A 57671-nucleotide genomic window follows, 5' to 3' on the forward strand; every position below is an offset into this window, starting at 1 on the left:
GGCAGACGTACTCGCGGCGGGACAGGTGGCGGCCCATCCACTCGAAGCGGTCCGCGTGCGTGGAGGGGGTCGAACGCTCCACCGTGGCGGGCAGGTTGAGGATGATCTCGCGGCCCGGACCGGGCAGCCAGACGTCCATGACCGCCTCGCAGACCTCCAGGGCGAAGTCCAGCTCGGTGTCGGTGAAGATCTCGGGGCTGTACTGGTACCCGAACTCGGTCTCGGGGCCCAGCAGTTTCTCCGCGTACTCGACGACCAGACGGGTGCCGTCGACGGCGATCTGCTTGATGTCGTCCTTGGAGCCGCGGAAGACGACCCGGCGGAAGACCGGGGCGGTGGCGTTGTACAGGTGCACGTTGGCGCGCTTGGCGCCCTTCAGCGACTCGACGGTCCGCTCGATCAGGTCCTCGCGGGCCTGGGTCAGTACGGAGATCGTGACGTCGTCCGGGATCGCGGTCTCGTCCTCGATGATCGAGCGGACGAAGTCGAAGTCCGTCTGGCCCGACGCCGGGAAGCCGACCTCGATCTCCTTGTAGCCCAGCTTCACCAGCAGGTCGAACATCTCGCGCTTGCGCGCGGGCGACATGGGGTCGATCAGGGCCTGGTTTCCGTCGCGCAGGTCCGTGGAGAGCCAGCGGGGGGCGACGGTGATCCGGTTGTTCGGCCAGTCGCGGTCGGGGATGTCGACCTGCTCGTACTGCCCGTACTTGCGGACCGGCATCGACGTGGGACGCTGACGGTTCGAGCGCGTGTGCTGGCTGTTCGCCATGATGCGTGGGCTCCTCAGGATGTCCGGAAGGACGGCCGACGGCGCAACGCCAGACTCCGCGGGGAGGGGGTCGGCCTCGACTACAGGCCCTCGCCGCGGCAGCTAAGGAGAAGCAGCCCGAAACGCATGATGCTCCGCAGCCTAGCGGAGCCTCGCTCCGTACGGAGGGCTGTATCAGTATGCGGGATCGCATCCCCCAAAAGGTACAAAAAGTGCGCCATACCACTTCGGGGCGGAATCCCAGGCTCCTTATCTCCGCATTTCACCAATCATGGTTGCACGTAGTGACATACACATCACTCAGTGCAAGGGTGCCGGGCATGACGACCAACGGGGGCTTCGAGCCCGTTCACTGCACCATCGTGCCGCCCCACGTCCTCGACAAGCTCGCCCAGCACGAGGACCCGGCGCTCTCCGGTCCCGCCCGCCAGACGCTGGAGCGCGACGCGTACGAGCGCACCCACCGGCGGCTGACCACCGTCCTCGGCGCACCGGCCGTGCCCGCGCCCGCGGGGGCCGACGAGCGCACACCGCACCGCACGATCTACGACGCCCGCCACCGCCAGGACCTCCCCGGCAGGAAGGTCCGCGGCGAGGGCGACAAGCCGGGCAAGGACGCCACGGTCAACCGCGCCTACGCCGGTCTCGGCGCGACCTTCGACCTCTACCTGAACGCCTACCACCGCACCTCGATCAACGGCGAGGGCCTGCCGCTCGACGCCACCGTGCACTTCGACACGAACTACAACAACGCCTTCTGGAACGGCGAGCAGATGGTGTTCGGGGACGGTGACGGCGAGATCTTCCTCGACTTCACCATCCCGGTCGACGTCATCGGCCACGAGCTGACCCACGGCGTCACCCAGTACACGGCGAACCTCACCTACTTCGGCCAGCCGGGCGCCCTGAACGAGTCCATGTCGGACGTCTTCGGCTCGCTGATCAAGCAGTACACGCTGGGCCAGACCGCCGCCGAGGCCGACTGGCTGATCGGCGCGGGACTGCTCGCGCCGCGGATCACCGGCACCGCCCTGCGCTCCATGAAGGCACCGGGCACCGCGTACGACGACCACGCGCTCGGCAAGGACCCGCAGCCCGGGACGATGGACGGCTACGTCAGCACCGGCCGCGACAACGGTGGCGTCCACATCAACTCCGGCATCCCCAACCACGCCTTCTACCTCGTCGCCACGGCCCTCGGCGGCCACGCGTGGGAGCGGGCCGGACAGATCTGGTACGACGTCCTCACCGGCGGGGAACTGCCCCAGCAGGCCCTCTTCTCGGACTTCGCGCGGCTCACGCTCGCCGCGGCGCGGACCCGGTACAACGACGGGGAGGAACTGCTGGCCGTGACGAAGGCCTGGGAACAGGTCGGAGTCCCGTCCGCGTAGCCCCGCACCAGCGTCCCGGGACCCCTGCGTCCCGGACCCGTAGCCCGAAAGCCTGGCCCCGGGCGCCCGACTCGTACTAGACAGGACCCATGCGTATCGAAGTGCGGCGCACGGGCGGATTCGCGGGTATCGAGCGCAGTGCCGAGGTGGACACCTCGGCACTGCCGGACGCCCCCGAGTGGCAGGCCCTGGCCGAGCGGGCGCTCGCCGCCGGCCAGGACACGCCCCCGGCCGGCGTCCCGGACGGCTTCGGCTACCGGATCACCGTGGACGGGAGGACGGTCTACGCCGCCGACCCCGCCCTGACGGAGGAGCAGCGCGAGCTGATCTCACGGGTGCTGAAGGAGGGCGCCTGAGGGGAACGCCGAAGGGGGGAAGCCCGACGGTCGCCGCAGGGGGCCGCCGGGGACCGCGGGCACCGGACCGTGGGTTCACGCCGAACCGTTGACTTCCGTTACCGCCGGTACGGATGATCGCGCGCATGGCGACGAAACCCCTCCCGCAGTTCCCGTCCGGCTTCCTCTGGGGCGTGTCCACCTCGGCCCACCAGATCGAGGGGGCCGTGGACGAACGCGCCCCCTCGGTGTGGGACGCCTTCAGCGCCGGGCCCGGACACATCAAGGACGGCTCCACGGCGGCGGTGGCCTGCGACCACTTCCACCGCTACCCCGAGGACGTGGCACTCCTCGCCGGCCTCGGCGTGGACGCGTACCGCTTCTCCATCTCCTGGCCCCGGGTGAACTCCCCCGGGGGCCTCGACTTCTACGACCGGCTGGTCGACGCCCTGTGCGCCGCCGGCATACGGCCCGTGCCGACCCTCTTCCACTGGGACCTGCCGGCGGAGCTGGACTGGCTGGACAGGGACACCGCCGAGCGGTTCGCCGAGTACACCTCGGTCGTCGCCGAACGCCTCGGCGACCGCGTCAAGAAGTGGATCACTCTCAACGAGCCCGCCGAGCACACCCTGCTGGGCCACGCGCTCGGCGCGCACGCGCCCGGCAAGCAGCTCCTGTTCGACGCGCTGCCGGTGGCCCACCACCAGCTCCTCGCCCACGGTCTCGCCGTACGGGCCCTGCGCGCGGCCGGCGCCGGCGACATCGGGATCGCCAACTCGCACGGCCCGACCTGGGCGGCCTCGGACCGTACCGAGGACGTGGAGGCTGCCGACTTCTACGACCTGCTGCTCAACCGCCTCTTCGCCGATCCCGTCCTGCTCGGCCGGTACCCCGAAGGCATCGGTGAGTTGATGCCCGGCGACGTCGAGGCGGACCTGAAAATCATCGGCGAGCCGGTCGACTGGTACGGGATCAACTACTACCAGCCGACGAAGGTGGGCGCCCCCGAGGGTGCGGAGATCGAGTTCAGCGGACTCACGCTGCCCGCCGAACTGCCTTTCACCGTCAAGGAACTGGAGGGCTACCCGGTGACCGACTTCGGCTGGCCGGTGGTGCCCGAGGGGCTCACCGAGCTGCTGGTCGGCTTCCGCGAGCGCTACGGCGACCGGCTCCCGCCCGTCGTCATCACCGAGAACGGCTGCAGTTACGAAGGCATCGACGACCAGGAGCGGATCGCCTTCCTGGACGGTCATGTCCGGGCGCTGCACCGGGCGTTGGAGCAGGGTGTCGACGTACGCGGCTATTTCGTCTGGTCGTTGATGGACAACTTCGAGTGGGCGGAGGGGTACGCGCGCCGCTTCGGTCTCGTGCACGTCGACTTCGACACCCTTGAGCGGACCCCGAAGGCCTCATACACCTGGCTGCGGGACGCCCTGCGGGCGCAGAGATGACCGCGGCCGACCACCCGGTCATACCCGTGGCCGCCCTCGCCGAGCCCGTCGAACGGGTCGGCCGGGGCTGGACCTCCGCGCTCTCGCTCGCCAACGGGGCGATCTGGGTGGGCTGGTACGGCCCGCTGCAGATCCTCCTCGCCTCCCAGGCGGAGGACTTCGCGCCCGGCAGCGGCATGTCCAAAGAGGCGATGCTGGCCTGGGTGACGGGTGCGGGGGCGGTCGTCTCGCTGGTCGCCAACCCGCTGTTCGGCGCGCTGTCCGACCGGACGACCGCGCGCCGGGGCCGCCGTACGCCGTGGATCGTGGCCGGAGCGGCCGGCGGGGCGCTGTCCCTGCTGCTCCTCGCGGGCGCGGGCGGCGTGTGGACGATGGCGGCGGGCTGGTGCCTGGTCCAGCTCACCCTGAACGCCGCGTTCGCCGCGGTCACCGCCGCCGTCCCCGACCGGGTGCCGCGGCTCCAGCGCGGCAGCGTGGGCGGCTGGCTGGGCGCGGCCCAGATCCTCGGCGTGGTCGGCGGCACCGGACTCGCGACGGTGGCCGGGGGCACCGGCGGCGGGTACGCGGCGTGCGCGGTGTTCACCCTGGTCGGCGTCCTGCCCTACGTCCTCCGGTACCCGGACCTGCGTCTGCCGGTGGAGGCCCGCCCGCCCTGGTCCGGGCGCACGTTCCTCGCCTCCTTCAGGCTGAGCCCGCGCGAGCACCCCGACCTGGCGTGGGCCTGGCTGACCCGCTTCCTGATCAACCTCAGCAACGCCCTGGTACTGCTCTACCTGCTCTATTACCTGCGGGACCGGCTGCACTACGGCGACCCCGAGCAGGGTGTTCTGGTCCTGACTGCGGTGAACGGCGTCACCCTGCTCGCCACCGTCGTGGTGGGCGGGGTGTGGTCGGACCGGCTCGGACGCCGCAAGCCGTTCGTGATCTGGTCCGGTGTCCTGATGGCGGTGGCCACGGCGGTACTGGCCGGCTGGCAGACCTGGCCCGGGGCGATCGCCGCCGCGGCCGTCCTCGGCATCGGCTTCGGCGTCTTCACCTCCGTCGACTTCGCCCTGATGACCGACGTCCTGCCGAAGGCCCTCGACCGCGGCAAGGACCTCGGCGTCATCAACATCGCCAACGCCCTCCCCCAGGTCGCGGCCCCCGTACTGGCGGCCCCGATCGTGACGTACCTGGGCGGCTACCGGGTCCTCTACCTGGTCGCGGCGGCGATCGGGCTCGCGGGGGCGGTGCTGGTGGGGCGGATCAAGGGGGTGGACTGAGCGGACCCGGGTCCAAGTTCGGCCACTTTCCCCAACCGTTGAAGGAAAGGGGTCGCTTCCCTTGCAATCGTGAGGCACCCGCGCCTCAATGGAACCGCACATTCCGACGGACCGTCAGAAACGCCTCCGCACGGCGTCCCGCACCCCACGCGCGGACGGTCCGCGTACACGTCTCCCCGCACCCTCACCGAGCACAGAGGTGAGAAGCCCGTGTGCCCGGACCAGGGCGGACGGTCCCGTCCCGACCATCCCCACATGGCAATTCCCCCACAAGGGAAGGGATTTCGATGAGAGGCAAGCGACTCGGAACCGTCGCGGCGTTAGCCGCCGGCACCCTCGCCGTGACCGGTCTGGCCTTCGCGCCGACCGCCGCGGCTGTCACTCCCCAGACGGCCACCATCAACGCGACCTGCACCCTCGGTGGCGGCGGTGCGGCCACCCTCACGGCCACACAGGACGGCACGGCCGCGACCATCACCCTCAGCTCCACCACCATCACGTCCCCGCTCCCCCTCGCCGCGAACTCGGTCACCTCCACACTGACCCTGGTGAACGCGAACGGCGGGACCACCGCCTTCAGCGGCAAGAAGAACCCCGCGATCGCCGCGGGCGGCGGAGTCTCGGTGGGCCCCCTCGACGGCACCGTCGCCTCCGGCGACAGCCTGGAGACCTACGGCGGCTCCCTGAAGATGGTCGTGTTCGGCATCACCATCACCTGCACGGCGGACGCGCCGCAGTCCCCGGGCCCGTTCGTCTTCGACTGACCCACCGCGCCATGACGTGACAAGGGCCGGTGCCGCCCGCGCGCAGCGGCACCGGCTCCCCCGCAACCGCCCTGCGGGCGGCTCGGGTTGGCGACGGAGCAGGCAACCGGGCCGTCAAATGGATCGACGACCGGCTCGATGACCATGACAGAAACTGATGGCCCATCAGTCAGTGTGCCGGGACTCCATTGACTTCTCACACGACCGGCACATCAATGGCCCCCTGTCGGCGCAGACGAGCCGCTGCGCCCGCATCCCTCAGGAGGGGGCAACACCATGTCAACCACGGGTCCGACAATCCGAAGACGCCGCCTCGCGGCACTGCTCGGGGCGACCGTACTCGCGCTCACCGCGGGAGGCGCGCTGGCCGCCCCGGCCGGAGCCGCTCCCACGAACGTGGACTTCGCCACGCACTGCATCCCGCCGGCGATCGCGGGCCTCCCGCCGATCGACGGCACCACCACCGCGAAAATCACGGTGGACAACGCGAGTCCGAAGGTCGGCGACACGGTCACCGTGACCTACACGGTGGTCACACCCGCCGCCAGCAACCCCGTCGACATCGCGCTGCCGGCCGACATCATGACCCCCACCGGCAAGGTCGCGCTGGGCGGCGCGCAGACCGGAAACGTCACCGTCGCCGGTCCCAAGAAGAACGACCCGGTGCCCGGCAAAGGCGCCTTCCCGTCGTTCAGCATGACGGGCACGTTCACCGTCACCGCGCCCGGCGCGATCACCCTGTCGCCGAGCGACTACAACATCCACACCAGCTACATCATGGAGCTGGACACCCCGTGCACGGTCATCACCCCGCCCGCCCCGGTGTCGGAGACGGTCACCGCGACCGGTGGCGGACAGACCAACACCCGGGCCATCCAACTCGGTTCGGCCTCCGGGAACCCCGGTGACAGCGTGACCGTCACCGGCAGCGACTTCACCCCGGGCGCCAGCGTCACCCTCGCCGGACGGTCCGGGGCCACCCAGACCGCCGACACGGCGACCGTGACCGCGAACGCCCAGGGCTCCTTCAGCGGCTCGCTCGTCGTCAACGACAAGACGACGACCGGCGTGGTCGCGTACGAGGGGGGAAGCTGGAACGCGGACACCGGAGCGGGTCCCGCCGCGTACGTCGTCAACGACAACACGCCCGTCCCGGACGGCAGTCAGAAACTCACCACCACGGTGAAGGCGGGAACGCTGTCGATGACCCAGGCCGGGGACGCCGTCGCGCTGTCGGCGGTCGACTACGGCAAGGGCGGTGCCTCCACGGGCGCCCTGCGGACGGTGACCGTCAAGGACTTCCGCGGCGGACCCGCGGGCTGGTCCCTGACGGGCAAGGTCACCGACTTCACCGGCCCCGGCGCGAAGATCGACGCCGGTGCCCTGAGCTGGACCCCGGCCTGCGCCACGAAGGCCGGCAGCCCGAGCACCTGCCAGGCCGGTTCGTCCGGCACGGTGGGCACCTCGGGGGCGACCCTGGCGTCCACCCCCAACGGGACGCTCACCGGTGGTGAGTTCACCGTCGACGCCGGACTGTCGCTGAACGTACCGGAGTTCACGCCTCCCGGCTCCTACTCCGGCGTGCTCACGTTGACGCTCAGCTGACCGGTCCGCCACTCGACCGGTCAGTCCGCACCCCGGTGGCCGGGCGCGCACCCGCCCGTCCACCTCGTCCGCCCATGCCGTCCGCGGGGGTCCGCACCCATGCGCAAGCCGTACGCCCTCCTCCTGAGCCTGTTCCCTGCCCTGCTGGCCCTCTCCGCCTTCCTGGCGACCCCCTCGTACGCGGCCGACAACGGGAGCTGGTCGGTCTACCCCGTGTCCTCGCGCATCGCCGCCCGGCCGTACTTCTACCTCTCCGCCGACCCCGGCCAGACCCTCCGGGACAAGGTCACCGTCGCCAACAAGACCGGCGGTCCGCTGACCTTCCGGCTGTACGCGGCCGACGCCTACAACACCGCGCGCGACGGCGGCTTCGCCGTGCGCACGCTGAAGGAGACCCAGCGCGGGGTGGGAGCGTGGGCCCGGCCCGACCGCTCCCGGGTCACCGTCCCCGCGCACGGCGAGGTCACCGTGCCGTTCACGCTCCGCGTCCCGGAGCGGGCCGAACCCGGCGACCATCCGGGCGCGCTGGTGGCGCTCGACGAACGGATCGAGACGGGCACGAACGCGCTCTCCGTGGGGGTGCAACGAGCGGTGGCCGCCCGGGTGTATCTCCGGGTCGGCGGCCCGACGGTCCCCGCCCTCGCCGTGGAGAAGGTCCGACTCGCCCACCACCAGCCGCTGATCCCGGGCACGGGCGCCTCGGGGACCACCGTCTCGTACACCCTCCACAACACGGGCAACGTGACACTGAACCCGAAGGTGCGGCTGAAGGCCGAGGGCCTCTTCGGGCGGACCCTGCTGTCCCGTGATCTCACGGGCATCCCCGCGGAACTGCTTCCGGGCCAGCGGGTCCGGCTCACCGCGCCCTGGCACGGCTCGCCCCAACTCGACTGGTGCGATGTGACGTTGACGGCCAGCTCGCCGGGGACCCGGGAGTCGGCGAGCGTGTCGTTCCTCGCGCTTCCGTGGCTGGTGGCCGTGCTGGTGGGTGCCGCGTCCGCCGCGGCGGTGGTGGTGACGATCAGAGCGCGTCGGGCCCGCGTTCGCCCGTCCGTACCCGTACGACCGTCTCCACGGGTACGGACCACACCTTTCCGTCCCCGATCTTCCCGGTCTGCGCGGCCTTCACCACCGCGTCGATGACCGCGTCGGCCTCCGCGTCCTCGACGACGACCTCGATCCGGACCTTGGGGACCAGGTCGACCCGGTACTCGGCGCCGCGGTACACCTCGGTGTGCCCGCGCTGCCGCCCGTAGCCACTGGCCTCGGTGACGGTCAGCCCGTGCACACCGAGCTCCTGCAGGGCGGTCTTGACCTCGTCGAGGCGGTGCGGCTTGACGACGGCGGTGATGAGCTTCATGCCGGGTGCTTGACCTTCTGCGCGGTGGGAAGGGACGACGACACCGGGGCACCGTGGCCCAGGACCCCGTGATCGTAGGCGCTCTCGGCGTGCACCGTAAGGTCCAGGCCGGTCTGCTCGTGCTCCTCGTCCGCGCGCAGGCCGACGAGCCGGTCGAGGAGCTTGCCGATGCCGTACGTGGCGCCGAACGCGTACGACCCGACGGCCAGCACCCCGACCAGTTGCCGGCCGAGCTGGCCGAGCCCGCCGCCGTACAGCAGCCCCTCGATCCCGCCCGTCATCCCGTGGACCGCGAAGACGCCGATGAGCAGCGTGCCGATGACACCGCCGACCAGGTGGACGCCGACGACGTCCAGCGAGTCGTCGTAGTTCAGCTTGAACTTCCAGCTCACGGCGTACGAGCAGACGACACCGGCGGCGAGCCCGACGGCGAGCGCGCCCAGCAGGGACACCGACCCGCAGGACGGGGTGATGGCCACCAGACCGGCGACCGCGCCCGAGGCGGCACCCAGCGTGGTCGGGTGGCCGTCGCGCCGCTGCTCGACGAGGAGCCAGCCGAGCAGGCCCGTGCAGCCGGCGGTGAGGGTGTTGAGGAAGGCCGCGGCGGCCAGACCGTTGGCGCCGAGGGCGGACCCGGCGTTGAAGCCGAACCAGCCGAACCAGAGGAGACCGGCGCCGAGCATGACCATGGGGAGGTTGTGCGGGCGCATGGCGTCTTTTTTGAAGCCGAGCCGCGGCCCGAGGACCAGGCACAGCGCCAGCCCGGAGGCGCCCGAGGTGATCTCGACCGGCATACCGCCCGCGAAGTCGAGCGCGCCGAGACCGTCGCGGATCCAGCCGCCCGGACCCCACACCCAGTGCGCGACGGGAACGTATACGAGCAGCGCCCAGACGGGTACGAAGACGAGCCAGGCCCCGAATTTCGCCCGGTCGGCGACCGCCCCGCTGATCAGCGCGGCGGTGATGATCGCGAAGGTGAGCTGGAAGGTGGCGAAGAGCAGGGTGGGGACGCTGCCCGTCACGCTGTCCGGCCCGAGCCCGGCCATCCCCGCGTGCCGCAGCCCGCCGATGAGCCCGCCGAACGCGTCCTGCCCGAACACGAGGGAGTATCCGGCCGTCAGCCAGACCACCGTGACCAGGGCGATCGACACGAAGCTCATCATGAGCATGTTGAGCACGCTCTTCGCGCGGACCATGCCGCCGTAGAACAGGGCGAGGCCGGGCGTCATCAGGAGGACGAGCGCGGTGGCGGCGAGCAGCCAGGCTGTGTCGCCGGTGTCGATCCGGGCAGCGGCCAGAGTCACGGTCTCTCCAACGGGGTGGGGGCGTCGTCAGAGCGTCATGGGCGCGCATTTCCGGTTGCGCACACCCGCGTTTCCGCCGTGTTTCATTGCGCCACGATTTCCGAATCCTCACAGATGAGGTGTCCGGCGCCCGGCGCCGGAGCGCCCGGCGGGCGAGTCCCCGACGCCCCGCGCCCGGGCGCCGGAATGCCCGCCTCCGCGCTATCGAACAGCTTGGTACGGCAGGCGCCCGACGATCAGGGAGAATGGGCGCCATGAGCGTTCGCAACCAGTCATCCGAGCCGTCCGAGGCAGTGGGGAACCACCGCGCCGGCTTCGCCTGTTTCGTGGGCCGCCCCAACGCGGGCAAGTCCACCCTCACGAACGCTCTGGTCGGCCAGAAGGTGGCGATCACCGCGAACCAGCCGCAGACCACCCGGCACACCGTGCGGGGCATCGTGCACCGGCCCGACGCGCAGCTGATCCTCGTCGACACCCCTGGCCTGCACAAACCGCGCACGCTGCTGGGCGAGCGGCTCAACGACATCGTCCGCACCACCTGGGCCGAGGTCGACGTGATCGGCTTCTGCCTGCCCGCGAACGAGAAGCTCGGCCCGGGTGACCGTTTCATCGCGAAGGAACTGGCGTCGATCAAGAAGACGCCGAAGATCGCGATCGTCACGAAGACCGACCTCGTCGACAGCAAGACGCTCGCCGAGCAGCTCATCGCGATCGACCAGCTCGGCCGGGAGCTCGGGTTCGAGTGGGCCGAGATCGTCCCCGTGTCGGCGGTGGGCGACTCGCAGGTGGGTCTGCTGGCCGATCTGATCGTCCCGCTGCTGCCCGAGGGGCCCGCTCTCTACCCCGAGGGCGACCTGACGGACGAGCCGGAGCAGGTCATGATCGCGGAGCTGATCCGTGAGGCCGCCCTGGAGGGTGTCCGCGACGAGCTTCCGCACTCCATCGCCGTCGTGGTCGAGGAGATGCTGCCGCGCGAGGACCGCCCCGCCGACAAGCCGCTCCTCGACATCCACGCCTTCGTCTACATCGAGCGCCCCAGCCAGAAGGGCATCATCATCGGCCCCAAGGGCAAGCGCCTGAAGGACGTCGGCATCAAGTCCCGCAAGCAGATCGAGGCGCTGCTCGGCACGCCGGTCTTCCTCGACCTCCATGTGAAGGTCGCCAAGGACTGGCAGCGCGACCCCCGGCAGCTGCGCAAGCTCGGCTTCTGAGACACCTCCGCGCTCTGAAGGCATCCAGCGCAGGGAAGACGGCCCGGACTCCGGGCCGTCTTCTCGTACAAGGGCGGGCGGAAGCCTTCTCCGCCCGCCTTCACCGCCGGTGTCGGCCTGCGGTCACTTCGAGCGTCGCCGCACCGCCGGTGTCAGCCCGCTGTCACCGTCAGGCGCACGACGCCGTCGAGCCCGGCCAGCAGCACCGGCGTCGCGGGGCCGCCGAGATCCCGTACGGCCGCGCGGTCCTCGTCCGTGACGGCCTCCGCCTCGGAGACCACGGCCGCCGCCTCCAGGGACTTCGCCCCGGACGCCACGGCCATCGCCACGGCCGTGCGCAGGGCGCTCAGCCGCAGGGACTCCAGCTCCACGGTCCCGGCGACGTAGGTACGCCCCGTCTCGTCGCGTACGGCCGCGCCCTCGGGCACACCGTTGCGGGCCCGCGCGGAACGGGCCAGGGTGACGATCTTGCGGTCCTCGGGGTCGAGCGCGCTGCTGTCGGTCATGACCAGAGCATACGAAGTGCCGGCACGCGTCCCCGCCGAAGGGTCACCCCGCCACCGGGTACATCGACCCGCGGCGCCCCTCCGGCGAGGCGAGCCACTCCAGCTTCGAGGCCGTGTTCGCCTCCGGCAGCGGCGTGTGCAGCACGATCGTGAGGTCGGGCCGGACGGGCACCTTCATCGCGGTGGACTCCACGGCGATGAGACCCACCAGCGGATGGTCGAGTTCCTTGCGGATCTGCCCGGCGTCCTCGATGTCCCGCAGCTCCCACAGCTTCGCGAACTCGGCGCTGGCCGCGGTCAGTTCGGCCAGCAGCTCGCGGAACCCCTCGTCGTCCGGCGCGGCGGCGCACGACGCGCGGAACTGGGCGACGACGGTACGGGCGTTGCGCTCCCACGTCTTGGAACGGCCCCGGTAGAGCGGGTCGGTGAAGAAGTCGACGACGCAGTTCTGGGTGATCTCGGGGCGCATACCGAGGACCACCGCGGCGGCGTCGTTGTACATGACGCAGTTGTAGTACGGGTCCATGATGTGCGCCGGATACGGCATCCACGTGTCGATCAGCCGCCGCAGCCCGTCGCGCATGTCCCGGTCCCCGGGGGCGACTTCGGGCACGGGCGGGTTCATTCCGGCCAGCGTGTACAGATGACGCCGCTCGGTGTTGCTGAGCCGCAGCACGCGGGCGACCGAGTCCAGGACCTGCGGCGACACGGAGATGTCCCGCCCCTGCTCCAGCCACTGGTACCAGGAGGCGCCCACACCCGCGAGGACGGCGACCTCCTCGCGGCGCAGCCCCGGTGTGCGGCGGCGGGCACCGCCGTCCGGGAGCCCGGCCTCGGCCGGTGAGACCCGTGCCCGGCGGCTCATCAGGAACTCCCGCAGTTCCGGACGCCGTTGGGTCTTGAGCGCGTCCTCCGTCACGTGTGCCTCCCCCTCCGGTGACTGGTGGTGCGGCCACCAGCATAAGTTCCGGCTCCCCACGGATATTCCGGCCGCCGCAAGCTCTTGCCATGACCACCGAGACGACGACCGAGTCCACCACCCGCACCCCCGGCGGCAGCACGCCGGGCACCGATCCGGACACCACGAACGGCCCCCGGGCCGACACCTCCTCCGCTCCCCCCGTCCCCGGGAGGGACCACCGGCCACCCCGCGCCGGCCGGCTGTCGAAGCGCGACGGGCTCGTGCTCTTCGTGCTGTGCGCGGCCCAGTTCATGGTCGCCCTGGACTTCTCCGTGCTGAACGTGGCGCTGCCCGTGCTCGGCCGGGACCTCGGCATGAGCCGCTCCGCGCTCCAGTGGGCGATCACCGCCTTCGCACTGCCGTCCGGCGGCTTCCTGCTCCTCTTCGGCCGCGTCGGCGACCTGTTCGGCCGCCGCAGGCTCTTCCTCGCCGGGCTGGCCCTGTTCGGGGCGGCCTCGCTGCTCGCGACCTTCGCCTGGGACCCGGCGGCGTTCCTCGTCGGACGGGCCCTGCAAGGGCTGGGCGCGGCGGCGATCGTGCCGACCGGCATGTCGCTGCTGACCACCACCTTCCCGGAAGGCCCGGCACGTGACCGCGCCCTGGGCATCTCCGGCACGCTCCTGTCGCTCGGCTTCACGGTCGGCATGGTGGCGGGCGGCGTCCTGACCGACGTGCTGGGCTGGCGTTCGACGATGGGCCTGCTGTCGCTGTTCGCGCTGATCGTGCTGCCGCTGGCCCCGGGCCTGCTGCCCGTGTCGCGTCCCCACGGCTCCGGGGACGTGGCGGGTGCCGGAGTCCCGGACCGCCCGCGCCTGGACATCCCGGGGGCGGTCACCGTCACCGGTGGTCTGCTGGCCCTGATCTACGCGCTGTCGACGGCGGCGGACCGCGGCTTCGGCGGCGCGGACGTCGTCACGACGCTCGTCGCGGGCGTGCTGCTGCTCGGCACCTTCGTCCGGATCGAGTCCCGTGCCGCCGCCCCGCTCGTCAGCCTGACGATGCTGCGCCGCCGCACGGTGGCCTGGGGCAACCTGGGCGGCCTGGTCACCTTCTCGATGATGTCGACGGTCGTGTTCGTGCTGACCCTGTACCTGCAGGAGACGCTCGGCCTCTCCGCCTTCGAGACGGGCCTCGTCTTCGGCGTGCAGGGTGTGCTGTCGGCCGTCGCCGGGATGTACGCCCCGAAGGTCATCGGCCGGTTCGGCGCCCGCCGCACGCTGGTCGGCTCGCTGGCCGGGCAGGGGCTCTTCGTCGCCGGGATGCTGCTGCTGAACGCGCACACCTGGTCCGTCTGGATCGCCGCCGCCGGGGTGTCGCTGGCCAGCATGTTCCACCTGGGCGCGATCATCTCGTACGGCCTGACCGTCACCTCGGGCGTCCCCGACGAGGAACAGGGCCTGGCCACCGGCCTGGTGACCTCCACCCAGCAGGTGGGCATCACCATCGGCATCCCGCTCCTCGGGGTCCTCGCGACCACGTCGGACGACCTGCTGGCCGGCGTCCACACGGTCCTCGCCCTGGACGCGGTGATCGTGCTGGCGGCGGCCGCGCTGGTCGCGGTCGGACTCGGGCGGCAGGGCGCGGTGCGCACCCGCTGAGGGCGGTGCCGGCCCGTGAGGAGTCAAGGCCGGTCGAGGCGCAGCCGCTCGGCCCGTGGCAGACCGGCCACGACGAGATCGTACGAATCCTCGATGAGCTCCCGGACCAGGCGGTCCGGGAGTCCGCCGTCGACGGTCACCGTGTTCCAGTGCCGCTTGTTCATGTGATAGCCGGGGATGATCAGCTCCGCATGCTGCTCGCGCAGCCGGATCGCGTCCTGCGGGTCGCACTTCAGGTTGACCTTGAGCGGGCGCCCGTCCAGGTTCGTCAGGGCGAAGAGCTTGCCCAGCACCTTGAAGACCGAGGTCTCGGGGTTGAACGGGAAGTCCTCGACGGTGGCGTTGAAGGACAGACAGAACGCGCGCAGTTGGTGCGGAGTCACTCCTGCTTCTCCTCCTGAGGCTGCCCGGCCGGGCCGACCGGCTCCACCAGGACCGTGACGATCTTGTTCCGACGGCCGGCCGCGGCCTCCGCGGTCAGCCGCAGCTCGCGTCCGTCGGGCAGTTCGACCACCGAGGAGGCACCGGCGATGGGGACGCGTCCCAGCGCCTTGGCGAGGAGTCCGCCGACGGTCTCCACGTCCTCGTCGTCGTAGGCCTCGAAGCCGTACAGCTCGCCGAGGTCGCCGATGTCGAGACGGGCGGTCACCCGGAAGGTGTCGTCGCCGAGCTCCTGGACGGGCGGCAGTTCGCGGTCGTACTCGTCGGTGATCTCGCCGACGATCTCCTCGAGGATGTCCTCGATGGTGACGATGCCGGCCGTGCCGCCGTACTCGTCGATGACGACGGCGACGTGGTTGCGTTCCTGCTGCATCTCGCGCAGCAGATCGCCGGCGTTCTTGGTGTCGGGGACGAACGCGGCCGGGCGCATGGCCGTCGACACGAGCTCGGACTCGGCGTCCCGGCTGATGTGGGTCTTGCGGGCCAGGTCCTTGAGGTAGACGATCCCGACGATGTCGTCCTCGTTCTCCCCGGTGACGGGTATGCGCGAGAAGCCCGAGCGCAGGGCGAGGGTGAGGGCCTGCCGGATGGTCTTGTAGCGCTCGATGACGACGAGGTCCGTGCGGGGCACCATGACCTCGCGCACGAGGGTGTCGCCGAGTTCGAAGACGGAGTGCACCATGCGGCGCTCGTCGTCCTCGATGAGGGACTCCTTCTCGGCGAGGTCGACCATCGCCCGCAACTCCGCCTCGGAGGCGAACGGGCCGCGCCTGAACCCCTTGCCGGGGGTGAGCGCGTTGCCGATGAGGATCAGCAGCGGCGGGATCGGGCCCATGATCCGGGCCAGCGGCAGCAGGACGTACGCCGCCGCCGTCGCGGTGTTCAGCGGGTGCTGGCGGCCGATGGTGCGCGGCGAGACGCCGACCGCGACGTACGACACGAGGACCATGACGGCGATGGCGACCGCCAGCGCCTGCCAGGTCTTGTCGAACTCCTTGAGGCAGGCGAAGACGACGAGCGCGGCGGCCGCCATCTCGCAGACCACGCGGACCAGCAGCGCCACGTTCAGATAGCGCGTCGGATCGGCGGTGACCTGGGCGAGCTTGGCGCTGCCGCGCCGGCCGCTGCGGACCGCCTCCTCGGCGCGAAAGCTGGAGACGCGCGCGAGGCCCGCCTCCGCGCAGGCGGCGAGCCAGGCGACGACGACCAGGGTGATGGCACCGATGACAAGCTGTGGGCTCATGACACGGTCGGGGCCGGAGACGGACCCGTGATGCCCTTCTCCGTGCGCCAGCCGTCCACGATGGCTGCCTGCAGACCGAACATCTCGGCCTTCTCGTCGGCTTCCTCGTGGTCGTAGCCGAGCAGGTGCAGCACACCGTGGACGGTGAGCAGTTGGAGCTCCTCGTCCATGGTGTGCTGCGTCGGAGCGTCCTTGCCCTGCTGCTCGGCGACCTCGGGGCAGAGCACGATGTCGCCGAGCAGTCCCTGCGGCGGCTCGTCGTCGTCCTTCGACGGCGGACGCAGTTCGTCCATCGGGAAGGACATGACGTCCGTCGGTCCGGGCAGGTCCATCCACTGGATGTGCAACTGCTCCATGGCGTCGGTGTCCACGACGATCACCGAGAGCTCGGAGAGCGGGTGGATGCGCATCCGTGCGAGCGCGTAGCGGGCGATGTCGAGGATCGCCTGCTCGTCGACCTCGGTTCCGGACTCGTTGTTGACGTCGATCGACATGGCGGTGCTGGTCTACTTCCCTTTGTGGCCCCGGCCCTTGTGGGAGCCGTTCTCGGTGCCGTTCTCGCTGTCGTACTTCTCGTACGCGTCGACGATACGGCCGACCAGCTTGTGCCGGACGACATCCTGGGACGTGAGCCGCGAGAAGTGGACGTCGTCGAGGCCCTCCAGGATGTCCTGGACCTGCCGCAGACCCGACTTCGTACCGCTCGGGAGGTCGACCTGCGTCACGTCACCGGTGATCACGATCTTCGATTCGAAGCCGAGCCGGGTGAGGAACATCTTCATCTGCTCGGGACTCGTGTTCTGGGCCTCGTCCAGGATGATAAAAGCATCATTAAGAGTCCTGCCGCGCATGTACGCCAGCGGCGCGACCTCGATCGTCCCCGAGGCCATCAGCTTCGGGATCGAGTCCGGGTCGAGCATGTCGTGCAGGGCGTCGTACAGCGGGCGCAGATACGGGTCGATCTTCTCGTAGAGCGTGCCGGGCAGGAAGCCGAGACGCTCGCCGGCCTCGACCGCCGGGCGGGTCAGGATGATCCGGTTGACCTGCTTGAGCTGGAGCGCCTGAACGGCCTTCGCCATGGCGAGATACGTCTTGCCCGTACCGGCGGGGCCGATGCCGAACACGATGGTGTGCTTGTCGATGGCGTCGACGTAGCGCTTCTGGTTGAGCGTCTTGGGGCGGATGGTGCGGCCTCGCGAGGACAGGATGTTCTGCGTGAGCACTTCGGCCGGAGTCTCCTGGCCGTCGCCCTCCCCGTTCTCGCTCGCCCTGAGCATGGCGATCGAGCGTTCCACTGCGTCCTCCGTCATGGGCTGCCCCGTGCGGAGCACCAGCATCATCTCGTCGAACAGGCGCTGGACGAGAGCGACTTCACCGGCGTCGCCGACCGCACTGATCTCGTTTCCCCGGACGTGGATGTCGGCCGCCGGGAAGGCCTTCTCGATCACGCGCAGCAGGGCGTCCCCGGAACCCAGAACAGTCACCATGGGGTGCTTGGCCGGGACGGTGAAGTGCGCGCGTGCCTGCCCCTGAGCGGGGCCGTGAGCTGTGGGTGTCTGAGTCATGGGCCGGCTCTGTAGGCCTGCGTATCCTCCTCGGTCGGCACGCTTGCCACATGGGCAGCCTTGCGGTTCCCAGCGTACGTCGCGGCACTCACGGAGCCGTAGGGCTTTTCCTCAGGTCACGAGGTCGTGACCTGAGGACGCGCCGGGACCCGAGGACACACCGACCGCACGACCGGACCGGGTCGCGATCGACCGGCCTCACGAGCGGGCGGTCTCACGAGCGGGCGGTCTCACGCCGAGCGGCCGAAACCGATCGTCGGCACCGCCCGGCGCAGCGGCCAGGGGCGGGTGACCTCCGGGAGCAGGCCCTCCAGGAACGAGTACCGGCTCAGGGCCGCCGGGTCCTGGTCGTCGACCGACTGGACCCGGCGCCACCAGGCGGCGATCTCCGACCAGCCGGGCGCCGACAGCGATCCGCCGAACTCCTGGACGGACAGCGCGGCGATCAGCCCGGCGAAGGCGAGTCGGTCGGCCAGCGGCCAGTCGGCCAGGGTCCCCATGACGAATCCGGCGACGAAGACGTCGCCCGCGCCGGTGGGATCCAGCGCCTCGACGGCGATCGCCGGGACCTCGGCGCTCTCCCCGGAGCGGCCGTCCACGGCGTAGGCGCCGTCGGAGCCGAGGGTGACGACCGCCAGCGGTACGTGCTCGGCCAGCGCGTGCGCCGCCGCGCGGGGGCAGTCGGCGCCGGTGTACCGCATGGCTTCCTCGGCGTTCGGCAGGAACGCCTCGCAGTGCGCCAGGTCGGCGAGGCCCGCCAGGTCCCAGCGGCCGGTGTCGTCCCAGCCGACGTCCGCGAAGATCCGGGTCCCGCGGCTCGCGGCCTGCGCGATCCAGGGCGCGCGGATTCCCGGGGTCAGCGAGGCGACGGCGGCACGCGCGCGTGGCGGGCAGTCCGGGGCGGGCTCCTCGTGCGGCGGCTCGTGCCCGTGGCTGACCATGGTCCGCTCGCCCTCGTACGCCATCGACACGGTGACCGGCGAGTGCCAGCCGGGCACGGTCCGCGACGGCGCCAGGTCGATGCCCTCTCCCTGTTCGAGGGCGTCCCAGCAGTACTCCCCGTAGTGGTCGTCCCCGAAGGCGGCGGCTAGGGAGGTCTTCAGGCCCAGCCGGGCGAGGGCGGTCGCCATGTTCGCGACCCCGCCGGGGCTCGAACCCATGCCGCGCGCCCAGGACTCGGTGCCGCGTACGGGGGCGGAGTCGAGCCCGGTGAAGATGATGTCCAGGAAGACGGTGCCCGTGAGGTAGACGTCCCAGGGCGGGTCCTCGGCCGTGCGCAGCCCGGCGAGCGGGTCGACATGGGCCTGGCGGAACGGTCCCTCGCCGTTGCTCACGGTGCGCTCCCTGGGGTGGTCCGGATCTGGCCAGTGTGCACCACATCGGCCGTGCGGGGCCGTGGGTCACGCCGGGGCGGCCGCGGTCCGTGGTGCGGGTGGGGCACGTCACCGACCTGCCCGTCGCCGTCTCCGGGCCCGGAGACCCCCCGGTACGCACGGCACCGGCAGTGGCCCGGCTCCCCAGCCCTCGAAAAAGCGCGCTCCCTACCCCGACGCCCCCACCCCAAACGAAGAGTGCCCCAGATCACACCACCGCGCCTTCTTCGCGGACCTCGCACCTTGATACAAATTGCCCGCGCGTTCCTGTCCGTCGACAGCCGCCCCCTCCCCCTCTTCTTGAGCCGCTCTCGCCTGCCCTGGGAACGCCCGTGTCCGCCCGCACCCCCACGCCCTGGCCCCTCGTCGCCCTTTTCACGGCCGGGTACCTCGCCGCGTATCTGCTCCCCACCACCGTCGGCCGCCTCGACGCGGGACTCCCGCTGTCGGCCACCCAGGCGGGAGCCGTCGGCAGCGTCCTGCTGCTGGGTTCGGCCTCGGCCGGCTTCCTGCTCGCCTCCCGCGTCGACCGTTTCGGCCCGCGCGGACTGGCCCGCGCCGGTCTGCTCCTCGCGGCCGTCGGCTACGGCACCGCCGCGCTCTCGGCGGCCGTTCCCCTCGTCGTCGCCGGCGCGATCGTCGGCGGCTTCGGCTCGGGTACGGCCACCACGGTCGCCGCGACCGGAATCGCCGGCCGTCGCGATCCGCACCGGGTCACCACCCTGGGTCTGCTCGGCGTCTCCGGCCTCGCGGGCGCGCTGTATCTGACGATCCCCCATCTGGGCCCGGCGCACGGTGTCCCGCTCGCCGCGATCGCCTGCACGGCGCTGCTCACGCTGTCCCTGACGGGACGGCTTCCCGCGCGCACACCGGCCGCCCGCACCCTGCGCACCGAGGCCGCCCCGCTCCCGCACCGCCGCTCCGGCCTGCTCCTCGCCGGCGCGATGCTCTTCTGGTCCCTCGCGCAGAACTCCCTGTGGGGCGTGAGCGGCCGGATCGGTCTGACCCAGGCGGGCCTCACCGAGGTCACGGTCGGCGCGGTCTTCGCGGTGGCGCTCGGCGCCGGGCTGCTCGGGACCATCGGCGCGGGCGCCCTCGGCCCGCGGCTCGGCCGGGCACTGCCGATCGGCCTGGGCACGGCGCTGATCGCCGGCTGCATCGCGCTGAGCGCGGCGGCCACCGATCTGACGTCCTTCGCGGCGGGCGAGATCGCCTGGAACGCGCTGTACCCGGTCGTGCTGTCGTACGTGATCGGCCTCGCCGCGTCCATGGACCCCCGCGGCCGGTGGGCGGTTCTCGTCGGCTCCGCCTCCTCGCTCGGCACGGCGTGCGGCCCGCTCACCGGCAGCCTGCTGTCGGCGCGGGCGGGCTACCCGGCGATGGGGACGGTCCTGGCGGCCGGTCTGCTGCTGGTCGGCGTCCCCATGACCCTCGTGGCGCTGCGCCCGCGGCGCACCACCCAGATCGTCGAGATCCCGGCCGTGGAGACGCCGGTCACGGAGATCCCGGCCGCCGTCGGCCACTTCGCGGAGATCCCGGTCGTGGAGATCTCCGTGGCGCCGGTCCCGGTCGTGGACACCGCCCGCACGCGGGTCGCCGTCGCGGACGTCGTGGAGATCCCGCTGGAGGGCGTACCCGCCCAGCGGGAGGCGTACGGCACGGCGGGGCCCCGGCGCCCGGCGGCGACCGCGTCGACGCCGGGGCCCGTGACCGTCTGACGCCCGCCGCCCGTCCCCTCCGTCCGCCCGGTTGTCCGTCTGTCCGGCTGTCCGGCTGTCCGGCTGTCCCTCCGGGCGGACGAAGGAAGCCGGCGGACGGACGGGCCCTCGCCCGGTTACGCGAACTCGTACGCGTCGACCTCGGCGATGTAGCGCGCCCGGCGCTCCTCGTCGTGCTCCAGGAAGGACGCCTCGAACGAGTTGCGGGCCAGCTCCCGCAGCCGCTCCTCGCCGAGACCGAGGGCCTCGCGCACGGCGCCGAAGTTGTCGCCGACGTAACCCCCGAAGTAGGCGGGGTCGTCGGAGTTGACCGTGCACAGCAGCCCGGCGTCCAGCATCGCGGGCAGCGGGTGCTCCGCCAGGACGCCGACGGCGCGCAGCCGTACGTTCGACAGGGGGCAGAGGGTCAGCGGCACGCGCTCCCGGACCAGTCGTTCGACGAGCTCCGGGTCCTCCATGCAGCGCAGCCCGTGGTCGATGCGCTCCACGCCGAGGACGTCGAGGGCCTCGGTGATGTACGCGGGCGGCCCCTCCTCGCCGGCGTGCGCGACGCGCCGCAGACCCAGCTCGGCGGCGGCCTCGTACACGGCGCGGAACTTGACCGGCGGGTGGCCGACCTCGGCGGAGTCGAGGCCGATGCCGACGATCCGGTCGAGGTAGGGCTTCGCGGCCTCCAGGGTGTCCATGGCGGACTCGGCGGACTCGTCGCGCAGGAAGCACATGATGAGCTGGGTGGAGATGCCGTGGGTCTCCTCGCTGCGTCCGAGCGCCCGCCACAGCCCCTCGACGACCGTCCCCATCGGCACGCCCCGGGCGATGTGCGCCTGCGGGTCGAAGAAGATCTCCGCGTGCCGTACGCCCTGCGCGGCGGCGCGGGAGAGATAGGCGTCCGCCAGGTCGGCGAAGTCCGCTTCGGTCCGCAGGACGGCCATGAGCTCGTAGTACAGGTTCAGGAACGTCTGGAGGTCGTCGAAGAGGTACGCCTTGCGCAGCTCTTCGGTGTCCGCGTACGGCAGCGTGACGCCGTTGCGCGCAGCGAGCTCGAAGGCCAGCTCGGGTTCGAGGGTGCCTTCGATGTGGAGGTGCAGTTCAGCCTTGGGGAGGGACATCGAAGCATCGTACGGTCGACTCCCGGGCCTTCCGAAACCAGCACCTTCCCGACACCGGAACACCCGCTTGCGGGCACCTCGGCGACACCAGCCCGCGGAACCGGCCCTCCCCGGGACCATCGCCTCGCGGAACCGCGCCCGGCGCCTTCCGGGCAGGTACGCGGGCCCGGGTCGGAACCCAGCTCGGACCCGGGCCGGAGGCGCCCTCAGCCTCGCTTCGGGACCGGCACTCTCACCAGGTCGTGCGCCACCGTCAGCTCCCCGTCGAACCCCGCCGCGCGGGCCTCGCGCTCGAACGCGTCGGGATCGGAGTAGCGCTGGCTGAAGTGGGTGAGCACCAGATGCCGCACACCCGCCTCCTTGGCCACCCGGCCCGCCTGACCCGCTGTCAGATGGCCGTGGTCCTCGGCGAGTTGATGGTCCCCGTCGAGGAAGGTCGACTCGATGACGAGCAGGTCGCAGTCCTCGGCGAGCGCGTCCACGCCCTCGCACAGCCGGGTGTCCATGACGAACGCGAACCGCTGTCCCGGCCGCACCTCGCTGACGTCGTCCAGCGTGACGCCCCGCAGCGAGCCCTCCCGTTGCAGCACTCCGACGTCGGCCCCCTTGATCCCGTGCCCGGCGAGCCGTTCCGGCAGCATCCGCCGCCCGTCCGGTTCGACCAGCCGGTACCCGAAGGACTCGACGGGGTGGGAGAGCCTGCGGGCCTCCAGGGTGTACGCGGGGGTCGTCGCGAGGACGCCGTCGTCCCCGACCGGCGCCTCGGTGAGCAGGGCGGTCTCGCGGTAGGCGGTGGCGTACCGCAGCCGCTCGAAGAAGTGCTGTCCGGAGAGCGGGTAGTGCGCGGTCACCTCGTGCGGTACCCGGTCGAGGTTGATGCGCTGGATCACCCCGCCGAGTCCGAGCGCGTGGTCGCCGTGGAAATGGGTGACGCAGATGCGGTGCAGGTCGTGCGCGGCGACCCCGGCACGCAGCATCTGGCGCTGGGTGCCCTCGCCGGGGTCGAAGAGGAGACCCTCGCCGTCCCAGCGCAGCAGGTAGCCGTTGTGGTTGCGGTGCCGGGTCGGGACCTGGCTGGCGGTGCCGAGGACCACCAGTTCACGTGCGGACAAGGCCGGTTATCCCGGCGGCCACTGCATGCCACGGCCGCCCAGGAGGTGGGCGTGCGCGTGGAAGACGGTCTGTCCGGCACCGCTGCCCGTGTTGAACACGATGCGGTAGCTGTCCAGCTTCTCCTCGGCCGCGATCTCGCCCGCCTCGCGCAACAGGTCCGCGGCGACGGCGGGTTCGGCGGCGGCCAGGGAGGCCGCGTCCGGGTAGTGCACCCGGGGGATCACCAGGATGTGGGTCGGTGCCTGCGGGTTGATGTCGCGGAACGCCACCGTCGTGCCGCTCTCGCGCACCAGCGTCGCCGGAATGTGCCCCGCCACGATCTTGCAGAACAGGCAGTCGTCGTGCGGTTCCCCGCCCTCGTCCCGCCTCGGCTCCTGCGCCATGCGTGTGCCTCCTCACGCCAGCCGATCATTACCTCCGCATGCTAGCGGCCCGAGGGCGCGGGCGGCTCATGGGCGCGGGCGGCTCACGGGCGGCTCGCGTCGGCGTGCGCCCGCGGGCCGCCCGCGCCGGGTCACAGCGGTGGCAGTACGGGCGCCGTCTTCGCCGGGTTCTCCTCCAGTGCGGCCAGCGCGATCCTGACCGCCTCGTCGAGCTGGGTGTCGCGGCCGGCCGCGTGGTCCTGCGGTGCCTGGACGACCTCGACGTCCGGATCGACGCCGTGGTTCTCGACTCCCCACTCGTAACCCTCCAGCCAGAAGGCGTACTTGGGCTGGGTGACGGAGGTGCCGTCGACGAGGCGGTAGCGGCTGTCGATGCCGATGACACCGCCCCAGGTGCGGGTGCCGACCACGGGTCCGATGCCCAGCGCCTTGATCGCCGCGTTGACGATGTCGCCGTCGGAGCCGGAGAATTCGTTGGCGACGGCGACGACGGGGCCGCGCGGCGCGTCCTCGGGGTAGCTGTAGGGGCGCAGGCCGCGGGGCAGGTCCCAGCCGACGATCCGCCGGGCGAGCTTCTCCACGACGAGCTGCGAGGTGTGGCCGCCGCGGTTCTCGCGGACGTCCACGACGAGGCCCTCGCGGGCCACCTCGATCCGCAGATCGCGGTGGAGCTGCGCCCATCCGGAGCCGACCATGTCCGGCACGTGCAGATAGCCGAGGCGTCCGCCGGAGCGCTCGTGGACGTAGGCGCGCCGGTCGGCCACCCACGCGTGGTAGCGCAGCGGCTCCTCGTCGGCGAGGGGGACGACGACCGCGTGCCGCGGATCGCCGCCGCCCGACGGCGAGACGGTCAGCTCGACCGGTTTGCCCGCCGTGCCGACGAGCAGGGGTGCGGGCCCGGCCACCGGGTCCACCGGCCGGCCGCCGACCGCGACGATCGCGTCCCCGGCGCGGACCGCGACGCCGGGCGCGGCGAGCGGGGCCCGCGCGTCCGGGTCGGAGGTCTCCGAGGGGAGGATCCGGTCGATGCGCCAACGGCCGTCCTCGTGGCGGGAGATGTCCGCCCCGAGGAGTCCCTGCGCCCGGTCGCCGCCGCCCCAGCCGCCGCGCGGGGTGACGTAGGCGTGCGAGGTGCCGAGTTCGCCCTGCACCTCCCACAGCAGGTCGACGAGGTCGTCGTGGCTGGCGACCCGTTCCAGGACCGGCCGGTACCGGTCGAGGACCGCGTCCCAGTCGACGCCGCCCAGGTCGGGACGCCAGAAGTTGTCCCGCATGAGGCGGCCCGTCTCGTCGTACATCTGGCGCCACTCGGCGGCCGGGTCGACGGTCTGGCGGATCCGCGAGAGGTCGACGGTGATGTTCGTGTCGCTCTCGTCGTCGTTCGAGGCGCGCCGGTCGCTGGGGACGACCTTGAGCTTGCTGTCGGTCCACAGCAGGACCCTCTTGCCGTCGCCGGTGACCGTGAAGTGGTCGGCGTCGGCGGCGAGGTGCTCGATGCGCTGCTGGGCGAGGTCGTACCGCTCCAGTTCGGTCTTCGGGTCCGGGTCGTCCGGGGTGGCGCGGGAGGCGCCGAGCACGCCCCGGACCGGGTGGCGCAGCCACAGCAGCCCGTCCTTGGCGGCGCGCAGCGTCGAGTAGCGGGCGGCCTCGACGGGGAAGGGCACGATCCGGTCGGCGAGTCCGTCCAGGTCGATACGGGTGCTCGGGGTGCCCTCGCTGTCGGGGGTCTCGTCCTTGTCGGGGGTCTCGAAGGGTCTGCCGTGGCGCTGCGGTCCGAAGGGGGACGGGGTCGTCGCGGCCAGGGTGATCAGGTACGGCCGGGAGCCGCCGACGAACGCCAGGTCGAAGACGTGCTCGTCGTAGACGGGGTCGAAGGCGCGTGCCGACAGGAAGGCGAGGTGTTTGCCGTCGAGGGTGAACGCCGGCGCGTAGTCCCGGAAGCGCAGCGGGGTCGCCTCGGTGACCGACAGGTCGGTGGTGTTGGCGAGCTTGAGCTGGCGCAGCGGCCGCGGTCCGGGGTGCGACCAGGCGAGCCACGCCGAGTCGGGCGAGAAGACGAGGCCGGTGACGTCGCCGTCGTCGCTGCGGTCGACCTCGCGGACCTCGCCGCTCTCGCGCTCGACGATCAGGACGCGTCCGTCGTGCGAGGCGACGGCGGCGCGGCTTCCGTCGGGCGCCATGGCGAGGCCGAGGACCCGGCCGAGCGCGCCGGCGGCGAGCCGTCGCGGGGTGGCTCCGGGGGCGACTCCGGTGGCCGGGGCGAATTCGAGGGCGTCGTCGCCCTCCGCGTCGGTCACCCACACCACGTGCTCCTCGCCCTCGGCGCGGAAGGTGCGGGGCAGCCGGGCGCGGACGCCCTGCTCGGCGGCGAGCGCGCGGGCGGGTCCGGAGCGGTGGGTGATCCAGTGGACGGCGCCGCGCACGGAGATCGCGCTGCCGCGTCCGGTGTGGTCGGGCGCGGCGGAGGAGAACCAGCGCGAGGCGCTCACGGAGCGCGGCTGCTGGTCGACGCGCTGACCGCCGAGCCGGACGTCCAGGCGGCGCGGCTCGGCGCCGTCGAGGTCGTCCAGGAGCCACAGTTCACCGGCGGAGGAGTACACGACGCGGGTGCCGTCGGTGGCCGCGTGGCGGGCGTAGAAGGAGTCGAGGGGGGTGTGGCGCCGCAGGTCGGATCCGTCGGCGAGGGAGGAGTACAGGGCTCCGACGTCCTCGTGGTCCGACAGGAAGGCGATCCGTTCGCCCGCCCAGAGGGGATATTCGAGGTTCCCGTCGATGTCCTCGTGCAGCCGGACGAACTCGCCGTCGCCGTCCCGGTCGATCCACAGCTTGCCCGCCGTGCCGCCCCGGTACCGCTTCCACCAGGCGGCCTCGCGCCCCATCGGGGCGGACAGCAGGACGACGCCGGGCTCGCCGTGGGCGACATCGCCGACGGGCCCGTACGGCAGGGTCGTGGCGGGGCCGCCGTCGAGCGGGACGGACCGTGCCCAGCTGCGGCGCAGGCTGGCCTGGCCCTGGGTACTGAGGGCGAGCACCTGTCCGTCGGGGGTCCAGCCGCGTACCTGGGTCTTCTGACTGCCCCAGTACGTCAGCCGTTTGGCGGGCCCGCCGGACAGGGGGGCGGCGTGGACCTCGGGGGCTCCGTCACGCGTCGACGTCCAGGCGACGGTCGTGCCGTCCGGGGAGACGCGCGGATGGTTGACGGGCACGTTGTCGGCGCTGACCCGCCAGGCGCGGCCGCCACCGCCGAGGGGGGCGGCCCAGATGTCGTCCTCGGCCGTGAAGACGACCAACTCGCCGTGCAGATGCGGGAACCGGAGATACGCGGAGGGTGCGGACTCAGTCACCCGGTCACCCTACGCAGCCCACGCGCGCCCCGACAGGGGTTTGGATCACTTGATCCCTGTACCGCCCGGCAGGTCACTTGCCCTGCGAGGGCCAGCAGGTGGGGTCGCCCTTGCACCACATGGTCTTCGTCACGGTGACGGTGACGGTGGGGTTGGGCTGCCCGTTCGTGGGGTGGTAGGTGACCGGCGGGACAGGGCCGGCGGCGGTGCAGTCGCCCAGGCCGCTCACGTGGAACCACTGCTTGCCGCCGACGGTGGCGGTCAGGTCGCCGCGTACGCAGGCGCCGTTGACGGCCCGGGTGACCTTGCCCTTGACGACGATGGCCCGGCCGTCGCCGGTCTGGCCACGGCAGTCGACGGTCGCCACGGTGTTCTCGGTCGGCGAGGGCGACTTCCCGGGCGTGTTGGCCTTGCCGGCGCTGCCGTAGTGGGCGGTGCAGGTGAGCCAGCGCACGTCCACGTGCTGCCGTTCGAGTTGCTTGGTCGCCGTCCGGTCGGTCGTGTAGGCCACGGCGGCGGTGCTGAGTCCGTCCCCGGGCTGGCACCCGGTCACTCCGAACACTCCGGCCGCGCCCAGCCCGACGGCCATCAGTACCCGCCCGCGCCCCGTCCGGCGCCTGATATGCCTCAAAGCCCCCATGGACGGCAGCGTCCCACCGCGGGGCGATGGGCGGTAGACCGCATGCGGCCATCGGGGGCACAACCACCCGAAGGAGTTGCCCGTCCCCGAGGGCGGGCGACGGACCAGTTCCTCGTCCCCCGCTCGGGCGGGCCCCGGGCCGCTCGTCAGCCGAGCAGCAGCAGCCACTCCTGGAGTTCCACGAGGTTGCCCTCGGGGTCCTTGAGGTGGGCGACGCGCATGCGGTCCGTCATGGGCGCGGGGCCGTGCAACAGGGTCGCGCCGCGCGAGACGACCTGCTCGCAGTAGGTGTCGAGATCGTCCACCCGCAGCACCACCAGCGACCGGTGTCCGGTCACCACGTCACCGAGCTCCCCCAGGATCTCGGCCATCATCGAGCGGTCCTGGAGGGCGATGCCCGCCGATCCGGCGACGGGACTGAACTTCTCGTACGGGCCCTCGGCCGCGCCCGACTGGGGCCTGAGGCCGAGGACTTCGGAGTAGAAGCGGTAGCAGGCGGCGAAGTCGGAGACGAGCAGGCGTACCTGGGCGAGTTCCATGGGTTCCCCGGTGGAAGTGCGGGCGGTGGGGTCGGGTCCGGCGGGTGGTGGGTCAGGACCAGCGGCCGGTGCGGGCCAGCAGCAGGGCCGTGGCCACGGTCCCGGCCGTGGAGGTGCGGAGCACCGTGCGTCCCAGGTGGAACGTCCTCGCGCCGGCCTCGGTGAAGAGCGCGACCTCCTCGGGGGAGATCCCTCCCTCGGGGCCGACCACCAGGACGATGTCCCCGGAGCCGGGCAGCGCGGCCGTCGCGAAGGGCTCGGTGCCGAGGTCGGTGTCCTCGTGGAGAACGGCGGCGAGATCGGCTTTGGCGAGAAGTGCGGCAACCTGCTTGGTGGTCATCGCGTCCGCGACCTCCGGGAAGCGCACCCGGCGGGACTGCTTGCCGGACTCCCGGGCGGTGGCGCGCCACTTGGCGAGTGCCTTCAGCCCCCGGTCGCCCTTCCACTGCGTGATGCAGCGGGAGGCGGCCCAGGGGACGATTCGGTCGACGCCGGTCTCGGTCATGGTCTCGACGGCGAGCTCGCCCCGGTCGCCCTTGGGCAGGGCCTGGACGACCGTGACGCGCGGCTCCTCGGCCGGCTCCTCGGCCACCGCGCCCATCCGGACGATCAGCCGGTCCTTGCCCTCGGTGTCGAGGACCACGCAGTCCGCCCAGCGTCCGGCGCCGTCGGTGAGGACGACGTCCTCGCCGTTCCGCAGCCGTTTCACGGAGACGGCGTGCCGTCCCTCGGGGCCGTCGAGGACGTACCGTCCGCCGCCGTCGGCGTCGAAGTGCTCGACCAGGAACACCGGTGCCGTCATCGGTCCGCACCCTCTTCCGGGATGTCGTCGGCGGCCGACAACGCTGTCTTGGCGGCCGCGATCTCTGCGTTCAGTACCTCCACGAGCTGCCCGGCGGGCAGGTCGCGCGCCATGCGGTGGCCCTGGCCCGCCCACAGCGCCATGCCCTGCGCGTCGCCCGCCCTGGCCGCCGCCTTGCGCAGCGGCGAGGTCAGGTGGTGGATCTCGGGGTAGGCGGCGGGGGCGTACGGGCCGTGCTCGCGCATGAAGCGGTTGGCCAGCCCGCGCGCCGGGCGCCCGGAGAAGGCGCGCGTGAGCTCCGTGCGGACGAAGAGGGGGTCGGTCAGCGCCTGCTTGTGCACGGCGCTCGCGCCGGACTCCGGGGTGGCGAGGAAGGCGGTGCCGAGCTGGGCCGCGTCCGCGCCCTCGGCGAGGACGGCGGCGATCTGGCTGCCGCGCATGATGCCGCCGGCCGCGACGACCGGGATCCGCACGGCCTCGCGGACCTGGGCGACCAGGGAGAGCAGGCCGACGCCCGTGCCGTCCGTCTCCGGGTTGTCGCGGTGGGTGCCCTGGTGTCCGCCGGCCTCGATGCCCTGCACGATGACCGCGTCGGCACCGGCCCGCTGCACGTTGCGGGCCTCCTCGGCCGTGGTGGCGGTGACCAGGGTGAAGATGCCGGCGCGGCGCAGCGAGTCCAGTACGTCCTCGCTCGGAACGCCGAAGTGGAAGGAGACCACCGCCACCGGGTTGTCGAGGAGGACGGCGAGCTTGGCGTCGTAGCCGTCGTCGCGGCCGCTGTCCGGATCGCCGAGCTCGGTCTCGTACCAGGCGGCCTCACCCGCGAGCTGGTGGGCGTACACCTCGACCGCCGCGGGGTCCGCGTACTCCGGCTGCGGCAGGAAGAGGTTGACGCCGAAGGGACGGCCGGTCAGCCCGCGCAGCTGCTTGATCTCCTGGTACATGCCGTCGGCCGTCTTGTACCCGGCGGCGAGGAAGCCGAGCCCGCCGGCCTCGGACACGGCGGCCGCGAGCTGCGGGACGGAGACGCCGCCCGCCATGGGGGCCTGCACGATCGGGTGAGGGAAGAGATCGGTCAGCGCGGAGGACATGACGGCATGTTGTCACGTCCTCAGTGCAAGTCCGAATCCGGCCGTCCGCCCGGAAACGGGCCTCCGGGGCGGCGGACACGGGGTGGTGTTCCCACCCCGCGCCGCGCCTGGATCAGCGGCCGTTGAAGGCGTCCTTCAGCCGGGAGAAGAGCCCCTGCTGACCGGGCTGGAACTGGCCGGTGGGCCGCTCCTCGCCGCGCAGTATCGCGAGCTCGCGCAGCACCCGTTCCTGCTCGGCGTCGAGCTTGGTCGGCGTGGTGACCTCGACGTGCACGACGAGGTCGCCGCGGCCGCCGCCGCGCAGATGGGTGACGCCCCGGCCGTGCAGCGGGATCGACTGGCCGGACTGCGTGCCCGGACGGATGTCGACCTCCTCCATGCCGTCGAGCGTCTCCAGCGGCACCTTGGTGCCGAGGGCCGCCGCCGTCATCGGGAGGGTGACCGTGCAGTGCAGGTCGTCGCCGCGCCGCTGGAAGGTCGAGTGCGGCAGCTCGTGGATCTCGACGTACAGGTCGCCGGCGGGGCCGCCGCCGGGGCCGACCTCGCCCTCGCCCGCGAGCTGGATCCGCGTGCCGTTGTCCACACCGGCCGGGATCTTGACCGTCAGGGTGCGACGGGACCGGACCCGGCCGTCGCCCGCGCAGTCGTGGCACGGGGTCGGGACCACGGTGCCGAAGCCCTGGCACTGCGGACACGGCCGTGAGGTCATGACCTGGCCGAGGAACGACCGCGTCACCTGGGACACCTCGCCGCGACCGCGGCACATGTCACAGGTCTGAGCGGAGGTCCCGGGCGCCGCGCCTTCACCGTTGCAGGTGGCGCAGACGACGGCCGTGTCGACCTGGATGTCCTTCGTGGTGCCGAAGGCCGCCTCGTCGAGCTCGATCTCCAGCCGGATCATGGCGTCCTGGCCCCGGCGGGTGCGCGAGCGCGGTCCGCGCTGCGACGCCGTGCCGAAGAACGCGTCCATGATGTCGGAGAAGTTCCCGAAGCCGCCCGCGCCGAAGCCGCCGGCGCCACCGCCGCCCTGCTGGGACAGCGGGTCGCCACCGAGGTCGTAGACCTGCTTCTTCTGCGGGTCCGACAACACCTCGTACGCGGCGTTGATCTCTTTGAACCGCTCCTGCGTCTTCGGATCGGGATTGACGTCCGGGTGCAGCTCGCGAGCGAGCCTCCGGAACGCCTTCTTGATCTCGTCCTGGGACGCGTCGCGGCGCACGCCGAGTACGGCGTAGTAGTCCGTGGCCACTTAAGACTCCGCCAGGATCTGTCCGACGTACCGTGCCACCGCTCGTACCGCTCCCATCGTTCCCGGGTAATCCATGCGGGTCGGGCCGACCACGCCGAGTTTGGCTACTGCCTCGCCGCCCGAACCGTAGCCGACCGAGACCACGGACGTGGAGTTGAGTCCCTCATACGCGTTCTCGTGCCCGATTCGCACGGTCATGCTCGAATCCCCGGCCTCTCCAAGCAACTTGAGGAGCACGACCTGCTCCTCCAGTGCTTCGAGCACCGGCCGGATGGTGAGAGGGAAGTCATGTCCGAATCGCGTGAGATTGGCGGTACCGCCGATCATCAGCCGCTCCTCGGTCTCCTCGACGAGTGTCTCCAGCAGTGTGGAGAGCACCGTCGAGACCGTACCCCGGTCCTCCGCCTCGAAGGCGTCCGGGAGGTCCTGGACGAGCTGCGGGACGTCCGCGAAGGGTCGTCCCGCGACCCGGCTGTTGAGCCGGGCCCGCAGGTCGGCCAGCGTCGTCTCGCCGAACGGCGCCGGGCAGTTGATCATGCGCTGCTCGACCCGGCCGGTGTCCGTGATCAGCACGAGCATCACCCGCGCGGGGGCGAGTGACAGCAGCTCCACATGGCGCACGGTCGAGCGGGTCAGCGAGGGGTACTGCACGACGGCGACCTGCCGGGTGAGCTGCGCGAGCAGCCGCACGGTCCGTCCGACGACGTCGTCGAGGTCGACGGCTCCGTCCAGGAAGTTCTGGATGGCGCGCCGCTCGGGCGCGGTCATCGGCTTGACGCCCGCGAGCTTGTCGACGAAGAGCCGGTATCCCTTGTCCGTGGGGATGCGCCCGGCGCTGGTGTGCGGCTGGGCGATGTAGCCCTCGTCCTCCAGGGCGGCCATGTCGTTGCGGACGGTGGCCGGTGAGACGCCCAGCCGGTGCCGCTCGGTGAGCGCCTTGGAACCGACCGGTTCCTCGGTGCCGACATAGTCCTGGACGATGGCGCGGAGCACCTCGAGCCTGCGTTCACTGAGCATCGCGCACACCTCCAGAAGTCGACTCGATGGTCTTCGGGGCCTTCGTGGCATTCGCCTGGCACTCAACGCACACGAGTGCCAGCGTTCCCCGGCCCAGTGTACGGCGGTGAGGCACGACCCCGGCAAGGGCGGGCCTGCGATGTCGTGCACGGCACCCGGTCACCGTTAGCGTCGCCGCATGAGGCTGACTTGGGAAGAGCTGGGGTGGGAAAGGCTGGCCCCCGGGGTCGGGCGGCGGCGGCTTCCGGACTGGGACTGCACGGTCGGGCTCGTCGTCGGCGAGGGGGCGGCGCTGGTGATCGACGCCGGGTCGAGCCTCGCGGAGGGCGCCCGGCTGCGCGCCGAGGCGCAGTCCCTCGCCGGCCGGCGTGTGACCCATCTCGCGCTCACCCACCCGCATTTCGACCACGTGTTCGGCGCCGCGGCGTTCGCGGGCGCCGAGATCCTCGTCGCGGGCGGCTCGGCCGGGGTGTACGAACACGGCCGCGAGGACCTGTGCGCGGACGCGGTGCGCAACGGTCTCGACCCGCGGGCGGCGGAGGAGGCCGCCGACACCCTCGTACGGCCCCGGCACCACGTCTGGGGCACCTGGAACCTGGAGCTCGACGGAGGCGTCCAGGTCCGGCTGGTGCGGACGGGTGAGGGCCACACCGCCCACGACCTCGTGGTCGTGGTGCCGGGCGACCCGGCGGTGGTGTTCTGCGGCGACCTGGTCGAGGAGTCCGGCGAGCCGCAGGCGGGACCCGACGCCGTACCGTCGCGCTGGCCCGCCGCCCTCGACCGGCTGCTCGCCGTCGGCGGCGAGGACGCGCGGTACGTTCCCGGTCACGGGGCGGTCGTGGACGCCGCGTTCGTGCGCGCCCAGCGGGACGCCCTGGCCGAGCGTTTCGGCTCGGCGGATGCCGACGCTGCGGATTCCGGCACGGCGGATTCCGGCACGGCGGATTCCGGCACGGCGGATTTCGGCACGGCAGGTTCCAGCGCGGCGGATTCCGGCACGGCGGATTCCGGCTCGACAGGTTCCGGCGGGGCGGGTTCCGGCGTGTCGCGGTGATCACCGCCGGGCTTCTCCTATCGTCATCCGAATGCGCCAGTACTCTCCGGACCTGACCCCGCCGTGGAAGAAGCCCAAGCCCGTGCCCGAGGTCCCGGCGGACCCGGGTCTGGTGGTCGAGGAGCCCGGCACCGGCTTCTGCGGCGCGGTGATCCGCTGCGAGGCCGGCACGGTGACCCTGGAGGACCGCTTCGGCAAACACCGGGTGTTCCCGCTGGAACCGCGCGGGTTCCTCCTGGAGGGCAGGGTGGTGACGCTGGTGCGCCCGCCGGCCGCCGCGCCCGTGCGCCCCGGTCGTACGGCATCCGGTTCGGTGGCGGTGCCCGGCGCCCGCGCCCGGGTCGCGCGGGCCGGACGCATCTACGTGGAGGGCCGCCACGACGCCGAACTCGTCGAACGGGTCTGGGGCGACGATCTGCGCGTCGAGGGCGTCGTCGTGGAGTACCTGGAGGGCGTCGACGACCTCCCGGCGATCGTGGCCGCGTTCGACCCGGGCCCGGACGCCCGGCTCGGCGTCCTCGTCGACCACCTGGTCGCGGGCTCGAAGGAGTCCCGGATCGCCGAGGCGGTCACCAGCGAGCACGCTCTCGTGCTCGGCCACCCGTACATCGACGTCTGGGAGGCCGTGAAGCCGTCCTCCGTGGGCATCCCGGGCTGGCCCCGGGTCCCGCGCGGCCAGGACTGGAAGACGGGCGTGTGCCGGGCTCTGGGCTGGCCGGAGAACACCGGCGCGGCCTGGCAGCACATCCTGTCCCGGGTCCATTCCTACAAGGACCTGGAGCCGGAACTCCTCGGCCGGGTGGAGGAGCTGATCGACTTCGTCACGGCTCCGGAGTGACGCGGAGACTCCGCGCCGCTCGGGCCGCCGGAGCCGGGGGACGGCTGAACCGGGAACGGTTCAGCCGGGGCGCCGCCGCACACGGACGGCTCGCGCCCACCGCCGGACCAGCGTTCCCGCGCCACCGCCGACGGTCCGCCGCCACGGCGGGCGGGACGGTAGCGGGAGCGGGCGGGGCGGCGGCGTTCAGTCCACCAGGTCCCGGACGACGGCGTCCGCGAGCAGCCGCCCGCGCAGGGTGAGAACCGCGTGGCCGGCGTCGTACGGACCCGCTTCGAGGAGCCCGTCGGACAGGGCGCGGCGGGAGGCCGCGAGCCCGTCGGGGCGGAGCAGGGAGAGCGGGCAGCCCTCGCGCAGCCGCAGTTCGAGAAGGATCCGCTCGACCCGGCGGTCCTCGTCGGACAGGAGCTCACGCCCGGCGCCCGGCGAGCGGCCCGAGGCCAGCGCGGCCGCGTACGCCCCCGGATGTTTCACGTTCCACCAGCGAACACCGCCCACGTGGCTGTGCGCGCCGGGGCCCGCGCCCCACCAGTCGGCGCCCCGCCAGTAGAGCTCGTTGTGCAGACAGCGGCCGGCCTCGGACGTGGCCCAGTTCGACACCTCGTACCAGTCGAAGCCCGCCGCCGACATCACCTCGTCCGCGATGAGATAGCGGTCCGCGTGCACGTCGTCGTCCGTCATGGGGACCTCGCCACGGCGGATGCGGCGCGCGAGCTGCGTGCCCTCCTCGACGATGAGCGCGTACGCGGAGATGTGATCGGGGCCCGCGCCGAGGGCCGCTTCGAGCGAGGCCCGCCAGTCGTCGTCCGACTCGCCCGGGGTGCCGTAGATCAGATCCAGGTTCACATGTGCGAATCCGGCCGCCCTGGCCTCGGCGACACAGGCCTCGGGGCGGCCCGGGGTGTGCGTACGGTCGAGCACCTTCAGGACGTGCTGCCGGGCGCTCTGCATGCCGAAGGAGATCCGGTTGAAGCCGCCGGCGCGCAGCGTCGCGAGGTACTCCGGGTCGACCGACTCCGGGTTCGCCTCCGTCGTGATCTCGGCGTCGTCCGCGAGCCCGAACTCGTCACGGATCGCCCCCAGCATCCGTACGAGATCGTCGGCGGCCAGCAGCGTGGGCGTACCGCCTCCGACGAAGACCGTACGGACCGGGCGCGGGTCGTCACCGAGGACCTTGCGGGCGAGGCGGACCTCGTCGGTCAGGGTGTCCGCGTAGTTGTCGCGGGAGGCGAGCACACCCCCGCTGCCCCGCAGCTCGGTCGCCGTGTAGGTGTTGAAGTCGCAGTAGCCGCAGCGGGTCGCGCAGTACGGCACATGGAGGTAGAACCCGAGGGGCCGCTCGGCCGCCCCGTCCAGGGCGTGCGCGGGCAGCGCCCCGTCGTCGGGGACGGGCTCACCGTCGGGAAGTGCGGAAGGCATGCCTTCCATTGTCCAGCACGGTCGGGACACACGGTTCCGCCCCGCACCAGGACGGCGCCGCCCCACATCCGGACCGAGCCCTCCCGCACCCGGAACGGCCGTCCCGTACCCGGAGCGGCCGGGCGGGCGGCCCCGCAGCGGCGGGGTGCGGGATCCCACCGGCGCGCTGTGAGGCACGCACCGGTGGGGAATGCGGCACGTCCCGCGCGGTGCGGCCGGAGGCCGGAAGGGTGCGGGGCTCGCAGGGCAGGTGCGCGGTGCGGCCGGAGGCCGGATGGGTGCGGGACTCGCAGGGCGGGTGCGCGGCCGTGCGTGGTTACTCCGCCTGCAACACCAGCAGGGCCATGTCGTCCTCCGGCGGGCGGGGGCCGAACTCGTGGACCAGCCCGCGGATCCGTTCCGCGATCAGTTCGGCGTTCAGGCCGGCGCAGCCCGCGAGGGCCTGCGCGAGACCGTCGTCGTCGTCGAACTGGCGGGACCCGTCGCGCCGCTCCGTCACGCCGTCGGTGACGCACAGCAGGGTGTCGCCGGGGTGCAGGTCGAAGGACTCGGAGGTGTATTCGGGATCCTCGAAGACGCCGAGCAGGGTCTGTGGCCGGGCCACCTCCCGCACGTCGCCCTCGGGGCCCAGCAGCAGGGGCAGCGGGTGTCCCGCCGAGGCCAGGGTGCAGCGCACTCCGCCGTCGAAGGGGACCAGTTCGCCGTAGAGCATGGAGAGGAAGCGCGTCTGCGGGCCGAGGTCGCCGCCGAGCCCGGGTCCGCCCGCCGCCACGAGTGCGCGGGCCGCCGCGTCCGCGACCTCCGTCGCGTCGTCGAGGAGGAGCTGGTTGAGCCGGTCGAGGACGTCGGCGACGTCGTAGCCCTCGCGGGCCAGCAGCCGCAGCCAGGGCCGGGCCAGACCGATCACGACGGCGGCCTCGGGACCCTTGCCCTGGACGTCACCGACGGCGAAGCACCAGCGCCCGTGGCCGGCCGGGAACACGTCGTAGAAGTCGCCGCTCGGACCGCCCTTGTCGAGCGGCTCGTAGACGAGGGCGCTGCGCACGCCGGGAATCTCGGCGACCGCGCCCGGCAGCAGTCCACGCTGCAGGACCCGGCTGATGGTGGCCTGGCGCGCGTACTGACGGGCCGCGCCGATGGCGAGGGCGATCCGGCGGCTGAGATCCTCGACGAGCCCGGTGACCTCGTCGGGGAAGCCCAGCAGTCCGGCCCGCCCGATGACGAGCGTGCCCAGCGGCCGCCCGCCCGCGATCAGCCGGTACGCCAGCGCCGCCCCGCTCGCCCCGCGGACGCCCAGCGCCTCGCCGGGCCAGGGCACCGGGACGGCCCGGGAGCGCACCGCGTCGGGCAGCCGTGGCGGGTCCTGTTCCAGGGAGCGGCGCAGTCCCTCGACGAGGTGCTCGCTGCCGTGCCAGACGCGGGCGAGACGCGGTCCGAGCGCGAGGCCCAGACCGCCCGCCCGGTCGGTGGCCTCGTCCTCCAGCCACACGGCGCACCAGTCGGCGAGACGCGGGACGAGAAGCTGTCCGGCCAGCGCCGCGACCAGGTCCTCGTCGAGCTGCCCGGCGAGCAGGTCGGAGGCCTCGGCGAGGAACGAGAGGGCTCCCCTGTCGAGCCACTCGTGACCCCGCGCGCCGCTCCGGGACGCCACGGAGGCGGATACCGCGGGATACGTTTCGCCGCCGCCCCCGGGCCGCCCGCGGCCCGGCGCCCACCCCTCGCCGAACGCGCCGGCCCCGGCCCACCCCGCCCCGTCCCCCGCGCCCGCGAACCCGTCGGCATCCGCGAACCCGTCCGGTCCGCCCGGTCCCCGGAGCCCGTCGGCATCGGTGGACCCACCCGATCCGGGACGGCCGTCGGCCCCCGCGAACCGGTCCGATCCGGAACGACCGTCGGCGTCCGCGAACCCGCCTGACCGGTCACGGTCGTCCGCTTCCGCGAACCCGCCCGGCAGCGGGACACCCCGGGTGTCCGCGAACCCACCCGCCCCGGGGACACCCTGCGTGTCCGCGAATCCGCCGGTTCGCGGGAGACCCTCGGCGTCCGCCGATCCGCCCGGGCGGCGCGGCCCGCCCGCGTCCGCGAAGACATCCGCCCCGGGCAGGGCGCCGGCTCCTCCGTCGACCAGCAGCCGCGACCACACCGTCTTGACTCCCGGGCGGTAGGTGATCCCCCAGGCCTCGGAGAGCGCGGAGACGAGGCGCAGGCCCCGCCCGTACTCCGGTGTTCCGTACGGGGGTTCGGCGCCGTCCTCCCGTATGGCACGGGAAGGGTGATGGTCGGACACCTCGACGACCAGGGGGCCGGGCGGGCCGTCGGCCGGAGACTCCAGGCGGCACAGCAGCTCGACGTCGGTGCCCGCGTGCACGACGGCGTTGGTGACGAGTTCGCTGACCACCACGGCGGCGTCGTCGGTGAGCCGGTCGTCGATGATCTCGGCGCCGGGCAGGGCCAGTTCGGCCCAGCTCAGGAGCGTGTCACGGAGGAAACGGCGCGCGGCTCCGGGGGCGAGCGGAGTGCCCGGCAATGATGTACGTGACACGACGTCCCGGCCGGCGCGGTGTTGGGCGGGCTCGTCCGGGGCGCACGCCATGGACTCCCGTTGCGTCGGAATGGCCCCCACTGTGCGGCTCCCTGGGCAGTTCGGACGAAATACACCTCGCAGGATGCGGCCAGGGTGACAGACCGGCGGCGCCCATAAGCACGGAGTCACCAAAGTGGGCCGCCATGGGTGAGAACAGTGGTATGCATGTGCTCGAAGACGGACAGATTCGAGCATCCGATCCGCGCCCCCTGTTCACCGCGACGACCATGACGACCGCAACGACCGCAACACGGAACGGCACGGCGACTGAGGCGAGGCGTCCGAGGCGGGTCATGAACCGGGGCACCGGACTGAGCGCGGCGCTCGCCCGGTTCACGGACCGGAGCTCCCTTCGACTCCGAGGTGCTGCGGGTCCGTACGGATCCGGTCCGGCGCGTACGGCCCGACAACCGGCTCGACGGGCAGCTCGACGACGGCCCGACCGGCGGCTAGCGGCCGGGGCAGGGGCAGGCGCAGGGCACGTGGACCACGCGCTAGCCGCCCGTCCCGGGTAGTTGGACTCGTGCCCGGCATCCGCCACCGTCAGGACGTGGCCGAACTCCGTTGCCGGACACGCCTGATGGGGAACCGCCGACCAGGACACGGCGGAGGCGGGACGCCTGGGGCGCACAGGACGTACGGGACGTACAGGAGCTGCGCCCGAGGCCGTCGGAGGCCGCGGGCGCGGGAGAGTCGCGCCGGGGGCAGGGACGCGCGGGGCTCCGCCGCTCGGTCGCGGAGAAGTCCTGCGCGTCCCTGCCCCCGTACGGGCCGGGACGAGGGCTACGCCTCGCGGGTGCCCGCGTACATCTCGTCGATCAGGTGCTTGTACTCCCGCTCGACGACCGGGCGCTTCAGCTTGAGGCTCGGAGTGATCTCGCCGTGCTCGACGTCCAGATCGCGGGGCAGGAGACGGAACTTCTTGATGGTCTGCCAGCGCTGCAGGCCCTCGTTGAGTTCCTTCACATAGCCCTCGACGAGGGCGATGGTGGCGGGCGCCGCGACGACCTCGGCGTACGACTTGCCCGCCAGGCCGTTGCCCTTCGCCCACTCCAGGATGGACGGCTCGTCGAGGGCGATGAGCGCGGTGCAGAAGTTTCGGTCGGCGCCGTGCACGAGGATGTTGGAGACGTACGGGCAGACGGCCTTGAACTGGCCCTCGGCCTCGGCGGGCGAGATGTACTTGCCGCCCGAGGTCTTGATGAGGTCCTTCTTGCGGTCGGTGATGCGGAGGTAGCCGTCGGGGGACAGCTCGCCGATGTCACCCGTGTGGAACCAGCCGTCCGCTTCCAGGACCTCGGCGGTCTTCTCGGGCAGCCCGTGGTAGCCCTCCATGATGCCGGGGCCGCGCAGCAGGATCTCGCCGTCGTCCGCGATGCGTACCTCGGTGCCGGGCAGCGGCTTGCCGACCGTGCCGGTGCGGTAGGCCTCGCCGGGGTTCACGAAGGAGGCGGCGGAGGACTCGGTGAGCCCGTAGCCCTCCAGGATGTGGATGCCGGCGCCGGCGAAGAAGTAGCCGATGTCCGGCGCGAGCGCGGCCGAGCCGGAGACACAGGCGCGCAGGTTGCCGCCGAAGGCCTCGCGGATCTTGGCGAAGACGAGCGCGTCGGCGACCTTGTGCTTGGCCGCGAGCGCGAAGGGCACGGAGGCCGAGCCGGTGCGGCGGAAGTTGTCCTGGCTGGCCTTCGCGTACTCCCGGGAGACCTCGGCGGCCCACTGGAAGATCTTGTACTTGGCGCCGCCGCCGGCCCGCGCCTTGGCCGCGACCCCGTTGTAGACCTTCTCGAAGATGCGCGGGACGGCCGCCATGTACGTCGGCCGCACCACCGGCAGATTCTCGATGATCTTGTCCACGCGGCCGTCGACGGCGGTGACGTGCCCGACCTCGATCTGGCCTGAGGTGAGGACCTTGCCGAAGACGTGTGCGAGCGGCAGCCACAGGTACTGGACGTCGTCCGGGCCGAGCAGGCCGGTCGCGGCGATGGCCTTCGCCATGTACGACCAGTTGCCCTGCGGCAGACGGACGCCCTTGGGACGGCCCGTGGTGCCGGAGGTGTAGATCAGGGTGGCGAGCTGGTCGGCGGTGATCGCGCCGACGCGCTCCTTGATCAGCTCGGGGTGCTTCTCCAGGTACGCGGTACCGCGCGCTTCCAGCTCGGTCAGCGTGAGGACCCAGTCGTCGGTCTCCACACCCTGCGGGTCGATGACGACGACCCGCGTGAGTTCGGGAAGCTCCGCGCGCTTCTCCCGGGCCTTGGCGAGCTGGGCGGCGTCCTCCGCGATGAGGATCTTGCTCGCGGAGTCGGAGAGGATGAACGCCGACTCCTCGGCCTTGGTCTGCGGGTACACGGTCGTGGTGGCCGCGCCCGCGCAGAGGATGCCGAGGTCGGCCAGGATCCATTCGACCCGGGTGGAGGAGGCGAGCGCGACGCGCTGCTCCGGCTCCACGCCCAGTTCGATCAGACCGGCCGCGATGGCGTAGACCCGCTCGGCGGCCTGCGCCCAGGTCAGCGACTTCCACTCGTCGGGGCCGTCACCCGAGGCCGGTACCGGGTAGCGGTATGCCTCGGCGTCGGGTGTGGCCGCCACGCGCTCAAGGAAGAGGGCCGCGACGGACGGCGGACGGTTCTCGATCAGGGTCTGTGTGTCGCTCACGACATCCTCCGGGGCCCGCGGCAGTGCGGCTGGCTCAATTGCGGCTGTTGTTTAACTCGCGAGTAACTACCGAGCAGAGATCAGACTAGAGCGCGTCCGGCCGGTGCGTAAGAGGCGACGGACCGTCTCTTCCTCCAGGACACACCCCGGAGACAAGCACAGGGCCCGCCGCGCCGAAGCGCGACGGGCCCTGAATTGCGGCATTCGGAGCGACTACTTCTTGCCCTTGGCCGCGGGGCCGCTGTCGTCGCTGGACAGCACGGCGATGAAGGCCTCCTGCGGAACCTCCACAGAGCCCACCATCTTCATCCGCTTCTTGCCTTCCTTCTGCTTCTCCAGCAGCTTCCGCTTACGGGAGATGTCACCGCCGTAGCACTTGGCGAGGACGTCCTTGCGGATGGCGCGGATGGTCTCGCGGGCGATGACCCGGGAGCCGACGGCCGCCTGGATGGGCACCTCGAAGGCCTGCCGCGGGATCAGCTCGCGCAGCTTGGCGACCAGCCGGACCCCGTAGGCGTACGCCTGGTCCTTGTGGGTGACCGCCGAGAACGCGTCGACCTTGTCGCCGTGCAGCAGGATGTCGACCTTGACCAGGCTGGAGGCCTGCTCGCCGGTGGGCTCGTAGTCCAGCGAGGCGTAGCCGCGGGTCTTGGACTTGAGCTGGTCGAAGAAGTCGAAGACGATCTCCGCGAGCGGCAGCGTGTAGCGGATCTCGACCCGGTCCTCGGAGAGGTAGTCCATGCCGAGGAGGGTGCCGCGCCGGGTCTGGCACAGCTCCATGATCGAGCCGATGAACTCGGAGGGCGCGAGGATGGTCGCCCGCACGACGGGCTCGAACACCTTGTCGATCTTGCCCTCGGGGAACTCGCTCGGGTTGGTGACGATGTGCTCGCTGCGGTCCTCCATCTCGACGCGGTAGACCACGTTCGGCGCGGTCGCGATCAGGTCGAGCCCGAACTCGCGCTCCAGCCGCTCACGGATCACGTCGAGGTGCAGCAGCCCGAGGAAACCGACACGGAAGCCGAAGCCCAGCGCCGCCGACGTCTCCGGCTCGTACACCAGCGCCGCGTCGTTGAGCTGGAGCTTGTCCAGGGCGTCGCGCAGCTCGGGGTAGTCGGACCCGTCCAGCGGATACAGGCCCGAGAAGACCATGGGCTTGGGGTCCTTGTACCCGCCGAGCGCCTCGGTCGCGCCCTTGTGCAGGGTGGTGATCGTGTCACCGACCTTGGACTGACGGACGTCCTTCACGCCGGTGATGATGTAGCCCACCTCACCGACACCGAGACCGTCGGCCGCCTTCATCTCCGGGGCCGAGACCCCGATCTCCAGCAGCTCGTGGGTCGCGCCGGTGGACATCATCCGGATGCGCTCACGCTTGTTGAGCTGCCCGTCGATGACACGCACGTACGTCACGACACCGCGGTAGGAGTCGTAGACCGAGTCGAAGATCATCGCGCGGGCGGGAGCGTCCTGGACGCCGACCGGGGCGGGGATCTCGGCGACGACCTTGTCGAGCAGCGCCTCGACGCCCAGGCCCGTCTTGGCGGAGACCTTGAGAACGTCCTCGGGGTCGCAGCCGATGAGGTTGGCGAGCTCCTCGGAGAACTTCTCCGGCTGGGCGGCCGGCAGGTCGATCTTGTTCAGTACGGGGATGATCTTGAGGTCGTTCTCCATCGCCAGGTAGAGGTTGGCGAGAGTCTGCGCCTCGATGCCCTGGGCCGCGTCGACGAGCAGGACCGTGCCCTCACAGGCCGCGAGCGACCGGGACACCTCGTACGTGAAGTCGACGTGCCCCGGGGTGTCGATCATGTTGAGGATGTGGGTCTTGCCCGGATCCTCGGTCGACGCCCAGGGCAGCCGGACCGCCTGGGACTTGATCGTGATGCCGCGCTCGCGCTCGATGTCCATACGGTCGAGGTACTGAGCACGCATCTGCCGCGCGTCGACCACCCCCGTCAACTGGAGCATGCGGTCGGCGAGCGTGGACTTGCCGTGGTCGATGTGCGCGATGATGCAGAAATTGCGGATCAGAGCCGGGTCGGTACGGCTCGGCTCGGGCACATTGTTAGGGGTCGCGGGCACGCAGGGTCCTGTCTCTTGAGGCGCCTGTCGCCTCGGGTCGGATCGATACGTAGGTTCCATGGTCCCACGCGCGGGGAGCTGCGCCCGGTTTGGGCCGCGTGAGCGGGGCGGGCCGCGACCCGTTCCGGGGGCCCCTCGACCAGGACGGGCGGCCGGTTTGGGCCGGTCGTACGGCGACTGGTAGCCTGGGTAGCTGTGTCTCGTGCCCTCTCAGCAGGAGACGCACCCAAGAAAATCAAACGGCGAGCGAGACGTGCTGTCTCGCGCGCCTGAACCTGTAAAGGCTCATTCGTGGCGAACATCAAGTCCCAGATCAAGCGGATCAAGACCAACGAGAAGGCCCGGCTGCGCAACAAGGCCGTCAAGTCCTCTCTGAAGACCGCGATCCGCAAGGCCCGCGAGGCGTCTGCCGCGGGTGACGTCGAGAAGGCCACCGAGTACACGCGCGCCGCGTCGCGCGCTCTCGACAAGGCCGTCTCGAAGGGCGTCATCCACAAGAACCAGGCCGCCAACAAGAAGTCGGCGCTTGCTTCGAAGGTCGCCGCCCTCAAGGGCTGAGTCGGCTGAGCCCTCCGGGGCTCGACCCCTGACTTGACCGTCGGCGGAACCGAGCAGGCCCTCTCTCCCGCTCCCGACCGACACCCCCGGATTCACGCACGATCTGCGTTCGCCACGCGGGCGTGAATCCACCATCTTGGACCGAAGGCCCCGCCCCTCCCTTCCCCGGGAGAACGAGCGGGGCCTTCGGTGTGCTGGGGCAGTGCCGGTGCCCCTGCCGGTCCGTCCGAGGGCAGGACCAGGACACCGGCTGGCCGCGGCACAGAGCCCCGGGGGCCGTCAGTCCGGTGGGGCCGGTCGGTTCGGACGGTTAGACCGGTTCGGACGGTTGGAACGGTCGGTTCGGACGGTTGGAACGGTTCGGACGGGGTGACCGGCGTTCGGCTAACGCCGACCGGAGCGAGCTGCCCGGGCGATGGCCACGACCGCCTTCTCCAGGGCGTACTCGGGATCGTCCCCGCCGCCCTTGACCCCGGCGTCCGCCGCCGCGACGGCCGTGAGCGCCATGGCGACCCCGTCCGGCGTCCATCCCCGCATCTGCTGCCGGACCCGATCGATCTTCCACGGCGGCATCCCCAGCTCACGGGCCAGGTCGGCGGGCCTGCCGCCCCGCGCGGAGGACAGCTTCCCGATCGCCCGCACCCCTTGCGCGAGCGCACTGGTGATCAGGACGGGAGCGACGCCGGTCGACAACGACCAGCGCAGCGCCTCCAGCGCCTCCGCGGCCCGCCCCTCCACGGCCCGGTCGGCCACGGTGAAGCTGGACGCCTCGGCCCGCCCGGTGTAGTACCTCCCGACGACGGCCTCGTCGATCGTCCCCTCGACATCCGCGGTGAGCTGCGACACGGCGGACGCCAGCTCCCGCAGGTCGCTCCCGATGGAGTCCACCAGCGCCTGACAGGCCTCGGGGGTGGCCGCCCGGCCCAGCGCCCGGAACTCGCTCCGCACGAACGCCAGCCGGTCCGCCGGCTTCGTCATCTTGGGACACGCCACCTCCCGCGCCCCCACCTTGCGCGCGGCGTCGAGCAGCCCCTTGCCCTTGGCCCCACCCGCGTGCAGGAGCACCAGGGTGATCTCCTCGGCGGGCGCTCCGAGATACGCCTTGACGTCCTTGATCGTGTCGGCCGACAGATCCTGCGCGTTGCGTACGACCACGACCTTGCGCTCGGAGAAGAGCGAGGGGCTCGTCAGCTCGGCGAGTGTGCCCGGCTGCAACTGGTCCGGGGTGAGGTCCCGTACATCCGTGTCGGCGTCGGCGGCCCTGGCGGCGGCCACCACCTCCTGCACGGCACGGTCGAGCAGGAGATCCTCCTGGCCCACTGCCAGAGTGACAGGGGCGAGAGGGTCGTCTTGTGCGGTCTTCTTGGCCATCACGGAAAGCATCCCACGCGCCACTGACAACCCGACCCGCGATCCGCAGCCCCCGACCCGCGCGAAGCCCGGACTTGGCCTGGCCGTGCCCGGCTCGGGCTACGGCTCCTCGTGCCAGCCGTCCCACTCGGCCGCGAACTCGTCCAGCTCCTTCGGGTCCAGCCGCGCGTCGGGGTCCGTCAGGACCACCAGCCACTGCGCGTCCTCGGCATCGTCCTCGCCCGCCAGCGCGTCCCGGACGAGCTGCGGCTCCTCCAGGAGCCCGAACCGGTCACCGACGGCCTCGACCGCCTCTTCCGCGGCATCACGGTCGGGCAGCACCAGTACATGTCTCACATCGCTCACACGAACATTTTCCGATACGCCCGACGCGACCGACGCCGGGGTCCTCCTGTGGCCCGCACGCGTGGCCGTACCGGCGTGTGCCGCCCGGGCGGACCTGGACTACTGAGCAGCCCCCTCGACCTCCGGCACCCGGTCGAGTGCGATTCCGAAGCGCTCCCGATAGGTGGCCAGCACCTCCTCGTCGGTGGCCAGTTCCGACACCTCCTTGGTCCCGTCGGCCGTCGACACGGTGAACCTGCGGCCGCTGAGCGTGATCCGCCCTCCGTCCTCCGTGACCCGCGAACAGACCAAGGACCGGGTGAAGTGCGACTGCGGCGACGTGCCGTGCCACCAGGCTCCGACGACGAAGTCCCCGAGCACCCGCGGCCGTACCTCCAGGCGGTACTGGCATTTGTCGCCCAGGTGGACATCGAGGTCCTCGCGCTCCCTCGATCCGCCGGCCCCTCGCACTCCCGCCGCGTCCGGCCCCGACTCCACGACCCGGAACGTCCCACCGGGGTCACGCTGTTCACCTCGCTCCATGAACGACAACGGGTAGTGGCTGTGGGCCCCGAATCCGACATCGGTCAGCCAGTCGCCCCCGTCCACCGTCCGCACCCGCAGCGCGAGATGGTCGTAAGGAATCCCGAGCTTCCCCTCGTCCCCGTACACCCGCGCCGCGAGATACGTCACATCGAAGCCCAGCGACGCCAGCAACGCCCCGAACGCGCCGTTCAGTTCGTAGCAGAAACCCCCTCGCCGAGCGCCCACCACCTTGTCCAGCAGCCTCTTCTCCTCCAGCGCGATCTCCTCGCCGAGATGGATGGACAGGTTCTCGAACGGCACGGTTTGCAGGTGGCGCAGTTGGAGCTCACGGAGCACATCGGACGTGGGCCATGCCGGGTGCTGGGCCCCGATACGGCGAAGGTAGGCGTCGGCCTGTGCGGAATTCATGCCTTCAGTGTCGCGCCACACTCAGCCCTTCGCCCGCACCGGTGACAGCGAGGTCACCGTCCTCGTCGGTCCGCAGCACCACCGCGCCCCCGGCCCGCAGAGCCGCGACCGTGCTCGGGGCGGGATGTCCATAGGGGTTGTCGCTGCCCACGGAGATGAGCGCGAGCCGCGGAGCCACCCTGCGTATGAGCTCCGGATCCTGATACGCGGACCCGTGATGGGCGACCTTGAGCACATCCACACCGTCCAGTTCCGCGACCGCCGGCGATCTCGACAAGGCCTGCTGCGCGGGCGGCTCCAGGTCGCCGAGCAACAGCAGTCGCAGCCCCGCGGACCGTACGAGCAGGGTGACACTGGCGTCGTTCGGACCGTCCGGGGGCGGGACCGGATCCGGTGGCGGCCACAGCACCCGCCAGTCGAGGATTCCCGTGCGCCTCCGCTCCCCCGCCACGGCCCGGGTCACGGGAATGTGCCGCGCGGCCGCCTCCCTCCGTACGAACTCGGCCTGTTCCCAAGGCTCTTCGAAAGTGGTCGTCTCGATCGCGCCCACCGAACGCCCGTGGAGCACGCCCGGCAGCCCCGCTACATGGTCGGCGTGGAAGTGGGTCAGCACGACGAGCGGGATTCTGGTGACGCCGAGCGTGCTCAGGCAGCGGTCGACCGAGACCGGGTCGGGTCCCGCGTCCACCACCACCGCACTGCCGTCGCCCACCGCGAGCACGGTCGCGTCGCCTTGTCCCACGTCACACATCGCGAACTTCCAGCCGGGCGGCGGCCATCCCGTGATCACCCTGGTGAGCGGCGGCGGCCGCACCACGACGAGCAGGAACAGCACCGCGCAGACACCACTCAGCACCGGATGCCTCAGCAACCGCCGGCCGACGGCCACGAGGACCACCGTGACGAGGGCCAGCAGAAGGGCGCCCGCCCACGTATCCGGCCAGTCCACTCCCCCACCGGGCTGGGCCGCTCCCGTGCGCGCGATGCCCGCGATCCACCGGGCGGGCCAACTCGCCGACCACGCCAGGGCCTTGGCCACCGGCATCGCCAAGGACGCCGTCGCCAGTGTCGCGAAGCCCAGCACCGTGGCCGGTGTGACCGCGAACTCCGCGAGCAGATTGCACGGCACCGCCACCAGACTCACCCGGGCCGACAGCAGGGCGACCACCGGCGCGCACAGCGTCTGAGCGGCGGCGGCAGCGGCGAACGCCTCGGCCAGCCGCGGAGGGACACGACGCCGCTGGAGCGCCGCGCTCCAGCGCGGGGCGAGCGTGAGCAGGGCTCCGGTCGCGAGGACGGAGAGCAGGAATCCGTAGCTGCGGGCGAGCCAGGGGTCGTACAGCACCAGGAGCAGAACGGCGGCGGCCAGTGCCGGGATCAGCGATCTGCGGCGCCCGGTCGCGATGGCGAGCAGCGAGATCGATCCGCAGGCCGCGGCCCGCAGCACACTCGGGTCCGGCCGGCACACGATCACGAAGGCGAGGGTGAGCGCTCCGCCGAGCAGGGCGGTCGCCCGGAGCGGAACCCCGAGCCGGGACGCGAGGCCCCGGCGCTCGACTCGCTGGGCGAGCCCGGGCGGCCCGATGAACAGCGCGAGGATGATGACGAGATTGCCTCCGCTGACGGCGAGGAGGTGGGTGAGGTCGGTGGCCTTGAAAGCGTCGTCCAGCTCCGGCGTGACGCGCGAGGTGTCCCCGACCACCAGCCCCGGCAGCAGCGCCCGCGCGTCCGGGTCCAGCCCGTCGGTCGCCTCCCGCAGTCCTTCGCGCAGCCGGCCGGCGAACCGCTGCGGTCCGGACGGCTCTCCCACGACCTCGGGCGGCCCGTTCCCGCGCACCCGCAACACCGCCGCGATGCCGTCCCCGCCGGACAGAGCGGGCACGACCCGCGCCGCCACCCGCAGCCGCGTGGACGGCAGCAGCGACAACCAGGGCGAGCGCCCGCCGGCCTCCCGGGGCGAGCCCCGTCGCGAGCGCGCGTCGACGATCACCAGGACCGGCGCCCGAGTGGCCAGCACCGTGCCGTCCGCCTGTACGACCCGCGTGACGTCGGCGTCGAAGAGCAGAGCCGTCGGAGCGATGTGGTCCCCGTTGATCCGGGGCCGGGTGAGCCGGGGATCGGAGGTGATCTCCACCTCGGCGGTCACATCGGCGAACCGCTGCGCGAGCGCCGGAACGGGTCCGCGTCGCAGATCCGCTCCGTGCAGCCCCGCGGAGGCCGCGGCCGCGCCGACACAGAGCAGCACGGCGGCGAAGGACACCCACGGCCACGCGCCCGGCGGCGCCGCCTCTCGCGCCGGCCCTGCACGCACCTCTCCCGGCCGTGTACGCACCTCTCCCTGCCCGGTAGTACACAAGTCTCTCCGCCCCGTACGCGCGCCTCTCCGTCCCGCCGCCAGCAGTACGGCACCCGCGACCAGGGACACGGCCACGACACCCGTGACCCAGCCCGGCGACGCCCCGACCGTCACGGCCGCCGTGAGCCACACCGCACCCGCGGGCGGCACGAGCCGGAGGTCGGTCGGCCCCTCCACCCTGGGGTGCGAGGCCCCCAGCCGACTCCCCGAGTCGGCGTGCACGGATCTCCGGCCGGTGGCGGCGGGAGGACCTGCCGGACGCGTCGCAAGACCTGCCGGCTCACCGGGATCCCTCGCCGCCTCCGGCCCGCGCAGCCCTCGCGCGACTGCCGGCTCGGAGTTCTCCGGCGTCATCACCGCACCGGGCAGGCCTGGGGCCCCGTCCGGCTCGCGGAGGGCTCGCGCCCCCTCCGGCCCCCGCCGCCTTCGCGCGGCTGCCTGCCCACCCGGTCGTCCTCTCCGTAGGGAGCCGCCGGAGGGGACAGTCCCTTCGGGCCGATTCCTGGTCAGGGACCTGCGACGCGTGGTTCGCATCACCGGACCGGCCCGCTCCCCCTTCCTCCTGGAGCCGCTCATGTCCGCACCAGGTTCCGGAGATCGGCGAAGCGGCGGTCTCCGATTCCGTTCACCTCGCGGAGCTCGTCGACCGAGCGGAAACCGCCGTGCGCCGACCGGTAGTCGATGATGTGCCGGGCCAGGACGGGACCGACACCGGGCAGGGCGTCGAGCTGGTCGACGGTGGCCGTGTTGAGGGGAACGGGCGCGGCGGGCGCAGCGCCCGCCGCGGCACCTCCGGCGCCGACCGGCCCCGAACCGCCCGGGCCGGGTCCCGGCGGGGGTGCGGATGCGCCGACCACGATGTGTTCGCCGTCCACGAGGAGCCGCGCCCGGTTGAGGCCGTCGGTGTCCGTGCCTGGCCGTACCCCACCGGCTGCTCGCAGGGCGTCCTCGACGCGGGAACCGGCCGGCAGCCGCCGGAGTCCCGGGGTGCGCACCTTTCCGCCGATGTCCACGACGATGGCGCTGCCGGTCGCACCGGCCGGGCCCGCGGGGGTCGAGACTCCGGCCGGGGCTTCGGATTCCGTGCCCCGCCGATCGCCCGGTCCGCGCTTCTCGCCGTACGGTGCCGCAGCGCTCACCACCTCGGGAGCCCGGACCGGCTGCGTCCTGCCTGCCCAGAAGTGCTGCACGGCGAAGACGGCGGCCACGACCAGCAGTACGGTCAGCGCGGCCACACTCCGGCGTTCGAGACCGCACCTCGACTGCACCCACAACGGCAGCCTCTCCCGCACGGCAAGCCGGGCCCGGTCCCGCCACGCGCCCGCCTCCCCGGCCGACGCACTCCCGGCCGACGCACTCCCGATCGGCACACTCCGGGCCGACTCAGCACCGGTCGGCGCGCTCGCATGCAGCGCGCTCGTCGTCGCCGTTCCGTCGGCCGGCGAACGGTCCGACCGCGAGGCCCCGCCGGCATCCGGCGCGGTGTCAGGACCGCAGGACCCGGCCCGGTGGTTCCGCGGTCCCCGGGCATCGGCCGGAACTCCCGTGCCCGCGGCCGCGTTCGCCCTCGGACCGTCCCCGACGTCGTGGTCCGCCCCCGGCGGCGCGTTCCCCAACTCCCGCCGCCCTTGCGCGCGTTCGGTGAAGAGCGCGTCGGTACGCAGACGGAGGGCCGCGGCCGACGCCTCGTGGCGACAGGCCCGGCTTCGCCGGTCCCGGCGGCGATGACGGCTGCGGCTGTCGGAGAGGGGGCCACGACCCGGACCGCTGGTCGGTGTGGCGGTGCGTGAGCTTGATCGAAGTGCCATGCGACGAGGATCCGGCAACCCGGCACCTTCGCGATGATCTTGCTCAATTCCGGTGGAAAGCCACTCAGTTGTGGATAACTCCATCACCCTCACGAGCGGCGCGCACCCACACCACGGCGGCGCGCACGCACACCAAGACGGCGCACACGCACACCACAGGGGTCCGTCTCACCGGGGCGAGACAACCGCCCCCAGCAGTCCGGGCCCCGTGTGGGCTCCGATCACCGCGCCCACCTCGCTCACATGCAGTTCGGCGAGCCCCGGCAGGCGCGCCCGCAGACGGTCCGCGAGAGCGGACGCCCGCTCGGGGGCCGCCAGATGGTGAACGGCGATGTCGACCTGTGCACCGCCGGCACGGTCGGCGACGATCTCTTCCAGGCGGGCGATCGCCTTGGACGCCGTCCGGACCTTTTCGAGAAGCTCGATGCGGCCGTCGTTGAGCTGCAGCAGCGGCTTCACCGCGAGCGCGGACCCCAGCAGTGCCTGCGCGGCCCCGATCCTGCCGCCACGGCGCAGGTAGTCGAGGGTGTCGACGTAGAAGTACGCGGCCGTGCCCGCGGCCCGCTTCTCCGCGGCCGTGACCGCGTCGTCGATGGTCCCGCCCGCCTCGGCGGACTCGGCCGCGGCCAGAGCGCAGAACCCGAGGGCCATCGCGACCATCCCGGTGTCGACGACGCGCACCGGCACCGGCGCCTCCCGCGCCGCGAGCACCGCGGCGTCGTAGGTGCCCGAGAACTCGGAGGACAGGTGCAGGGAGACGATGCCGGTGGCGCCGGAGTCGGCGACCTTGCGGTAGGCCGCGGCGAACGTCTCGGGGCTGGGCCGGGACGTCGTGACGGGGCGCCGCTTCTGCAGTGCCTGGGCCAGGGAGCGGGCCGAGATCTCGGTGCCCTCTTCGAGCGCCTGGTCACCGAGGACCACGGTCAGGGGAACCGCCGTGATGCTGTGGCGCTCCATCGTCCGCGGCGGCAGGTAGGCCGTTGAATCGGTGACGATCGCGACATGGCGGGACATGAGCTGGAGGTTACCTGGCGGGACGGGTGGGCGGCAGCCCGGCCCCTTCCACCTGCGGTCGGGGCGGCCGGATCATGTCGTGCTCTCGGGCCGGGGCTTCTTCTGCCAAGGGTAGGTGGGCCGTTGGCCGGGCGGTGTGATGGCGGAACGCGGCGGCTCGTCCGCCGGCCGGGACCCCGGGGCCGGGGGCCAGGTCTGTCCGCCGGAGGTGCCCTCGTCCGCCGTGGGAGGGTCGGGCCAGGACGCGGCGGGCCCCGGCTCCTTGGTCCAGTGACGCAGTGCGCCGGCCTCCACGTCGATCTGGGCGCTCAGGGTGTCCAGGTCGTCGCCCGCGAAGCGGTGAGCCCGGTCGCGGGCCGCCCAGCGCAGCGAGTCCGCCGACTGTGTGATCCGCTGGGTGCGCTCGCGCAGACCGGGCAGCCGGGTGGCGAGGGTGCCCCGGTCGGGCTCGGCCTCCAGGCGCTTCAGCTCGGCGTCCAGCTCGCGCCCGTGCGTGCTGAGCCGCTCGAAGAGGCTCAGGGACTCCTTGAGGGACTCGTCCTCCGCCACGCTCGCCTGCAGCGCGTCCTGGGTGGCCCGCATCGATGTGCGCAGCGACAGCCTGAGCTGGGCGAGCTCGCCCTGGGGGCCGAACTGGGTGAAGGTCTTCGCGCGCAGGGTGGTGTCCTCGACGGTGCGCCGGGCCTGCGAGATCGTGCGGTCAACGCCGCGTTTGGCGGCGCCGATCACCTTCACCGTGGCATACGCGCCGAACACCACGAACAGCAGGAAGAGCAAGGCGATTACGGTGATCACGGTACCCATCACACTCCTCCTCCGACCGGCCGCGGCAACTGTCTCCGCGCTCTCAACGGTAAACGCTACGGGCAGGTTCGGAGTTCCAGAAGAACCCCGAACCTGCCCGTAGGGGACTACCCCGAGCCGTCGCACGGCCCGGACCTGCGCGGGCACCGGACCGGAGCCCGGCGCCCGCCACGCCGTGACGACTGCGCCATGACGGCTAGGCCGTGACGATGTTCACCAGCTTCGGCGCGCGCACGATCACCTTGCGGATCCCCGCGCCGTCCAGCGCCGCGACGACCTTCTCGTCGGCCAGCGCCACCTTCTCCAGCTCCGCGTCGGAGATCGCCGGGGAGACCTCCAGACGCGCCTTGACCTTGCCCTTGATCTGCACGACGCAGGTCACGGCCTCGTCGACGACGTACGCCGGGTCGGCGACGGGGAAGTCCTGGTGGACGACCGAGTCGGCGTGCCCCAGCTTGCGCCACAGTTCCTCGGCGATGTGCGGGGCCAGTGGCGCGACCATCAGCACCAGCGCCTCGGCGATCGGGCGCGCGATCGGGCCGCCCGTCTTGGTCAGGTGGTTGTTCAGCTCGGTGACCTTGGCGATGGCGGTGTTGAACCGCATGCCCTCCAGGTCCTGGCGCACGCCGTCGATGGCCTTGTGCAGGGCCCGCAGGGTGTCCTCGTCCGGCTCGGCGGCGACGACCGTGATCTCGCCGGTCGCCTCGTCGACGACATTGCGCCACAGCCGCTGCAGCAGGCGGTACTGGCCCACCACCGCGCGCGTGTCCCACGGCCGGGACACGTCCAGGGGACCCATCGCCATCTCGTACAGGCGCAGGGTGTCCGCTCCGTACTCGGCGCAGATCTCGTCGGGGGTGACCGCGTTCTTCAGGGACTTGCCCATCTTGCCCAGCAGCCGGGAGACCTTCTCGCCCTGGTAGAAGTAGGCGCCGTCGCGCTCCTCCACCTCGGCCGCCGGTACGGCGATACCGCGGCTGTCGCGGTACACGTAGGCCTGGATCATGCCCTGGTTGAACAGCTTGTGGAACGGCTCGGCCGACGAGATGTGGCCCAGGTCGAACAGGACCTTCGACCAGAAGCGGGCGTACAGCAGGTGCAGCACGGCGTGCTCGGCGCCGCCGACGTACAGGTCGACACCGCCCGTCGGCTGGCCCTCCCTGGGGCCCATCCAGTACTGCTCGATGGCCGGGTCGACCAGCTTCTGGTCGTTGTGCGGGTCCAGGTAGCGCAGCTCGTACCAGCAGGAACCGGCCCAGTTGGGCATGGTGTTGGTCTCGCGGCGGTACTTCCGCGGGCCACGGCCGTCGCCCAGGTCCAGGGTGACGGCGACCCAGTCCTCGTTGCGGGACAGCGGGGTCTCCGGGGACGTGTTCGCGTCGTCCGGGTCGAAGGTGCGCGGCGAGTAGTCCTCGATCTCCGGCAGCTCCAGGGGCAGCATCGACTCGGGCAGCGGGTGGGCGACGCCGTCCTCGTCGTAGACGATCGGGAAGGGCTCGCCCCAGTAGCGCTGGCGGCTGAACAGCCAGTCGCGCAGCCGGAAGTTGACGGTGCCCTCGCCGATGCCCCGGCGCTCCAGCCACTCCGTGATGCGCGCCTTGGCGTCGACCACGCCCAGGCCGTCCAGGGAGATGTCGTCGCCGGCGGAGTTGACGATCTTCGCGTCGTACGAGGCGAAGGCGTCGTCCCAGGTCGAGGCGTCGGTTCCGCGGTCGTCCGAGGGCTCGACCACACAGCGCATGGGCAGCTCGAAGGCGCGCGCGAACGCGAAGTCGCGGGTGTCGTGCGCCGGGACGGCCATGATGGCGCCGGTGCCGTAGCCCATCAGTACGTAGTCGGCGATGAAGACCGGGACCTTCTCGCCGTTGACCGGGTTGGTCGCGAACGTGCCGGTGAAGACGCCGGTCTTGTCCTTGGCCTCGGCCTGCCGCTCGACGTCGGACTTCGAGGCGGCCTGCGCGCGGTAGGCGGCGACGGCCTCGGCGGGGGTCGCGTGACCGCCGGTCCACACCTCGTGGGTGCCCTCGGGCCAGGCGTCCGGGGTGAACTTCTCGACCAGCGGGTGCTCCGGCGCCAGCACCATGTAGGTGGCGCCGAACAGGGTGTCCTGGCGGGTGGTGAAGACCGTGATCGCTTCGCCGTCGATCGGGAAGTCGACGCGGGCACCCTCGGAGCGGCCGATCCAGTTGCGCTGCTGCAGCTTGATGGCCTCGGGCCAGTCCAGCGCGTCCAGGTCGTCCAGCAGGCGGTCCGCGTAGGCGGTGATACGCATGTTCCACTGGCGCAGCTTGGCCTTGAAGACGGGGAAGTTGCCGCGCTCGGAACGGCCGTCGGAGGTGACCTCCTCGTTGGCCAGGACGGTGCCCAGGCCGGGGCACCAGTTGACCGGCGCGTCGGAGGCGTACGCCAGGCGGAAACCGCTCAGGACGTCGGCGCGCTCGGTGGCGCTCAGCTCGTTCCACGCGCGCGTGGTGGAGCCGGTGGCGGGAACGGCGCGCTCACCGCTCTCGAACTGGGCGACCAGCGCGGAGACGGGACGGGCCTTGCCGGCCTCGTCGTCGTACCAGGAGTTGAAGATCTGCAGGAAGATCCACTGGGTCCACTTGTAGTACTCCGGGTCGATCGTGGCGAACGACCGGCGCTTGTCGTGGCCCAGGCCCAGGGCGCGCAGCTGGGACTTCATGTTGTTCATGGCCGCCTCGGTGGTGATCCGAGGGTGCTCGCCCGTCTGCACGGCGTGCTGTTCGGCGGGCAGGCCGAAGGCGTCGAAGCCCAGGGTGTGCAGGACGTTGTGGCCCGTCATGCGCTGGTACCGGGCGAACACGTCGGTGGCGATGTAGCCCAGGGGGTGGCCCACGTGCAGACCGGAACCCGAGGGATAGGGGAACATGTCCATGATGAACTTCTTGGGCCGGGCCGCCAGCTCGGGGTCCCCGGCCAGGTCACCCGTGGGGTTCGGCGCCTCGTACGTCCCCTCGGCGTCCCAGAAGTCCTGCCAGCGTGCCTCGATGTCAGCGGCCAGGGCGGCCGTGTAGCGGTGCGGCGCGGCCACTTCGGCGGTGGCAGCGGTGTTCGTCTCGCTCATGATCCTCAAAGCTCCATCGATCGTCTCTGCCAGCAGAAATGAAAAAACCCCTCGCACAGGAGGGGACGCCGCGCCGATGCCGACCGCGATTCGTCAGCGATCGGGACTGATCAGCGCGGCTCACTAAGCAGAAGGCGTACGGCACGCATGGCGTCAGGTTACAGCAGCGTCCGCGCGGGCCGCGACGAGCTTTCGGGCCGCCCGGCACTCCGTGCCGCCTTCACGCGCTCCGAAAACGTTGAACGATGTTCAAATTTTACTTCGCTTAACGGACGCTTGCGGACAACACAAAGACCTCATTGCCCTTTGGTAACAACGCAATAACTGAAACCTGGAACTCGTCGGTATTTCTCGACTTAGAGTGCGCCTTCGGGACCGCTTCCCCGAACCCTTGGGAGTACCCCCTCATGGACCCTCGTCGTAACAACAGCTCGCTTCCCCGGATGGGCCGTTCGGCCTACGGGGTGGCGTCGGCTGCCGTCCTGATCCTCATACCCGTGATCGTGCTGGCGGGAGGCAACGCGGTCCAGGACTTCCTGAACTTCGGCGCCGGCGTCCTGTCGCTGGTCTGCCTGACCTGCTCGGTGATCTGGGGCCTGGTCGCCCAGGACCGGCTCCTCCTCAACACGCGTCAGCGGATCGTCGCGCAGGGCGTCCACCGTGTGACCGCCGTCGGCTCGATCGCCTTCCTCCTGGTGCACATCACCGTCAAGCTGGCACTGGACCACACCGTCCTGATCGCCGCGCTGATCCCCTTCAGCCTGGGCGTCACGGGCCTCGGCGGGCTCATCGGCCTCGGCTCGCTGGGCGGCCTGCTCATGATCTTCGTGGGCATCACCGGCGCGCTGCGCAATCAGTTCGCCGCACCGGCCGTGGTCGCCGCCCGCTGGCGCGCGATGCACATGCTGGCCTACCCCGCACTGTGCGCGGCCCTGATCCACGGCTTGTTCGCGGGGCGCCCGGCGAAGACCTTCTTCATGGTCTCGTACGAGTTGTGCCTGGTCGGCGTGATAGCCGCCCTCGCGCTGCGCGCCGCCCCGAACCCCTTCAAGCACAAGGTCGCCGCGCGGATCCTGGCGCTCACCGGCGGCGGCAGCGCCCGCGGGTTCCGCGAGGACCTGGAGGCCTCTCGCGCCGCCGCGATGGAGTCGCCGCAGGATGGTTCCGCGGGTCGCTCCGACCGGCGTTCCGCGGGCACCGGCTCCGTCCCGTCCCCTCGCAAGGAGCGCAAGGAGCCCTCGTCCCCGCTGTACGGCGTGGCGCCCGACCCCGCGGACACGGCCGGTTTCGCGGCGGCCTACCGGGCCGTGACACCGTCCGGCGACGGCGCCGCGGCCCCCGGGACACAGCAGTTCCAGATGCCCGTGAACATGCAGCCCACCCAGACGTTTCCCCGCGTCGACAACGGCGGCACCCCGAGCAGCTGGCCCGTTCCCTCACCGCCCCCCGTCGGCGAGGCACCGGCGTCGGCGTACGACCCGCTGAACGACACCGGATACACCGTTCCGGTCTATGGCAATTCGCCCGCCAACGGCTACGGCACGAGTGATGTGTACAACACCGGTGAGACGAACGCGTCCTACCGCACGTACAACACCAACGACACGTACGACAGCGGTCCCACGACTGACGTACTGCCGGGCGCCTTCGACGCTCCTGGCTCCGGTGAATCATGGAATGCCCCTTCCGGAGGCTTTAAGTGAACGAGGCCCTGCCCGACGTCCCGGAAGTCCGCGTCGTCGGACTTCCGCAGCTCACGTCGGGTTTCGACCTGGTTGAACGCCTTGATCTACCCATGCACCTCAAGGTGCATGGGCCGCTCGAACCCCTGGGCGGAGAACAGCTCGCAAGCCTCGCCGAGGACATCAACCTGAAGGGCCGCGGCGGGGCGGGCTTCCCCTTCGCCAAGAAACTGCGCTCGGTCGCCGAGTCGGCCATCAAAAAGGGCATCCGCCCGGTGGTGGTCGTCAACGGAAGCGAGGACGAACCGGCCTGCCGCAAGGACACGGTGCTCATCAACCGTGCCCCGCACCTCATCCTCGACGGCGCCCTGCTGGTCGCGGAGGCCATGGGGGCCCGCACGCTCGTGATCGGCGTGACCCGCGAGTCCACACAGCGCTCCATGGAAGCGGCGCTGGCCGAGCGGGGGCTGAGCAACCGCAGGGGATCGCCCCTCCGCGCGCGCGTGCAGCGCAATCCCATCCGCATGGTGACCGGAGCGGCCGCGTCGCTGATCCGCTCGATCGACGGCGGCCCGGCCGTTCCGCCGGGCCGCAAGGTCAGCGCGTCCCAGACCGGTGTCGGGGGCGCGCCGACCCTGCTGTCGAACGCCGAGACGTTCGCGCAGTTGGCCATCGCCGCCCGCATCGGCCCCGACCGCTACCGCAACACGGGCCTGTACGACGAGCCCGGCACCGTCATGCTCACCGTCTCGGGCGCGGTCGCGCGCCCCATGGTGATCGAGGTCCCCACCGGCGTACCCCTGCGGTACGTGCTCCAGCTGGCCGGCGCCCCGGCGATGCCGCAGGGCGTGCTGACCGGCGGCTACCACGGCAAGTGGCTGGACGCGGCGACGGTCAACGAGGCGATCGTCTCGCGGGACTCCCTGGCCGCCGTGGGCG

The 57671-nt window shown here is 71.8% G+C and carries 45 protein-coding genes and 2 pseudogenes (2 of these 47 only partly in view); 15 read left to right on the forward strand and 32 right to left on the reverse strand.

Annotation, left to right across the window (positions count from 1 at the left end; translation table 11 throughout):
- A protein-coding gene (gene leuA, locus ACIQRL_RS04225) for a 2-isopropylmalate synthase (RefSeq protein WP_401326763.1) crosses the window boundary here: on the reverse strand, positions 1-769 show its beginning. 974 nt of this gene lie to the left of the window's left edge; 769 of the gene's 1743 nt are visible here — the first part of the coding sequence; the start codon lies at positions 767-769; its stop codon lies beyond the left edge, outside the window.
- A 320-nt stretch (positions 770-1089) separates the two neighbouring features.
- Here leuA and ACIQRL_RS04230 point away from each other — a divergent pair, with 320 nt between their 5' ends.
- The 7 genes and pseudogenes from ACIQRL_RS04230 to ACIQRL_RS04260 form a co-directional block, all read left to right on the forward strand.
- Positions 1090-2160, forward strand: a complete 1071-nt coding sequence (locus tag ACIQRL_RS04230; protein WP_401326766.1) for a M4 family metallopeptidase — start codon at positions 1090-1092, stop codon at positions 2158-2160.
- An 89-nt stretch (positions 2161-2249) separates the two neighbouring features.
- The gene (locus ACIQRL_RS04235; protein WP_401326769.1) at positions 2250-2516 is read left to right on the forward strand and encodes a protealysin inhibitor emfourin; all 267 of its coding nucleotides are present in this window, start codon (positions 2250-2252) and stop codon (positions 2514-2516) included.
- A 113-nt stretch (positions 2517-2629) separates the two neighbouring features.
- Positions 2630-3946, forward strand: coding sequence for a GH1 family beta-glucosidase (locus tag ACIQRL_RS04240; protein WP_401326772.1), 1317 nt, complete (start codon positions 2630-2632; stop codon positions 3944-3946).
- Positions 3943-5208 carry an MFS transporter gene (locus ACIQRL_RS04245; protein WP_401326775.1) on the forward strand — a complete coding sequence of 422 codons (1266 nt, stop codon included), beginning with the start codon at positions 3943-3945 and terminating at the stop codon, positions 5206-5208. Before ACIQRL_RS04240 ends, ACIQRL_RS04245 begins: the two co-directional genes overlap by 4 nt.
- Before the next feature lie 287 nt (positions 5209-5495).
- A complete protein-coding gene (locus ACIQRL_RS04250) occupies positions 5496-5972 on the forward strand; it encodes a hypothetical protein (RefSeq protein ID WP_401326778.1) in 477 nt (158 codons plus the stop codon).
- A gap of 276 nt (positions 5973-6248) precedes the next feature.
- Positions 6249-7577 carry a beta-xylosidase gene (locus ACIQRL_RS04255; protein WP_401326780.1) on the forward strand — a complete coding sequence of 443 codons (1329 nt, stop codon included), beginning with the start codon at positions 6249-6251 and terminating at the stop codon, positions 7575-7577.
- 99 nt (positions 7578-7676) lie between these two features.
- Positions 7677-8702 (forward strand): annotated as a pseudogene (locus ACIQRL_RS04260) (WxL protein peptidoglycan domain-containing protein); the annotation flags it as partial.
- Here the strand turns inward: ACIQRL_RS04260 and ACIQRL_RS04265 are convergent.
- A complete protein-coding gene (locus ACIQRL_RS04265) occupies positions 8599-8937 on the reverse strand; it encodes a P-II family nitrogen regulator (protein WP_401326782.1) in 339 nt (112 codons plus the stop codon). The pseudogene ACIQRL_RS04260 and the gene ACIQRL_RS04265 overlap by 104 nt on opposite strands.
- On the reverse strand, positions 8934-10241 hold the full coding sequence (locus ACIQRL_RS04270; RefSeq protein ID WP_401326784.1) for an ammonium transporter: 1308 nt from the start codon (positions 10239-10241) through the stop codon (positions 8934-8936). The genes ACIQRL_RS04265 and ACIQRL_RS04270 overlap by 4 nt, the downstream gene beginning before the upstream one ends.
- Positions 10242-10486: 245 nt before the next feature.
- On the opposite strand from ACIQRL_RS04270, the gene era reads away from it, so the two are divergent.
- A complete protein-coding gene (gene era, locus ACIQRL_RS04275) occupies positions 10487-11452 on the forward strand; it encodes a GTPase Era (RefSeq protein ID WP_261702641.1) in 966 nt (321 codons plus the stop codon).
- Between the two features lie 152 nt (positions 11453-11604).
- Here era and ACIQRL_RS04280 read toward each other — a convergent pair whose 3' ends face one another.
- Together ACIQRL_RS04280 and ACIQRL_RS04285 are read right to left on the reverse strand one after the other, a co-directional pair.
- Positions 11605-11958 carry a cytidine deaminase gene (locus ACIQRL_RS04280; protein WP_401326787.1) on the reverse strand — a complete coding sequence of 118 codons (354 nt, stop codon included), beginning with the start codon at positions 11956-11958 and terminating at the stop codon, positions 11605-11607.
- A 43-nt stretch (positions 11959-12001) separates the two neighbouring features.
- Positions 12002-12823: a helix-turn-helix transcriptional regulator gene (locus ACIQRL_RS04285; RefSeq protein WP_401328084.1), complete on the reverse strand. Its 822-nt coding sequence runs from the start codon at positions 12821-12823 to the stop codon at positions 12002-12004.
- A 143-nt stretch (positions 12824-12966) separates the two neighbouring features.
- Here ACIQRL_RS04285 and ACIQRL_RS04290 point away from each other — a divergent pair, with 143 nt between their 5' ends.
- A complete protein-coding gene (locus tag ACIQRL_RS04290) occupies positions 12967-14517 on the forward strand; it encodes an MFS transporter (protein ID WP_401326789.1) in 1551 nt (516 codons plus the stop codon).
- A gap of 23 nt (positions 14518-14540) precedes the next feature.
- Here ACIQRL_RS04290 and ACIQRL_RS04295 read toward each other — a convergent pair whose 3' ends face one another.
- The 5 genes from ACIQRL_RS04295 to ACIQRL_RS04315 form a co-directional block, all read right to left on the reverse strand.
- A complete protein-coding gene (locus ACIQRL_RS04295; protein WP_401326792.1) occupies positions 14541-14900 on the reverse strand; it encodes an MmcQ/YjbR family DNA-binding protein in 360 nt (119 codons plus the stop codon).
- Positions 14897-16201: a hemolysin family protein gene (locus ACIQRL_RS04300; protein ID WP_401326795.1), complete on the reverse strand. Its 1305-nt coding sequence runs from the start codon at positions 16199-16201 to the stop codon at positions 14897-14899. The genes ACIQRL_RS04295 and ACIQRL_RS04300 overlap by 4 nt, the downstream gene beginning before the upstream one ends.
- On the reverse strand, positions 16198-16695 hold the full coding sequence (ybeY, locus tag ACIQRL_RS04305) for an rRNA maturation RNase YbeY (protein ID WP_328668970.1): 498 nt from the start codon (positions 16693-16695) through the stop codon (positions 16198-16200). The genes ACIQRL_RS04300 and ybeY overlap by 4 nt, the downstream gene beginning before the upstream one ends.
- Before the next feature lie 12 nt (positions 16696-16707).
- The gene (locus tag ACIQRL_RS04310) at positions 16708-17766 is read right to left on the reverse strand and encodes a PhoH family protein (RefSeq protein WP_401326799.1); all 1059 of its coding nucleotides are present in this window, start codon (positions 17764-17766) and stop codon (positions 16708-16710) included.
- Positions 17767-17996: 230 nt separating this feature from the next.
- A complete protein-coding gene (locus ACIQRL_RS04315; protein WP_401326802.1) occupies positions 17997-19100 on the reverse strand; it encodes a carbohydrate kinase family protein in 1104 nt (367 codons plus the stop codon).
- 371 nt (positions 19101-19471) lie between these two features.
- On the opposite strand from ACIQRL_RS04315, the gene ACIQRL_RS04320 reads away from it, so the two are divergent.
- Positions 19472-20857 carry an MFS transporter gene (locus ACIQRL_RS04320; protein ID WP_401326805.1) on the forward strand — a complete coding sequence of 462 codons (1386 nt, stop codon included), beginning with the start codon at positions 19472-19474 and terminating at the stop codon, positions 20855-20857.
- A 116-nt stretch (positions 20858-20973) separates the two neighbouring features.
- On the opposite strand, the gene ACIQRL_RS04325 is transcribed toward ACIQRL_RS04320, so the two are convergent.
- From ACIQRL_RS04325 to hrcA, 10 genes are all read right to left on the reverse strand, one after another.
- The gene (locus ACIQRL_RS04325; protein ID WP_401326808.1) at positions 20974-21966 is read right to left on the reverse strand and encodes an adenosine deaminase; all 993 of its coding nucleotides are present in this window, start codon (positions 21964-21966) and stop codon (positions 20974-20976) included.
- A gap of 206 nt (positions 21967-22172) precedes the next feature.
- Positions 22173-23078 carry a ribonuclease Z gene (locus ACIQRL_RS04330; protein WP_401326809.1) on the reverse strand — a complete coding sequence of 302 codons (906 nt, stop codon included), beginning with the start codon at positions 23076-23078 and terminating at the stop codon, positions 22173-22175.
- A gap of 6 nt (positions 23079-23084) precedes the next feature.
- Positions 23085-23462 (reverse strand): histidine triad nucleotide-binding protein, encoded by a 378-nt coding sequence (locus ACIQRL_RS04335; RefSeq protein WP_401326812.1) that lies wholly within the window; start codon positions 23460-23462, stop codon positions 23085-23087.
- A gap of 131 nt (positions 23463-23593) precedes the next feature.
- A complete protein-coding gene (locus ACIQRL_RS04340; RefSeq protein ID WP_401326814.1) occupies positions 23594-26806 on the reverse strand; it encodes a S41 family peptidase in 3213 nt (1070 codons plus the stop codon).
- A gap of 73 nt (positions 26807-26879) precedes the next feature.
- Complete coding sequence (locus ACIQRL_RS04345; protein WP_401326816.1) at positions 26880-27395, reverse strand: hypothetical protein; 516 nt, start codon at positions 27393-27395, stop codon at positions 26880-26882.
- Between the two features lie 197 nt (positions 27396-27592).
- On the reverse strand, positions 27593-27985 hold the full coding sequence (locus ACIQRL_RS04350) for a VOC family protein (RefSeq protein WP_401326819.1): 393 nt from the start codon (positions 27983-27985) through the stop codon (positions 27593-27595).
- Positions 27986-28037: 52 nt separating this feature from the next.
- A complete protein-coding gene (locus tag ACIQRL_RS04355; protein ID WP_401326822.1) occupies positions 28038-28787 on the reverse strand; it encodes a 16S rRNA (uracil(1498)-N(3))-methyltransferase in 750 nt (249 codons plus the stop codon).
- Positions 28784-29878: a nitronate monooxygenase gene (locus tag ACIQRL_RS04360; RefSeq protein WP_401326825.1), complete on the reverse strand. Its 1095-nt coding sequence runs from the start codon at positions 29876-29878 to the stop codon at positions 28784-28786. The genes ACIQRL_RS04355 and ACIQRL_RS04360 overlap by 4 nt, the downstream gene beginning before the upstream one ends.
- Before the next feature lie 112 nt (positions 29879-29990).
- Positions 29991-31127: a molecular chaperone DnaJ gene (gene dnaJ / locus ACIQRL_RS04365; protein ID WP_401326827.1), complete on the reverse strand. Its 1137-nt coding sequence runs from the start codon at positions 31125-31127 to the stop codon at positions 29991-29993.
- Positions 31128-32144, reverse strand: a complete 1017-nt coding sequence (gene hrcA, locus ACIQRL_RS04370) for a heat-inducible transcriptional repressor HrcA (RefSeq protein WP_365871277.1) — start codon at positions 32142-32144, stop codon at positions 31128-31130.
- Positions 32145-32322: 178 nt separating this feature from the next.
- Here hrcA and ACIQRL_RS04375 point away from each other — a divergent pair.
- Positions 32323-33036 (forward strand): annotated as a pseudogene (locus ACIQRL_RS04375) (MBL fold metallo-hydrolase); the annotation flags it as partial.
- Positions 33037-33229: 193 nt separating this feature from the next.
- On the forward strand, positions 33230-34036 hold the full coding sequence (locus ACIQRL_RS04380) for a DUF3097 domain-containing protein (protein WP_401326830.1): 807 nt from the start codon (positions 33230-33232) through the stop codon (positions 34034-34036).
- A gap of 186 nt (positions 34037-34222) precedes the next feature.
- On the opposite strand, the gene hemW is transcribed toward ACIQRL_RS04380, so the two are convergent.
- The 4 genes from hemW to lepA form a co-directional block, all read right to left on the reverse strand.
- Positions 34223-35455: a radical SAM family heme chaperone HemW gene (gene hemW / locus ACIQRL_RS04385; protein WP_401326832.1), complete on the reverse strand. Its 1233-nt coding sequence runs from the start codon at positions 35453-35455 to the stop codon at positions 34223-34225.
- Positions 35456-35771: 316 nt separating this feature from the next.
- Entirely contained in the window at positions 35772-38078 is a 2307-nt protein-coding gene (locus ACIQRL_RS04390) for a SpoIIE family protein phosphatase (RefSeq protein ID WP_401326834.1), read from the reverse strand.
- A 744-nt stretch (positions 38079-38822) separates the two neighbouring features.
- Positions 38823-40694, reverse strand: coding sequence for an AMP-dependent synthetase/ligase (locus ACIQRL_RS04395; RefSeq protein ID WP_401326837.1), 1872 nt, complete (start codon positions 40692-40694; stop codon positions 38823-38825).
- A 213-nt stretch (positions 40695-40907) separates the two neighbouring features.
- Positions 40908-42776, reverse strand: coding sequence for a translation elongation factor 4 (lepA, locus tag ACIQRL_RS04400; protein ID WP_401326840.1), 1869 nt, complete (start codon positions 42774-42776; stop codon positions 40908-40910).
- Between the two features lie 291 nt (positions 42777-43067).
- On the opposite strand from lepA, the gene rpsT reads away from it, so the two are divergent.
- The gene (rpsT, locus tag ACIQRL_RS04405; RefSeq protein ID WP_261702665.1) at positions 43068-43334 is read left to right on the forward strand and encodes a 30S ribosomal protein S20; all 267 of its coding nucleotides are present in this window, start codon (positions 43068-43070) and stop codon (positions 43332-43334) included.
- Between the two features lie 384 nt (positions 43335-43718).
- Here the strand turns inward: rpsT and holA are convergent, their stop codons facing one another.
- From holA to leuS, 8 genes are all read right to left on the reverse strand, one after another.
- The gene (gene holA / locus ACIQRL_RS04410; protein WP_401326843.1) at positions 43719-44705 is read right to left on the reverse strand and encodes a DNA polymerase III subunit delta; all 987 of its coding nucleotides are present in this window, start codon (positions 44703-44705) and stop codon (positions 43719-43721) included.
- A gap of 99 nt (positions 44706-44804) precedes the next feature.
- Entirely contained in the window at positions 44805-45050 is a 246-nt protein-coding gene (locus tag ACIQRL_RS04415) for a hypothetical protein (protein WP_401326845.1), read from the reverse strand.
- A gap of 99 nt (positions 45051-45149) precedes the next feature.
- A complete protein-coding gene (locus tag ACIQRL_RS04420; protein WP_401326848.1) occupies positions 45150-45983 on the reverse strand; it encodes an arylamine N-acetyltransferase in 834 nt (277 codons plus the stop codon).
- Between the two features lie 4 nt (positions 45984-45987).
- A complete protein-coding gene (locus ACIQRL_RS04425; protein ID WP_401326851.1) occupies positions 45988-48561 on the reverse strand; it encodes a ComEC/Rec2 family competence protein in 2574 nt (857 codons plus the stop codon).
- 350 nt (positions 48562-48911) lie between these two features.
- Complete coding sequence (locus ACIQRL_RS04430) at positions 48912-50147, reverse strand: helix-hairpin-helix domain-containing protein (RefSeq protein ID WP_401326853.1); 1236 nt, start codon at positions 50145-50147, stop codon at positions 48912-48914.
- 168 nt (positions 50148-50315) lie between these two features.
- A complete protein-coding gene (locus ACIQRL_RS04435) occupies positions 50316-51161 on the reverse strand; it encodes a DegV family protein (protein ID WP_401326856.1) in 846 nt (281 codons plus the stop codon).
- Positions 51162-51233: 72 nt separating this feature from the next.
- Positions 51234-51965, reverse strand: coding sequence for a hypothetical protein (locus ACIQRL_RS04440; RefSeq protein WP_401326859.1), 732 nt, complete (start codon positions 51963-51965; stop codon positions 51234-51236).
- 196 nt (positions 51966-52161) lie between these two features.
- The gene (gene leuS / locus ACIQRL_RS04445) at positions 52162-55050 is read right to left on the reverse strand and encodes a leucine--tRNA ligase (protein ID WP_401326862.1); all 2889 of its coding nucleotides are present in this window, start codon (positions 55048-55050) and stop codon (positions 52162-52164) included.
- 407 nt (positions 55051-55457) lie between these two features.
- Between leuS and ACIQRL_RS04450 the strand changes: the two genes are divergently transcribed.
- Together ACIQRL_RS04450 and ACIQRL_RS04455 are read left to right on the forward strand one after the other, a co-directional pair.
- Positions 55458-56753: a cytochrome b/b6 domain-containing protein gene (locus ACIQRL_RS04450; RefSeq protein ID WP_401326865.1), complete on the forward strand. Its 1296-nt coding sequence runs from the start codon at positions 55458-55460 to the stop codon at positions 56751-56753.
- Positions 56750-57671 carry the 5' portion of an NADH-ubiquinone oxidoreductase-F iron-sulfur binding region domain-containing protein gene (locus tag ACIQRL_RS04455; RefSeq protein ID WP_401326867.1) on the forward strand. 695 nt of this gene lie beyond the right edge of the window, so only the first 922 of its 1617 coding nucleotides appear in the window; its start codon is at positions 56750-56752; its stop codon lies beyond the right edge, outside the window. Before ACIQRL_RS04450 ends, ACIQRL_RS04455 begins: the two co-directional genes overlap by 4 nt.

Origin of the sequence: Streptomyces sp. NPDC091209 (genome assembly GCF_044757755.1) — a bacterium.
In the GTDB taxonomy this organism is placed as follows: domain Bacteria; phylum Actinomycetota; class Actinomycetes; order Streptomycetales; family Streptomycetaceae; genus Streptomyces.

Coding starts and splice junctions, on each gene's coding strand:
- holA (WP_401326843.1), bottom strand. CDS start 44,705: ATGGCCAAGAAGACCGCACAAGACGACCCTCTCGCCCCTGTCACTCTG.
- ACIQRL_RS04240 (WP_401326772.1), top strand. CDS start 2,630: ATGATCGCGCGCATGGCGACGAAACCCCTCCCGCAGTTCCCGTCCGGC.
- ACIQRL_RS04285 (WP_401328084.1), bottom strand. CDS start 12,823: ATGAGCCGCCGGGCACGGGTCTCACCGGCCGAGGCCGGGCTCCCGGAC.
- ACIQRL_RS04430 (WP_401326853.1), bottom strand. CDS start 50,147: ATGGCACTTCGATCAAGCTCACGCACCGCCACACCGACCAGCGGTCCG.
- ACIQRL_RS04310 (WP_401326799.1), bottom strand. CDS start 17,766: ATGACTCAGACACCCACAGCTCACGGCCCCGCTCAGGGGCAGGCACGC.
- ybeY (WP_328668970.1), bottom strand. CDS start 16,695: ATGTCGATCGACGTCAACAACGAGTCCGGAACCGAGGTCGACGAGCAG.
- ACIQRL_RS04440 (WP_401326859.1), bottom strand. CDS start 51,965: ATGGGTACCGTGATCACCGTAATCGCCTTGCTCTTCCTGCTGTTCGTG.
- ACIQRL_RS04355 (WP_401326822.1), bottom strand. CDS start 28,787: ATGACGGCACCGGTGTTCCTGGTCGAGCACTTCGACGCCGACGGCGGC.
- ACIQRL_RS04280 (WP_401326787.1), bottom strand. CDS start 11,958: ATGACCGACAGCAGCGCGCTCGACCCCGAGGACCGCAAGATCGTCACC.
- ACIQRL_RS04265 (WP_401326782.1), bottom strand. CDS start 8,937: ATGAAGCTCATCACCGCCGTCGTCAAGCCGCACCGCCTCGACGAGGTC.
- ACIQRL_RS04380 (WP_401326830.1), top strand. CDS start 33,230: ATGCGCCAGTACTCTCCGGACCTGACCCCGCCGTGGAAGAAGCCCAAG.
- era (WP_261702641.1), top strand. CDS start 10,487: ATGGGCGCCATGAGCGTTCGCAACCAGTCATCCGAGCCGTCCGAGGCA.
- ACIQRL_RS04360 (WP_401326825.1), bottom strand. CDS start 29,878: ATGTCCTCCGCGCTGACCGATCTCTTCCCTCACCCGATCGTGCAGGCC.
- ACIQRL_RS04435 (WP_401326856.1), bottom strand. CDS start 51,161: ATGTCCCGCCATGTCGCGATCGTCACCGATTCAACGGCCTACCTGCCG.
- hemW (WP_401326832.1), bottom strand. CDS start 35,455: ATGCCTTCCGCACTTCCCGACGGTGAGCCCGTCCCCGACGACGGGGCG.
- hrcA (WP_365871277.1), bottom strand. CDS start 32,144: ATGCTCAGTGAACGCAGGCTCGAGGTGCTCCGCGCCATCGTCCAGGAC.
- ACIQRL_RS04450 (WP_401326865.1), top strand. CDS start 55,458: ATGGACCCTCGTCGTAACAACAGCTCGCTTCCCCGGATGGGCCGTTCG.
- ACIQRL_RS04235 (WP_401326769.1), top strand. CDS start 2,250: ATGCGTATCGAAGTGCGGCGCACGGGCGGATTCGCGGGTATCGAGCGC.
- ACIQRL_RS04345 (WP_401326816.1), bottom strand. CDS start 27,395: ATGGCCGTCGGGCTGGGCGCGGCCGGAGTGTTCGGAGTGACCGGGTGC.
- leuS (WP_401326862.1), bottom strand. CDS start 55,050: ATGAGCGAGACGAACACCGCTGCCACCGCCGAAGTGGCCGCGCCGCAC.
- ACIQRL_RS04325 (WP_401326808.1), bottom strand. CDS start 21,966: ATGTCCCTCCCCAAGGCTGAACTGCACCTCCACATCGAAGGCACCCTC.
- ACIQRL_RS04335 (WP_401326812.1), bottom strand. CDS start 23,462: ATGGCGCAGGAGCCGAGGCGGGACGAGGGCGGGGAACCGCACGACGAC.
- ACIQRL_RS04300 (WP_401326795.1), bottom strand. CDS start 16,201: ATGAGCCCACAGCTTGTCATCGGTGCCATCACCCTGGTCGTCGTCGCC.
- ACIQRL_RS04255 (WP_401326780.1), top strand. CDS start 6,249: ATGTCAACCACGGGTCCGACAATCCGAAGACGCCGCCTCGCGGCACTG.
- ACIQRL_RS04250 (WP_401326778.1), top strand. CDS start 5,496: ATGAGAGGCAAGCGACTCGGAACCGTCGCGGCGTTAGCCGCCGGCACC.
- ACIQRL_RS04290 (WP_401326789.1), top strand. CDS start 12,967: ATGACCACCGAGACGACGACCGAGTCCACCACCCGCACCCCCGGCGGC.
- ACIQRL_RS04420 (WP_401326848.1), bottom strand. CDS start 45,983: ATGAATTCCGCACAGGCCGACGCCTACCTTCGCCGTATCGGGGCCCAG.
- ACIQRL_RS04230 (WP_401326766.1), top strand. CDS start 1,090: ATGACGACCAACGGGGGCTTCGAGCCCGTTCACTGCACCATCGTGCCG.
- ACIQRL_RS04245 (WP_401326775.1), top strand. CDS start 3,943: ATGACCGCGGCCGACCACCCGGTCATACCCGTGGCCGCCCTCGCCGAG.
- ACIQRL_RS04350 (WP_401326819.1), bottom strand. CDS start 27,985: ATGGAACTCGCCCAGGTACGCCTGCTCGTCTCCGACTTCGCCGCCTGC.